Below are 57,671 nucleotides of genomic sequence, written 5' to 3' on the forward strand. Positions count from 1 at the left end.
TAGTGGACAATAGCGAAAATGCATTAGTCGGTAATTTTAACCTGGGGATGATTGATATTGGGGATATAGAACAGCTACCTCTTGTACAAGGTAATAATATTGTAACACAAGGCAGTACATTAATACATGAAACTGTAGAACAATATCAAACACAGGTTAAAGGTTTACATAAATATAATGATGCACATAGGGCAGCAACAGTTTCAGAATCCAATATTATAGGTGTTACCATAGATCCTAACAGAACAATAGAGAATATATCGCGTCCTGGACCTGCTACTGGATTCATGAAAACTCAAGCATCAGATGGACGACAACAGACTATGATGTTTAGATATAATAATAATATTAGTATAGGAAATATATTTAGATAATACGATGAAAAGATATTTTATTTTTTTACTAATTGTTTTAAACTGTAATTTGGGTGCTGTTGCATCTAATATAAACATTGACACATTGTTTGTTAATAATGTAGTATCGATAGAAAATTATCTGAATTTAGTAATTGATGGTTACATATTACCATCAGGAAATATAGATAATCCTATTGCCGCGAGCATAGATGGTAGACCTGTAAAAACAAATTACACAGATTCAACTAAGTTTTATATCTATGGTGAATATGCAGATTTTTTGAATATGTTCGAAGATATTAGTAACTATAAATGGGAACGAAATTCTTATGTTCCCAATATTATGATAAATCGACAGGAGATTTTGATGGTTAAGGATTGGTATGAGACTAATAGAAAAAGGCTAAATTGTGAGAAAGTCAAAAGATTGTTTCAATGGTATAATAGTTTAACACCAAATATACATTTGCTAAATAAAGAATCTTTAGATAAATATCATCAAGAAAAAGAATTAATAAAAAGACTTGATACCTTTATTGATTATGAATCATCGACTTGCGTAGACCAATAGTTTTTGTATTGCATAGTAATAATAGCAATCCTGTCAATAATGGAGCAGGATAATTTATCTATTCCATATTCCGTCACAAGGGATTAGCAATCACTTGTTTGATATTGAAAGGATTTACAATCCGCTACAAGAATCCTATCGGTTTATCATCAGTAGGATTATTTATCTATACTATATACCTTTTGTTCAGCGAAGCAAAAAACAACAACACGAAAAAAGTGTAATATCTGTTACCTTTGTTACCTTTTCCAATACTCAATATAATTCACTAAATTTACCACAGTCTATAGAGATAGATAACCCCAATGTCAAGGGCCGGACAAAATATATGTATACAGCCACAGGAGTGAAGCTACAGGTTATCCATGAGACGGATATGAACCTTCAGGCGGCTACCGTTATGGCTACAGCCCCTTTCAGTACGCAGGCAACCGATACCAAGACTACCGACTATGTGGGTAATAAGGTCTATGAGAACGGCACACTCAAGCGCACCTTGATAGATGGAGGATATATTGAAGGTACAACTTACCATTTCTTCCTGACCGACCACTTAGGTAATAACCGTGTAGTAGCAAATGCCAATGGTACAGTAATACAGAAGAACCATTATTATCCCTTCGGGATGGCTTTTGCAGAGAATACAACGGCAGAACAGGGGGTACAGCCTTACAAGTATAACGGTAAGGAGTTGGATCAGATGCATGGGTTGAATATGTATGATTATAGTGCTAGGTTTTATGAGCCGGGTATAGGGAGGTTTAGTACGGTGGATCCGCATGCGGAGAACTATTACAATATATCACCTTATGCATATGTCGCTAATAATCCAATGGCATTTATTGATCCGAATGGTATGGATAGCATCTATTATCAAAGCAACTACGAACCAACTCCGGGGAGAAAAAATATAATGACATCACTTAATACCAGTTATAGTTTGGTGGCAAGAGTCGGTAAAGGAGGACAGGACGTTTATAGTGTAACCTTTTCTGATGTCGTAGTTACACCTCAAGGAGGAATCTACACAAATGGAGGTGTTCTTACTAATTATCATGGAATCGTAATTGGTGAGAAAGGACTAGAAATCGTTAGCCCTGAGTTTGATGCTTTGATGATAGGCAGGGGGATTGCGAATGCAGTTGGGAAAAAAGTGGCCTCAGAAATTGTAGGAACGACTACGAATAAAACATTAAAAACTACAGAACTCAATCCCACCCATTATATAACAAAATCAAAAAATGAGATGCAAAAATTAGTTAACAGTGTTAATGAGAAAGGAGTATTACATCCAATACAATATGTAGAAAGTAATGGAGTAAATTATATAGTAGATGGGCATCATCGATACTTTGCCGCCATAAGGACTGGAAAAATAGATATTCCTGTAAATAAAGTTTCCTTGCCGTATGGTTCTTACAAAAACACAAGAGATCTCGTTCCTGAAGGAAAAATGCTTGGTTTTTGGAAATATATGAAACCTAAATAAAATATTATTATGGCTCTCTGGCAATATACATTTAATCTTGTACCTGAAAATACAATTAAGGATAAGGTACTTATTGATGAGGACGGTTATTTTGATACTTCTCCATTGTGGCTGAAAAGTTGTAAAAAAATAAATATATTTGAGGATATAGGCATTTTATTACCCTTATCTGAATCATGGGATACAGATATAGTTCAATATGGTGATTTAAATTCAAATTGTATTGAGATTTATAAGAATCAAAATTTTATAGAATCAGCTTCTTTTCGAATTAATTTTTTAAGCAATTACAAGGAAATACTTAAAGAAATTATACGAATTTGTTTTTCCGAAAAACTATTAATTCTGGACGAATTCTTTAATGTTGTTCCATATGATTTTGATAAAATCTATAGTGTGATAGAGAATTCGCAGCAAAAAAAATACTATATGAAATTGATTCAATAAAGAATTTAAATTATCTATACCCGTTCGGTATAGGTTTCATTTGCGTCGATTAAAAATCAAAACTTAGCTTTGAAAATAAACAATGAGAATTCTCTCCTTTGCGCAGGCTTGCAGCCTATGTATTACATAGCAATAATTACAATCCTGCCGATTTATCATCGGCAGGATTGTTTATCCATACTATATACCTTTTGTTCAGCGAAGCAAAAAACAACAACACGAAAAAAGTGTAATATCTGTTACCTTTGTTACCTTTTCCCATACTCAATATAATTCACTAAATTTACCACAGTCTATAGAGATAGATAACCCCAATGTCAAGGGCAGGACAAAATATACCTATACAGCCACAGGAGTGAAACTACAGGTTATCCATGAAACGGATATGAACCTTCAGGCGGCTACCGTTATGGCAACAGCCCCTTTCAGTACGCAGGCAACCGATACCAAGACTACCGACTATGTGGGTAACAAGGTTTATGAAAACGGCACATTAAAGCGCATACTGATAGACGGCGGCTATATCGAAGGCACTACTTATCATTTCTACCTGACGGACCATCTGGGCAATAATCGGGTAGTAGCCAAGGCGGACGGCACAGTAATACAGAAGAACCATTATTATCCCTTCGGGATGGCTTTTGCAGAGAATACAACGGCAGAACAGGGGGTACAGCCTTACAAGTATAATGGTAAAGAGCTGGATCAGATGCATGGGCTGAATATGTATGATTATAGTGCGAGGTTTTATGAGCCGGGTATAGGGAGGTTTAGTGCAGTGGATCCTCTGGCGGAGAAGTATCCGTGGATATCTCCATACGTTTACTGTAACAATAACCCTATAAAATATATTGACCCGGATGGTTTAGATTGGGTAATGAGAGGTGTTGGAGGAAATGCTTATTATTACTATGATAAGGATGTTAAATCCTGGGATGATATAAAAAATAAATACGGTGATGGTAAAATAGCGGGAAATGTAATGCTTATAAAAGAGGGACAACAAGTAAAAATCTCAGGTAAAGACGGTAATTCTATGGTTTACACGTTTAGTAATGAGAATAAGAGTTTCACCGATGCAAGCGGCAATGCTTTAGGAGAGATGGATATAATGTCAGGCAAGGGGTTTGCTGTAATAGGAACAGGGGATAAAAATGTAGATGGCGCCACATTACATAATAATTTATTTGGAACTTCTACTACAGGAGGGAATAATCCACGAACCAATGATAAAACTGAAGAATATTTTGGGTATTTACCTTTTCAAACCAATCAAGATAATTATTCTCTCAAACATGACATTGGATATAATGCGAAAGGAGCTAATGGTGCAGCAAGTGCCTTTACAAATATAGAGGTATTACCTGATGACTATAAATTAGCAGGGAGAAATGCACTCAATGCGCTCAATCCTTCTATAAGTGAAAGAGAGAGATGGAGGTCTATTGGAACTGCTGCTGCTTTTGGTGCAATCTCGGTAGTTAAAACTATAGCAAGCCCTGTTTTAAGTCCATTCGTTTATAAAAAGAAAGGAACAAAATGAATAAAAAGAAAATAATAACTATCGTTGTATTTATCATAATTATTGCTGGTTTAGGAGCGTATTTTTTCCAACCTGGAACATATGTAAATGCTCGAAATTATCAATTAAAAGATGTAGCGTCATATGAAGAGCTTAGGGATAAGGTGGAACTTTTAAAAACAAATGATTCTCAATATAAAGCTTACTCGGAAGATTCAGTGGAATTTAAACCAGAAATAGATAATTTAGGTTATCTGACAATGTTTGTTCATTTACCAAGAGGGAAAGCGAATGTTTTTTTTAAGACAGACACAAAAAGAGGATTATCAGGTCAGGTTGAACTTAAATTGATTGGAGTTTCCCGAGATAGCATAGACCGTAGTTGGAAATGGTTTAATACTAACGAATTATCAAAAGAAGATAATAAAAAATATATAAAATGTTTTGAATCTGAAATCTTAGATAAACTTGGTAAATGGAAAAGCAAATAAACTAATTTAATTATCTCATGATAACCGAACCCCGCCTATATCCTTTATAAGCGGGGTTTATTTTATCTATATTTCAAGGAATACATACGTCTGATAATAAATGTTTTATGAAGTTCACTATTTAGAAAAGTGAACCTACTTTTTGTATGCCTGCCTAGTTTTAGCATGCTGAATTAGTCCATCAATCGAATACATGATACACTTTTTATCCTCCTCCGGCAGTTTCTGTATAGATACCACCTTATCCAGCAATACATCCGTATTCCCTACCAGGTAATCCAGCGATACCCCCAACACCTGCGCCAGCTTCGCCGCCACTTCCACCGAAGGAGTCGCTTCCCCCCGCTCGCGCAGACGTCCCGTCTGAGTGTTGCGTAGCAATAATTATAATCCTGTCGGTATCATCATCGGCAGGATTATTTATCTATAATATACCTACCCAATTCTTCTTATCCCAAACTCAATATACTCACTTCCTTTCTTTACAATTTCTGTTTCAACGATAGCCTTACGAATAAGCTTGTCGTTGAAACCATATTTCTTGCTTAAGATATCTTGAGTTGGTTTTACCGGGTTATCCCAATCAGACAGAGAGTTACTGAAGCCGAATTTGAAATGGATCTCATAAGGTGGTTCGGGTATCTTTATTTTAGGCAATAGCCAAAGCAGGGTATTCTCATATTGCTTGTATTTCTCTGTTTTGAATCGTTTACCTTTCCATACTTCGTTAACAGACAGAGGTTTTATATTTTTAGAAAAAGTTAAATAATGGCAGATAAACATCCAAATAACAAGAAAAACGTATATTGCAAGTATTAAACTTAAATCTTTTGCCAAATATACACATTCAATAGGAATTGATCTGGTGATTTTCGGTTCATCCTATCAAAGATATTACTGTAATGTATAATCAATCTGAAAAAGATATTTTATTTGAGCTGCAAAAAGGTTCGCACAAAGCTTTTGAGGAAATGTTTCATAGATATGGTGGTAAACTATACAATTTTGTCTTGAAGCTAGCCTCCGGAGATACCTATATAGCGGAAGAAATCGTTCAAAGTACCTTTGTTAAAGTGTGGGAAACTCACACATCTGTGAATCCGGAAAAATCATTTGTCTCTTATCTGTGCACCATTGCAAAAAACAGATTGATGAACCAATATGAACACCAAACAATAGAATATATTTACAGAAATTATATTTTGAAGAACTATCCGGAAGCTAATAATCATAATCAGACTGAGCGGGATATAAATAAAAATTTATTAGAGGAATATATTGACAAGCTGATAGAGAAAATGCCTCCCGTAAGAAAACAAGTTTTTATATTAAGCTGGAAGAAGATGCTCTCAAACAAAGAGATTGCTGAAAAACTCGAGATATCGGAAAGCACAGTACAGACTCACATGTCGAAAGCTCTTTCATTTATGAGAGAACATCTGGCAAAACATTACGATCACATATTATTGATTTTATTAACCTCCTCTTTTGTTAATTAAACTAAATGCGATAGAGGATTTTCAATAGTTCACTGTATATATAATTTAAAATGCATTATAACAAATTTACGCTAAATGGATAAAAAAGATTGTCTGGACATATTTGAACGCTATATATCTGGAACAGCATCAACAGAAGAGATCATGCGATTAAAGTCATTTTTAGAAAATGACATAAATCTTAATCGTTGGTTGGAGAATCATATAACAAACGCATCTGATGTTATTGATCCAAATATAAAAATGAAGATGTTAAAGAATATACAGGCACAGACCAATTATAATACTATTGCGGATATTCCGGTAAATAAAGAAAATAAAGGACTTAGATTCTACATGAAGCGGATTTCCAATGTCGCAGCCATATTACTGCCTTTCGTTATTCTCGTAAGTGCATATTTATATTTTAAACCTCAACAAACCGAATCTTTTGAAGTCGTAGCAAATAAAGGAGAAAAAGCAAGCCTTACATTACCCGAGGGCAGTGCAGTGACTATAAATTCCGATTCCAAGATCACATATTATAGCGATTACAACCAAAAAGAAAGGATTCTTGAACTCGATGGTGAGGCTTACTTCGAAGTAAACCATAATCCGGAGAAACCTTTTGTGGTTAATTGTAAGGATATAGCAATAACGGTACTGGGAACAAGTTTCGGAATAAAAGCGTATAAAGATGAAGATAATATACAGATTGTCTTAAGTTCAGGAAGAATACAACTGACAACACCTAAAGAAGAAATAGAGATGACACCTAACGACCGCATAATATATAACAGGAAAACACAAACAACATCTTTCAAAAAAGTCAATGCCGAAGATTATACCGATTGGAGGCAAAACCGTCTCCGATTCGAAAATGAGTCATTGGAAACGATAATGAAAACAATCTCACGAATGCACAATATAGATATAGTATTCGAAGAGCCGCAGTTGAAAGACCAGCGATTTACAGGAACTATCGACAACACGAGTATAGAAAGTGTACTGGATGCAATAAAACTAACATCTTCAGTAGGTTATAAACTGAAAGACGGAATTGTTTATTTATACAAAAAATAGCTAAGTATACAGGAATTATAGAACAATCGAGACGGCAGTACATATGTTCTGCCGTTTTTCAGTCTTTGATCAAATTGGTTAACAAAAGTTAAATAAAGAAAGATGAGTAGTGGAAAAATAACGGACACCTGTATACATTATAAATAGATGAAAATCTATATGCCTTACATTTGAATTTATTGTTACTAATTAAATCTAATTCTCTATGGAAATGACGATTCTACTGTGCCCAAAGCGAATCTTGCACATTCTGCTTATGCTACTTATATCGGGTAGTGTATTTTCGCAAATTACGGTTGACATCAAAAAGAAGCCTATTAAAGAGGCCTTAAAAGAAATCGAGAGTAAAAGCTCCTTCAAATTCTTTTATAATAACGATTTGAAGGGGTTGGACAAAGTCGTTTCACTAAAAGTATCGGACGATAACATTGATTCTACACTCAATCAGTTATTCACCGACAGTGAAATAAGTTATCAGAAACAAGATAATAATATCATATTACTTGTTCAAAAAAAAGACGAGACTACAAAAAAAAACCAAAAAGAAATTACAGGAGTCATTAAAGATGCTATCGGCGACCCACTTATTGGAGTTAGCATTACCGAAAAAGGAACAACAAACGGAATGATGACGGATGTAGATGGGAAATTTTCTCTCACAGTATCATCCGGTGCAGTATTGCAGATATCCTATATTGGATTTAAAGCACAGGATATTCCTGTTGGCAACCAGACAGCTTTGATTATCACCCTGCTCGAAGACGAAAAGATGCTGGATGAAGTTATAGTAGTTGGTTATGGAACGTCCTCGAAACGAATGCTAACCACTGCTATCAGCAAACTTGACGGAAAAACGCTGGAGAGCAAACCTATCAATACTGTTGGTGACGGATTGAAAGGAAAAGTATCGGGTGTACGCGTCTTCACTACCGACAATCAGCCCGGAGCAGGCCCTACATTTCGTATTCGCGGAGGTTCTTCCATCAACAAAAGTAATTCTCCTCTTGTATTGGTCGATGGAGTAGAACGAGATATAGTGGGATTGAACCCCAACGATATCGAATCCATCTCTGCACTTAAAGATGCCGCTTCAACAGCTATTTACGGGGCCAAAGCATCGAACGGTGTTATTATGATAACCACAAAGAAAGGGACAAGCAGCGCACCTACTATTACCTTCGAAGCCAGTGTAGCTCATCAGGAGAAAGTACAGAGTTTCAAGACTATGAATTCTGCCGATTTTATATCTACTATGCGTAAAGCTGTGGCCGAAGGCAAATATCCGGAACGTAATTTTGCAAATAATTATGCGGCAAGCTCCGGCAATACCGAAAGCAGTATCTATACAACTCGCTATCTTGGCGAGGGTGAATCTATTCCTTCCGGATATAAATCGATGGTAGATCCGCTCGATCCGACCAAGACTCTGATATTTCAGGATAATAATTTTATGGATCGCTATTTTAAGTCGGCAGTATGGCAAAATTATCATTTGAATGCTATCGGCGGAAACGACCGGGTGAAATATAACTTTAGTCTGGGTTATACTGACGATGCGGGTATTGCTATTGCTACCGGATATAAGCGTTTTACGGTACATGGCAATACGGAGTTCAAGATAACCGACAACCTCTCGGTGGAAGGTGCGTACGATTATTCCGAAAATGTTACGGAAGATTTACCGGATAATAAAACTACTTTCCTACAACGTACTTTTTCCATACCGAATGTTCAGCGGGTATTCTGGCCCGATAGCGATATCCCCGTGCATAGTATCAACAAAACAACTATTGCACCCGATTGGTATGCACATTATTACAGCCGTCAGCGTACCCAGAAGTATACAACTGTAAATGCGACCCTCACATGGCGGCCGTTCAACGATTTGAAGATTGTAGCCAAAGGTACCAATTCTGATCGCTATTCCCGTTACGATGGTTTTATAAAAGAAACGAATTATAAAGACCCGCGTTCTGCGACTGCCACATTTACATCCACTACAAGGAGGAATGTGCAATTGTATGCCAACTACCTGAAAACATTTGCAGAAAAGCACAATATCAATCTGATGGCAGGTACGGAATATCAGAAAACTTTTTCCGATGCTCTGTCTGCTGCTGCCGAGGGTGGCGCATCCGATCTGATACCGACTCTGGCTGCCCAGCCGACAATAACTTCCGCTTCCAGTGGTAAGACCAGGCAGGCATTGTTAAGCTATTTTGGCCGTGCAAACTATTCTTTCAAAGATCGTTATCTGGTTTCAGCTACATTACGTGCCGATGGCTCTTCTGTCTTTGCAAAGAAAAACCGTTGGGGATATTTCCCTTCCGCATCGGCAGCATGGATAGTATCCGAAGAAGATTTCATGAAGGATTTTCCAGTTGTCAATAGTCTGAAACTACGCAGTAGTCTGGGGCAGACAGGAAACAACAGTATCGACCTGTTCGATGCCACAGGATCATACAATGTAAATAATAAGTATGACGGTATGGCGGCATTGTATGCAGATGTAATGGGTAATGAAAATCTGAAATGGGAAACTACTACACAGTTCGACGTGGGTATAGATGTAGAATTGGTGAAGAACAGGATTTCGTTCAGTGCCGACTATTATAACAAAGTTACCGACGACCTGATATTATCAATGACATTGCCTAATACAACCGGATTCAATTCTGTAAATGTCAACACCGGGAAAGTAAGGTTCTATGGCTTCGACTTCGAATTGCATACCCGCAATATTGAAACGAAAGATTTCTCATGGACTACCGATTTCACCTATTCCTACAATAAAAACAAAATACTCAGATTGCCGGACAATGGTTTACCAAAAAACCGGATGAATGGCCGGGTAATAGGTGGCGGATATGATTATATCGGCGGGTATTACGAAGGTGGTAGCTTAGGCGAATTGTGGGGCTACAAAGTAAAAGGAATACTTGAAACAGAAGAACAGGCCGACAATGCATATTACGATACCCGTTCCCTTGGCTTCCGCTCGTCGGACGGGAAAAATATTACCGGACGAAAAGCTGTCGGCGATTACGAATGGGTAAACAGGGAAGGCAGTACACTGCGTGCCGATGGAAGTGTCCAGATCGACGATGAAGACCAGTTCCTTTTGGGAAATACAATCCCGCACAGTACCGGAGGTATCGGAAATACATTCACCTATAAAAAATTCTCATTGTATATATACCTCGATTATCAGATAGGTAGTTCTGTATTCAACTATCAGTACGGAAACTTCTTCAAAGGGACATTTGCTTACAATTACAACCTTCACGAAGACGTGAAAAAATCATGGACCAAGCCGGGTGATAATACAAAGTTCGCCAAATTCTTTGCCAATGATGCAGATGATGGTAACCGCAACTACGGAAGGACAAGTGATGTGATGGTACAGAAAGCTGATTATCTCTGTATCCGTGATATAACTCTCTCGTATGATCTGTCTGCGAAGTTCTTGCAGGCATTGAGAATCAAAAAACTGAACGTGTATCTGTCAGGTAGCAACCTCCACTATTTTACCAAGCTGGTAGGTATTCCACCCGAAAATGCCGTAAGTACGACGAATAGTTCCAGTTATTCTCCATATCCTACTTCCCGTAAGATTTCTATAGGAGCAAAAGTTACCTTTTAGTATATAACCGAAAAATATAAAATAATGAAACGCATTACAATAATTTCAATCATCTGTTTGGCTCTTGCTTCCTGCGATCTGCTCGACATAGATCAGAATACGAAAGTCACAACGGGAACTGCATGGTCGACTGAAAATTCGGCTAAGGCGAATGTTACAGGCATGTATTATCGCATGCGGAGCGCTTTCAGCCAGGGATTTATCTATTGGGGCGAGTATCGCAATGGTCTCTGGGGCCCCGGACGGGTTATCGGTAGCCACGAGCCGTTTACCACCTGCTATACGAGTACGCTGAACGCCAGTAATGATATGGCTAACTGGGCGGATATTTATACTACTATCAATCAAGCTAATCTGGTAATAACCCATCTGCCTGATGTGACATTCGCATCACAATCCGAAAAGAACGAAGCATTGGCCGGAGCTTATTATGTACGGGCATTCTGCTACTACTGGATCGCACGCATATGGGGAGATGCCCCGCTTGAACTGATCCCTTACGAGTCGATAGAAAGCAACCAGTATTCGTCACGGTCATCGGTAGCCGATGTATTTGCACAAGTAGAAGCGGATATATCGAGTGCAAGAGGGCTGATGCCGATAACGGCTACTTCGAAAACAACAGCGTCCTATGCCTCAGTAGAAATGCTCACTGCCGATTATTACCTTTGGAAGTACAAATTACGTGATGGTTCGGCAAACGACCTTGAGGTAGCAGCGACAGCAGTAGCTAATGTTCTCGGGGCAAGTGGTTACGATCTGGAATCTAACTTTGCAAGTGTCTTCACCAGCGACAGTAATAGTGAGGTTATTTTCAAATGGCCATACATCAAGGATGAGTATGAAGGTGGTTACCCTTACGATTACCTTTACAATTCTACAAATATACCTGTCGAATATCATGAAAATCCGGTACCTATTTATACATCGCGTCAGCAATGGGTAAATATCACTGTAGAATATGCCGAATACCTTTATTCTGTTCCTACCGATACCAGAGCTGCTACAAGTTACGGCTATCTGGAAACCATAAATAAAGGTTGGGTGAATAAGTTCCCGGGACATATGATAGAATCTGCCCGCGTTCTCGACTCGGATATTAATGCATATCGCTTTGCCGATGCCATCTTCTTCGATGCCGAAATAAAGCTTGCACAAAACGATATCAGTGGAGCAAGAAATACTCTGAACAGGATTGCAAAAAGAGCCTACGGTGTTGATAACTATTATGCAAGGCTATCATCGGCAGATGATGTGAAGAATGCTATTGTGGCCGAACGAAAAAAAGAATTCGTTGGCGAAGGCCGCCTGTGGTGGGACTTTATACGTCTGGGTGTAATTTTCGACGAATGCTCTTGGCTGCAAGGACGCGAAAATGCCAAAAATATCCTGCTATGGCCTGTACATAATTCATCACTTAATTCAAATCCGAATATCAAACAGACAGACGGTTACTAACGATAAAATATAAATAACATGAAACAATCTCATATTATAAAGGCAATAATACTGCCTTTACTGGCCGGGCTATGCTTGTTATCCTGCGAGGATGACCAGAGCGCTTCGGGATTCCAGTCCTTAAATTACGTCAAGGTAAAAGCTTCAATCTATAATGTGGACTTCAACCGTCAGGGAAATTCACTCACTTCGGGATCGGATGCCATATTGCTGACCGTATCGCCATCGAGTGAAGAAATAGAGCTTTCTACTTCAGATGATTGGTGTCATGCCCAGATTTCCAAATCGGGAAGTGATATACTACTGAAGATAACCGCCGATCCCAATACAGGGGGGCAACGTGCTGCCAAAGTATACGCTATGGCCGGAAGGGGCGCCGATAAATCGGGTGCTATTATAAATATTAGTCAGGAAACATCTTTTGTAGTTCCTAAAGTAGAGGTTGATAAAGATGTTGTAATATTTGACAAATATGGTGGAGAAGAAGCAATAACTATTACAACAAATCTTGCTTCATGGAACTATCAGGTATCAAATCTGCCAGGTGAATCAGGCAGTACAGACTGGTGTCAAACGGTTAAAGACGGAAACATACTTAGGTTGACTATACCGGAAACCGGAAGCATAGACTTACGGGAGGCTCAAATAACAATTACTGCTACCGAAGGAGAATATAATGCCTCTGCTACCATTAAAGTGACACAGGACAAAACCCGCAAGATGGTTGCAGGAATAGAACTCATATTTGTAGATGGTGGCACGTTCTCTATGGGTTGTGACGTAGGTGATGTCGGTTATGTAGCAGCGGTGCTTACTACCAATTCGCCAAAACATAGTGTAACACTTTCCGATTTTTATATGGGTAAGTTCGAAGTTACCCAGAAGCAATATTATGATATGATGGGAACTAATCCGTCACGCTATCCTTGGGCTACATATACAGGTGCCGATAATGACCAGTACGATCCTACCCGCCCTGAAACTGCTAAATATGGCAGCTATCCTGTGGAACAGATTACATGGGATATGGCAATTGCCTTCTGTGACAAACTGAATGAATTGTACAGCGATCAGGGTACTTTCAATCTGCCGACAGAAGCCCAATGGGAATATGCCGCCAGAGGAGGTAAATACATCAACGAAGCCAACCGCCTGATGTATGCCGGAGGGAATGATGTCGCACTGGTGAGCAACTCAGGTGCCGGTAGTGGAACAGAGAAATTGCACCGTCCTGTGTCCGGCGGACAGTATCTGCCTAACGAACTGGGAATATATGATATGACAGGCAATGTTATGGAACATGTATATGACTTTTTCGGAGCATATCCGGATGGTTCTGTAACTGACCCTGACGGCCCTGCTCAGAAAAATACAACATCGGGAACGACCGGATATAATCTGAATCACATTTTCAAAGGAGGTTCTTACTGGCATACACCATACAGTGTATATCAAAGGGCCGGAAATGCGAATGCGAATTATACAGGCAACGGGTTGATGGGATTCCGTGTAGTATTCAAACGAGCCATACCTACTCCGTAATACTACTTTTTTATGGAGAGCGGACTTTTGTCCGCCTCCATATTTTACCCAACTATTTAAATATAACAGATATGACAATCAAAACAAAAACAGGAAAAATCTTTCTCTGGATCATATCCATTTTCTTATTCTCAGCATCATGTTCCGGTTCCGACGATCCATATGATCCCGAACCGGAAACACCTCCTGTTGAATATCAGAAACCACTTCCCGTAGATAACAATGTGGTTGCACACCGTGGGGCATATAAAAAAAACAATACGCCTCATAACTCTCTGGCTTCGCTTTGGGACGCTATCAATTTGAGACTTTATGCATCCGAGTGCGATATACATATTACTTCCGATGGGAAAGTTATTGTTTTCCACGACGATACTTTTAATGGTCTGGATGTAGATAAATCAACCTACTCCGAATTGAAAGCATCAGGAAAATTAGCTAACGGAGAGGAGTTGCCGTTACTCGAAGATTTCATAAAAGCGGCTATGCAGGGAAAGTATACCAAACTTTGGGTAGACGTAAAATCGCTGGATGACAAATATGGAGGCGATGCCAATTCTATAAAAGCTGGGGAAGCTGCCGCCGAAATAGTTAAGTCAATGAAAGCCGATTACTTTGTGGAGTTTATTGTCGGACGCGAAGAAGTTTTAAAAAAATGTATCGTAGCCTCTCAAGGTAGTTTTCCTGTCGCATATATGGGAAACCAGACTCCGGCGAATTATCAGTCGAAAGGCTATACATGGACAAATCAGACAACAACGAATTTCTATCCTGATAATGCATCGAAAATAACCGATTTTAAGAACAGAAAGATCAGGGTGAGTACCTATAATGCCGATGACGTAACTACTATTAAGTGGTTTGTTACCCAAAAGGTAGACCAGATCTGCTCCAATGATCCCGAATTAGTATTAAAAGTTTTAAACGGAGAATTATAATCTTCAAAATAACCATTCTAATGCCTAACCGTAGAGAATTCTTTAAAAAAGTTGCTATTTGTGGGGGTATCGCTTCAATTGCCCCTGTGCAATCCATTTTGGGCATGGACAGAGCGGAGACCAATGAGTATGTCAGTTCTCCCGCTCTCCATCCCGATGCATATACCATACATTTGCCCCATATAAAAGCGACCCCCGTTTTGCCGCGACAGATAACAATTCCTGATGTAAATGGATTTAAAGTATTGAAAGGGGATTTTCATATCCACACTTTATTTTCTGATGGTGCTGTCATGCCAAGGGACCGTGTTATTGAGGCTATCCAGAACGGATTGGATGTAATAGCCATTACCGACCATATAGAACATCGTCCGTTTTTTAGCGAAACGGGGCGTTGGAAACTAGCTGACGGACTAGGCAACAATTTCAATCTGTGGTATGAAATAGCTAAGCCGGAAGCCGATAAAAATAATTTGCTGCTTATCCGGGGAGCGGAAATTACAAAAAAGACAATGCCTCCGGGACATTTCAATGCCCTTTTTGCCAATGATAACAATCCTATTGCGGCAGCCATAGACGATTGGCAAACGATGCTTCAAATAGCAGCCGATCAAGGAGCTTTCCTGCTTTGGAACCACCCCGGATGGGAAAAACCCAATGGTGGAGGGATCACAAAAGGAAATCCGGTTCGTTTTACGGACATCCATGAAAAGATATATAAAAAAGGACTGATGCATGGTGTCGAAATCTTTAATAAGATTGAATATTATCCGGCAGTAAGTGATTGGTGCAACGAGCACAAATTAGCCATTTTTGCCAACAGCGATATACATGCCAGCGAAGTGAACCAATATGGTATCCACAACCGTCAGCGTCCTATCACACTGGTACTCGCCAAAGAACGTTCGGTGGAAAGCATCAGGGAAGCCCTATTTGCCCAACGGACTGTCGCATGGGCGGCAGATATGGTATGGGGTAGCCGGGAATGGCTTACAGCATTGTTTTCGGCATCGGTAACGATGAAAATTGTCACTCCGGGAGTAGTAGAAATGACTAATATAAGCTCGTTACCTATCTCGGTATCTGCGGGTAATATCGCAATCAGTTTGCCACAAGATAGAAAGGTAGAGGTATTCCGTATGGCAGGCATAGACAACATCACTGTCAACAATTGGATAACAGGCATGAATAAATCATTGGAGATACCACTAACTATTCAGACCAAATAATGATTAAATCAAAAACATTATAAAAATGAAACAAGCCATACAATTCGGAGCAGGCAACATAGGACGGGGCTTTATCGGAGCTTTACTGAGCCGGTCGGGTTACCATGTAGTGTTTGCCGATGTCAATACGCAAATGGTAGATGCCATTAATGATGCCGGATGTTATACAGTTCATATAACCGACCTAGAACCGGAAACCTTTGTAGTAGACAATGTAAGCGCATTATACACCTCCGATCCGGAGCTTATTACGAAAATATGCGAAAGTGAGGTAATAACTACAGCCGTCGGCCTGAATATTCTGCCCAAAATAGCCCCTGTTATAGCAAAAGGTATTGAGGAACGGGCAAAACATAAGATAAATTACCCATTAAATATCATTGCTTGCGAAAATGGAGTCTGCGCAAGCAGGGAACTCAAAAAAGAGATATTTTCGTTGCTTTCTCCCGATGCCAAACAATATTGTAAAGAGTGGACGGGCTTTGTCGATTGCTCAGTTGACAGGATTGTACCACCAATAAAAACGAACAATATAACTGATGTCTGTGTAGAGCGTTTCTATGAATGGAATGTAGACAGAACGCAGATAAGAGGAGAGTTACAGATAAAGGGTATGAATCTTGTCGACAATCTCCCTGCCTATATCGAACGTAAGCTTTTCACCCTCAACACAGGGCATGCCATCATTGCCTATCTCGGTTATCTGAAAGGCTATGATACCATTGAGCAATGTATTGCCGACCCTGAAATCCTGACAATCGTACGCGCTGCTATGAACGAAAGCGGGGCGGCATTGTCCCAAAAATTCGGATTGGATATTGTTGCTCATTCGGCATATTGTGAAAAGATTATCAAACGTTTCCGCAATTATCACCTGAATGATATGGTCACACGTATCGGACGCGATCCTCTGCGAAAGTTGTCTGCCAACGATAGGCTTATTTCTCCCCTAACTACTGCTTATGGTTACGGGCTGCCTGTCGATAATCTTTTGTTGGGCGTGGGAGCCGCGCTACGTTATCAATATCCTGCCGATGCAGAAAGCAGCCGGTTGCAGGAAATGATAAGGGAGATGGGGATTGCCGCCGCTATTGAGGAGATAACAGGAATCATCGCAGACTCATCCTTGAATACGCAGATAGTAAAAGCATATGAAAAGGTTGCATCCTTATCCCCTCTTGTAGTAAAGAAAATCGAAATCATTTCCGTCTCGGGGATAGAGACCAAACTGGTTGCTGATCTCCTGAAAAAGGCTAAAGAATATAATTACAATATTTTGTTGAAATACATTCCATAATCCGAACATATGAAACTATCGGTACGTAAACATATACAATCTTTCGGCAGCAGCCTGTCGGCAATGATAATGCCTAATATCGGCGCATTTATCGCATGGGGGCTTGTTACGGCTATATTTATACCTACAGGTTGGTACCCGAATGAAAATTTGGCACGGCTGGTGACCCCGATGCTATACTATCTGTTGCCGCTGCTGATAGGATATACCGCCGGAAGTAATATTGCAGGAATACGTGGCGGTGTGATGGGGGCAATTGCCACAACAGGAGTAATAGCGGGAAGCGATGTACCTATGTTTCTCGGAGCAATGGTAATGGGACCATCGGGTGGCTATCTGATAAGATGGTTCGATAATATTACCAAAAACAGGATCAGGACGGGTTTCGAAATGCTTACCAACAATTTCTCTGTAGGCATTCTGGGAATGGTTTGCGCTATAGCCGGATTCCTGCTCATCGGGCCGATAATGCTAGCCCTTACAGACCTGTTAAATGCAGGGGTTGGATTTGTCTTAGATAAAGGTGTACTTCCTTTGGTTGCACTATTTCTGGAACCGGGAAAAGTGTTATTCCTCAACAATGCAATCAATCATGGAATATTAACACCCCTCGGAATAGAACAGGCACGGGAAACCGGAAGCTCTATCCTGTTCCTTCTGGAAACCAATCCGGGCCCCGGACTGGGAGTATTACTCGCTTACACTTTCCTTGGAAGAGGAGAAGCAAAAAAGACCGCTCCGGCATCTTCTGTGATCTTATTTTTTGGAGGGATACACGAAATATATTTCCCATATATACTGATGCGTCCTATCCTGATCGTTGCGCCTATTCTAGGCTCGGCAAGTGCTATGATGTATTATCAGATTACCGGTAGCGGACTAGTGTCAGCAGCTTCGCCGGGTAGTATTATATCCCTTATTGCTATGTCGCCCCGTGGAAGTACGATCCATATAATCATCGGGGTGGTTATAGCCACACTGATATCTTTCTTCACAGCCTGTTTCTTTGTAAGGAGCAATACTAAAAAGACATTAGCGGAGGCTAAACAGGAAAAAGACTCACTCAAAAATTACAAAGAGAATCCACAGAAGATAGTTTTTGCCTGCGAAGCCGGCATGGGTTCGAGCGCAATGGGCGCTGCCGCTTTCAGAAAAAGAATAGACCGAAAAGAATTGTCTATAACCAATTCATCAGTAGATGCCATCCCGTTGGATACCGATATAGTTGTTTGTCAGGCCGCTTTTGTAGAAAGAGTCCATGACCGGGTACCATCGGCAGAAGTAGTAATAATCAGGACTTTCCTCTCCGATCCGTCATTAGACGCTCTGGCTGCCCGTTTTACTCAAAGTGAACAGAAGCAGGTATTAAGACCGGAGATGATAGTTGTGGGAGCAAAAAATGAAAGTAAGGAAGATGTTATTAAGCGCGCAGGGCAATTACTGGTCGATGGCGGCTATGTGACGGATGAATATATAAACGGAATGCTGGAAAGGGAAAAAATCGCTTCTACCTGTATCGGAATGGGAATTGCTATCCCGCATGGAACGTCAGAATCGCGTCAATATATCAGGAATAGTGGAATATCTGTTGTACAATATCCCGAAGGTGTAGATTTCGATGGAGAGAAAGTATATCTGGTAGTAGGAATAGCCGGAACAGACAATACTCATCTGGAGATACTGGCTTCACTAAGCACAATACTAAATGATGAAGAAATATTGAAAGGAATAAAGGAAACAAAAGATAAAATATTTATATATAACACATTATCCAATATAAAATAAAACAGATATTAAAATGGCTACAATACAAACAACAATAGAAATAAAAGAGGGCGATGGCTTGCATGCACGCCCCGCAAGCGAACTAGCTGCTTTAGCGAAAACATTCAAGAGTGATATTACTTTAGGTTTTGCATCGAAAGAAGCGAATGCCAGAAGTATAATAAGCATGCTTGCACTCGGACTTAAAAAAGGCAGCGTAATAAACCTGAAAGCAGATGGCGAAGACAGCGAAGAGGCCATACAGGAAGTCATTAAATTCTTTGAAAACATCCATTAATGAAAGAGATAAAAGGCATATCGGTATTACCATCAGGAAAGGCTGTAGGAAAGGTTTTTCGGGCTAAAATACAACCTGCTTTCAATATGGGGAGTTATATAACAGACATTTTGCCGGAGCATGAAACCGACCGTGTCCGTAATGCTTGCCTTTCGGTAAAGAATAAGCTAGCTCCACATGCAGAGGTGAATGAAATATTTGCCGCTCATATGGAAATACTGGAAGATATATTGGAGAGGGTAGTTTCGATGATAAAAGAAGAAAAAACAGATGCTGTAAGCGCAGTAGGAAAATGCTGTACGGAAATATGCGCCATGTTTGCAGATATCGACGATGAATATTTGCGTTCCCGTTCAGATGATATTGTCGATGTATGCAGGCAAATAACTCTTGCTCTGACCGAAAATAACGAAAATCCTTTCTCGGAAATGCCTGCAAACAGCATTATCATTGCTGAGAATCTTCTGGCTTCAGATACTATTTCAATTGATCTGTCAAAGTTGTCAGGCATTGCACTGAAAAAAGGCAGTAATACAAGTCATCTGGCAATTCTGGCGAGGAACAATGCTATACCTCTCATTTTGGGGATAGGTGACGAACTGGATGCGATACAGGATGGTGATACAATCGTTATAGATAGTGAAAAGGATATGGTAATAACAGAGCCGGACGAAAAACTGCTATCGGAAGCTGCGCGACAAAGTACTTGCAAGGATGAAACAGATTTAAATCCTGCCATTACAAAAGATAATATTGAAATTACTGTATACGCAAATGCCGGAAGCCTTGCCGATGTGAAACGGGCAATCTCGGCAGGAGCAGACGGTATCGGGCTTCTACGGACAGAGTTTATATTTATGCAGGGCAAGGATTTTCCTAGCGAAGAAGAACAATATAACTTTTATACGGAATGTGCAAAAATCTGTCAGGATAAAGTACTTACTATACGTACACTCGATATAGGAGCGGATAAGCAACTCCCTTATTATACGATGCCGGCTGAAGAAAATCCTGTTATGGGACTGCGGGGAATTCGTTTCTCACTTTCATCGCCTGATATTTTAAAGACGCAATTACGGGCTATCCTGCGTGCCGCCACATCAGGCAATATCCGTTTAATGTTCCCCATGATAATATCCGTGACGGAATACAGGCAGGCTTGCACTCTTTTGGAGAGTTGCAAAACGGAGTTGCAAAACGAAAACATAAACTGCGATCAGACTCTTTGTGCCGGAATAATGATTGAAACACCTGCGTCGGTGCTTCTGGCAGATGAATTTGCTGCTGAGGTCGCATTTTTTAGTATTGGCACTAACGACCTGACTCAATATATGCTTGCCGTAGACAGGAATAATCCTTATTCGGCCGGTGTTTGTGATAGTCTCCATCCTGCGGTGATGAAAAGTATATCGGATATAGTTGCATCAGCCGATAAATATGGAATAGAGGTGTCCGTATGCGGCGAAGTTGCATCGGACAGTAATGCGACAGAACTATTATTAAAACTCGGAGTAAGAAAGTTAAGCATAACAAGTTCCGGAATCCCGGCAATAAAACAACAAATACGTAAACAATCAATCAACTAAAATCTATATTATCATGAAATTATTATACCCATTGTTACTAAGTTTGGCATTCTGTTCCTGTAATGCGCAGCAATTGAATACAGTTAATATAAAGAGTATGGCTGAATTGCAGGAGTATTTCCGGTATTCGCCCGAAAAAGATATAATGATCAGCGGACACAGAGGGGGAATGCTGGAAGGGTATCCCGAAAACTCTATTGCCTCCTGTGAAAAGACTTTGAGCCTGATGCCTTCATTCTTTGAAATAGATCCCCGCCTTACAAAAGATAGCGTACTTGTATTGATGCATGACGCCACTATCGACCGCACTACAACGGGTAAAGGCAAGGTTTCGGATTATACTTATGCCGAATTACAACAATTTTATCTGAAAGACCGCCAAAGGAATGTGACGGAATATAAAATCCCGACACTGGACGAGATGCTCGAATGGGGAAAAGATAAGACTGTATTCAATTTCGATAACAAAGGCGTGCCATGGCAATTATATGCCGATAACCTGAAAGGTAAATGGAGCAAATATCACAACATTATGCTGTCGGTACGCTCACTGGAAGAATGCCTGTTCTATTACAAACAGATAGATAATGTGGTGTTTTGCTGCGAAATCAGCAATATGGAGATGTATGAGGCCTATAAAAATTCAGGAATCCCATGGAACCGTATTATGGCATACGTCAAATATACTATGGATCCGGCACAGCAAGAAGTTTATGATCTGCTTCGCAGTCATGGCGTAATGTGTATGACCTCCATTCATCCTACCGCCGACAGAGTAAAGCCGCTGGAAGCAAGGATAGAGGCATACAAAAAAGAGATTGCAGTAAATCCCGATATTATAGAAACGGATTATCCGGCAGATTTTACCGGACTTAATGTGAAAAGGTCAAAATAAGATTCGCAGGCATGGAAAACAAAAATAATACTGTCGCTTACCTACCGGAGATGACGGCACAGGAACAAAAGAAATTTAAATACTGGGAAAGACGCACGATGCTGGCTTGTATCGTCGGCTATGCCATGTTTTATTTTGTGCGTAAGAATATTAGTATTGCAATGCCATATATGAATGAGGAACTGGGCATTTCGAAAACCGATCTCGGACTGTTCCTGACTTTGCATGGACTGATATACGGCCTCTCCAAATTTATAAATGGGATGTGGGGCGACAGGAGCAACGCCCGTTATTTCCTGGTATCGGGGCTTCTGATGTGTGCCGTGGCCAATCTGTTTTTCGGATTATCGTCATCCATATTGGTGCTAGGCATATTCTGGGTTATCAACGGATGGTTTCAGGGAATGGGAGTACCTCCATGCACACGCCTGATGACACACTGGATAACTCCTGAGAAGCTGGCCACGAAAATGTCGCTATGGAATACATCCCATTCTATCGGAGCTGGTTTAGCTATCATATCCTGCGGCTATATTGTCAGTATAAACTGGGGCAATTATTTTGCAGAAACATCCATCTTGTCACAGCACTGGCGCTGGTGCTTCCTCATACCTGCCCTTCTTGTGGTGATAGTCGGAATATTCGTTTTCTTTTTGGTCAGGGATACACCTTCATCGGTTGGGTTACCTGAGTTGAAAGGCGAAAAATCCAAGTCGCAATCGAAAAAAGAGGAATCGGCAGAGTTCAAAGCCTTTGTTAAGAAACATGTTTTCATGAACCCGACTATATGGATAATAGCTGTCGGCAATTTCTTTCTGTATATAACCCGGTTTGCTATACTTGACTGGGGACCGACTATGCTGAAAGAACATCTACATCTGGATATCAGTCAGGCCGGATGGTCAGTTGCCGCTTTCGAGATAGCGGGTATAGCCGGAATGCTTGCCGCAGGCTGGTCGACCGATAAATTCTTCGGAGGAAGAGCACCCCGCACTTGCGTAATCTGTATGTCGATGTCTACCCTGTGCCTTATTTCGCTCAGCATGCTCAATGAGCACAGCTCGCTTATACTAGCCAATCTGATCCTCATCTCGGCAGGGTTCTTTATCTATGGTCCACAGGCACTGGTAGGAATAGCGGCTGCGAATATAGCAACCAAACGAGCAGCAGCAACGGCAGGCGGATTCTGCGGATTGTTCGGCTACGGGAGTACAATCGTCTCCGGTTGGGGTATTGGATTATTAGTAGAAAAAACCGATTGGTCGATAGCAATATATGCACTTATAGGTGTGGCAATTATGTCTGCCTTGATTTTTGCTCTGGCATGGAAATCTAAGGCAAATGGTTATGAAGATTAAATGAGTGCATTATTTCATTTTTCATATATAGCTTTATCTATATTGGTAGATGTTAGTTCTTTGAAGATTAGCCCCTCCCACCTCCCCAAAGGGCAGGGTTGTTAAGTTCTGAATTCTTATACCCTCTGTGTCATGTTGAACGAAGTGAAACATCTCGTTTCTCAGGGTCGGGATTCTTCACTTCGTTCAGAATGACAGCAGAAAATAACAGAATAAAGAAGAGAACTTAACAGCCCTGCCCCAAAGGGGAGGCTTACAATGAGGGTAAAAAGCTTATGAAACTGTAACCTTTGTTACCTTTTATATTTAAACTACGGAGAACCAACGGTCGGCGGAGCCAAAAGGGAGTAACACGGAGTTCATTGAAAAAGTGACAATAGAAAAAGTGGAAAAAGTGTCAAGTTTTGAGAAAAAAGTAACACAGATAAAACAGCAAAAAAGCTGTTACTTTTGTTACCTTATTTAGTTTAAAACACTGATTAATAGACGTAAATAGTATTTCGTAGTTAACTGCTAACTGTTGACTGTTAACTGACATATGTGTTACTTTTTTAATCATACATAATTAGTAAATATAAAATTATAAAGTAATTAATAATAAAAAATTATGAGAGTAATTATTCAATCAGATCCTTCTACTGTGGGCATCTGGACAGCCCGCCATATCGCAGAAGCCATTCGGATGGCGGCTTCGCAAAACAAACCTTTCATTCTTGGACTGGCTACGGGTTCTACACCAATTCCGACATATGCCGAACTCGTGCGTATGCATAAGGAAGAAGGGCTGTCATTCGCTCATGTAACCACCTTTAATATGGATGAGTATGTAGGTTTGCCGCAAGAGCATCCCGAAAGCTACCATTCGTTTATGTGGAAGAATCTGTTTTCTCATATAGATATTCCGCATGGTAATGTCAATATACTGAATGGTAATGCAAATGATCTTTTGCAAGAATGTGCCAATTATGAACGTCTTATTGCAGCGGCAGGAGGTATCGACCTATTTCTGGGAGGGATAGGTGTTGATGGACATTTAGCTTTCAATGAGCCATTTTCATCACTTTCGTCACGCACACGTGTGATGAACCTGACAATTGACACGCGTATTGTCAATTCCCGTTTTTTCGACGGGGATATAAATGCTGTGCCCAAACAAGCACTGACTGTTGGTGTTGCTACGGTTTGCGATGCCAGGCAGGTTGTACTCCTCGCCACCGGTTACGCAAAAGCAACAGCCTTGAAACATACTGTCGAAGGTGAAGTTTCGCATGTGTGGACAGCCAGTGCATTACAGATGCATCCAGATGCAATTATCGTATGCGACGAACCGGCATCTGATAACCTTAAAGTAAGTACATATAAGTATTTTAAAGAAATTGAAACAGAAAGATGAATTTATGAAACGATTCTTATTAAGTGCCATTATAGGAATTTTAGTGTTGCCAGTAGGAGCTAAAATCAAACTTCCGGCTATACTCTCCGATAATATGGTTCTTCAACAGCAAACCTCTGTAAATTTATGGGGCGACAGTGATGTAAAAGATCCTGACAATGAAATAACAATTACTACTTCATGGGATAATAAGGAATATATAGCGACCCCTGTTCATGGGAGTTGGTCCGTAAAAATCCAGACACCCAAATCAGGAGGGCCTTATACTATAACCATATCTGACGGCGAAACATTAATACTGAATAATGTGATGATAGGAGAGGTGTGGTTGTGTTCGGGGCAATCAAATATGGAAATGCCCATCAAGGGATTCCAGGGGCAACCTGTTAATGGGTCCTTAGATATAATCGCGCAGGCTACACCTGAAAATAACATTCGCATGATAACGGTACAGAGAAATAGTAGCTGCGTACCTCTACAAGATTGCGATGCAAGATGGGTAGAATCTACTCCGCAATCCGTTGCAAATGTAAGCGCAACTGCATATTTCTTCGCGTGTTATTTACAAAATATATTAAATGTCCCTGTTGGCATTATCTGTTCGAGCTGGGGCGGTTCCAAAATTGAGGCATGGATTAATAAAAAAACTTTCGAAGAACAGTTTCCGGAAATATCTTTGGATGTATTGGACAGAAATCCAAAAGATATATCCAAACCTCACATAGAACCTGTATTGTTGTATAACGCCATGATTAATCCTATTCATAATTATACCATAAAAGGGGCTATATGGTATCAGGGGGAGGCCAACAGAGACAAACCGGAATTGTATAAGCATCTCTTTCCTGCTATGGTACAACTGTGGCGAAATGTGTGGAAACAAGGTGATTTTCCTTTCTATTATGTTCAGATCGCGCCTTATGACTATGGGAGAGAAAATGCAGATAAGATAGAGGCGGCCCAATTGAGGCAGGTGCAATTGGAGTGTATGTATCTAATACCTAATAGCGGCATAGTAGTTACAGCAGATATAGGGGAACGCACCCGTATTCATCCGGCAGCAAAAAGTGAGGTGGGAAAGCGGCTCGCACTGTGGGCTTTATCGCAGACATACGGACAAGATGGAATTCCTTTTTCAGGACCATTGTATAAATCTGCAGTTATAAAAGAAAAAGAAAAAGTAATAGAACTAGAATTTGAACATTCTGAAATGGGAATGACCTCTCATGGACAGGATATAACCGGATTTGAAGTGGCAGGATCGGACAGTGTTTTTTATCCCGTAACCGCTAAACTTACCAGTGGTGCCAAGAAGATTTCTTTAGAATACAAAAACAGGTCAAATCCCATCTGGATACGATATTGTTTCAGAAATTATCAACCAGTCAATTTATTCTCAAATTTCGGGTTACCGGTATCACCTTTCGAGACTATATTGAAATAATTCTTCTTTTTATACAGACTATTACAAACTTATCTGGCCTAAACAGAATTGGCCCTACGAAAAACATAGTTTTGGACTATGGAACTTATTAGTAATATTCCATAGTCCAGAAAACTTCTACATTCTATCTATACCCATATTATACTAAATGCTTACCTGCAATGAAATGTATTAACTCCTGAACTTAGCTTGAGTTCCTGCTATACATTTATCTGAATAAAATGATAAAATTAAATATTACGAATCTAAAAGTATTACAGGAAACTATAAATAAAGTATTGCCTAATAAATTTCTTTTATTATCTTTGCCCCGAATTTTAATAACAAACTGTTTTGCATTTGTTTTATAGTTCAAATAGCTAAAAGGTATATTCCTTTGAAATGCAACAGGTTACTCTAAGGGGGAAAACTCCGTTAGGAACATCCAAAAGAGCAAACTTTTAGGCTTTATTTTATGATAATAATCACTTTAGGTTATTATCTTCTAAAAAAGAATAAAATCCATAATAATTATTAATAGTATTTGAACTACCAAAAGGTTACTCCTTAATTATTTTTGAAAATACATACAAAAATCAGTATAATTTAATATAGATATACATGCGTATATATAACATTCTTGAGCTTAACGAAAAGCTCACAATAGAACTAAGAACTATCGCTAAAGAACTTGGAATCAGACGGCCCGACGCTTATAAAAAAGATGAACTTATCTATAAGATATTAGATGAACAGGCCATTATGGAAGCTAAGAATAAAAATTCGGAAAGCTACCAAAGTGAAGATAGGATAGAACAACAGCAGAAAAAATCGCAAGCTGCTGCTAAAGGAAAACAAAAAGCCCAGAATCAAACAAAAAAACAGGATCAAACTCCTAAACCTCAAACCACACCTCCTGCTCCTGCAAAAGAAACAAAAGTAGCAGCCGTACAACCAAAAAAAGAGGATACTCCAAAGCCTGCCCCTCAGGAAGAAGTGAAAAAAGAAGCTAAACCGGAACCGGCTAAAACCCCTGTTGCAGAGAAGAAAGAAGCTCCTGCACCTACTGTAGCTGCTGAAAAAGCTCCGCAGAAAGAAATTATTGTTAAAAAAAATAACGGGGAGCCGAAGGAAAATAAACCTGAAGCTGAAACCAAGCTACAACAACCGGCAGCAAAACCAACACAATTGGTTTTCCGTTCAAATAAGGTGAGAGAAGAAGAGCCACAGGAACCCATTCCGGGATTGCCCTTGCTTAGCCCACTGGAGGTAGATTCAGAAGTTACGCCTGTAGAAATTGTAGTGCCTGAAACTCCTGCTAAACCGGCGGCTAAGCAGCCTCAACAAAATCAACAGCATAACAATAACAATCAGAAGCAGAATAATCAACAACAAGATAATAAGCAATTCGATTTCGAAGGTATATTGAATGCTACCGGCGTACTCGAAATCATGCAGGAAGGTTATGGATTTTTGCGTTCGTCCGACTATAATTACATGTCATCCCCTGACGATGTTTATATTTCTCAATCGCAGATCCGTCTATTCGGTCTTAAAACGGGAGATATTGTAGAAGGCCCTATACGCCCGCCAAAAGAATCGGAAAAATTCTTTCCTTTAGTGAAAGTAGATAGAATCAACGGACGCACACCGGACGAAGTTCGCGACCGTGTTCCGTTCGATCACCTGAAACCACTTTTCCCTGATGAGAAATTTAAGCTCACAAAGGGTCGCAATGATAACTTATCGTGCCGTGTAGTTGATCTATTCTCTCCGATAGGAAAAGGACAGCGCGGACTTATTGTTGCACAGCCTAAAACAGGTAAAACCACATTACTGAAGGATATTGCAAACGCTATTGCTGACAATCATCCCGAAGTATACATGATCGTACTTCTTATCGATGAACGTCCTGAAGAGGTTACAGACATGGAGCGCAGTGTAAATGCAGAAGTGATTGCTTCTACATTTGATGAGCCGGCTGACCGTCACGTGAAAATAGCGGAAATAGTACTCAATAAAGCTAAACGGATGGTAGAATGCGGGCATGACGTGGTTATCCTCCTCGATTCCATTACCCGTCTGGCACGCGCTTACAATACAGTGCAACCGGCATCAGGTAAAGTCCTGACCGGGGGGGTAGACGCTAACGCCCTGCACAAACCGAAACGTTTCTTTGGGGCTGCCCGTAATATAGAAAACGGAGGTTCACTTACCATTATAGCTACTGCACTTACAGAAACAGGTTCTAAGATGGATGATGTTATCTTCGAAGAATTTAAAGGTACAGGTAATATGGAACTTCAACTCGACCGCAAACTGTCCAACAAACGTATCTTCCCTGCTGTGGACATTATTGCATCAAGTACCCGACGCGACGATCTGCTGCTTAGCAATGATACACTCAGCCGTATGTGGGTTCTGCGCAACTTCTTATCGGATATGAATTCGGTAGAAGCAATGCAGTTCTTGGAAAACCGATTAAGAAAGACAATAAATAATGAAGAGTTTCTCATTTCGATGAACGACTGATAATAGATATTTATAATATTAAATACTTGAAGCAAGGGAAAAAGGTTTAACTTTACCCTTGCTTTTTTATTTAGAAAAAAACGGATAGTGCTTTTGTTCTCATATTATATATTAATAGTATTAAACAAGTTATTATTGCCGGACGTTTACATAAATAGCATATCGAAAGTAGCTTTAAACAGATTGCAGGTTCGTTGCTTCTACTGCTTTCTTATATTCATTACATTAACTAAATAGTTTTATGGGACATAATCATAACCACGATGATCACAATCATGGGCATTCACACGGAGGCCACAGCCATAGCCACAACGCAAATAAAAAAGCACTGACTATCAGCTTTATACTGATATCCGGGTTTATGTTTATCGAATTTATCGGGGGATATCTGACAAATAGCCTGGCCTTAATTTCCGATGCAGGACATATGTTAAGCGATGCCGTAGCATTAGGTTTGAGTCTTAGTGCACTGATCTTCGGGGCTAGAGCTGCCACTCCATCTAAAACATATGGCTATAAACGATTTGAAATTCTGGCTGCATTATTGAATGGAATTGTACTGGTGCTGTTAGCTGTTTTCATCTGTAAAGAAGCTATCGAACGCTTGTCTTCTCCACCTCAGGTAATAGGTAAGGGAATGATGATAATATCCACTATAGGATTGATCATCAATATTATTGTTGCCTGGATATTGCATTCACAGGGCTCTACAAAAGAAAATCTGAATGTCCGCAGTGCATTTCTTCATGTTATCGGTGATTTGCTAGGCTCGGTAGGTGCTATTATTGCAGCTGTACTAATTATACTGTTCGGTTGGTATATAGCCGACCCGATAGCCAGTATGATTGTTTCCTTATTAGTGCTTTACAGTGGTTGGAACGTACTCAAAGAATCAGTAAACATACTGATGGAAGCCAAACCTTCGGGTATTGATTCGGAGGAGGTGCTAAATGTACTCAGATCCGTGAATGGGGTAGAGGGTGTCCATGACTTACATATATGGATGATAACTTCTGACTTTTCCGTGATGACTGTACATCTCAAAGTGAATCCCGAAGCGGATCGCGATCTTATTTTGGAAAAAGCAAAACGATTGATAGGTAATCAGTTTGGTATCAAACATGTAACTATACAGACAGAAGGCCGTGAATTGTGTTTGTGTGAAGAATCATGCAATTGAGTATCCATTTCCAGATAAGAATACAAATCACATTTATTGTCCTTTTTTCCGAACAGATATATTCCTGAAAAATTATATCAAAAACGGCCTGTAATAACAATAGTTTTTATAACTTTGTTCCCCTAAAAAAGTCGGATAATTAACACATCATGTCTTCAGAGAAAAAAATTAAAACAGCGTTAGTTTCAGTTTATCATAAAGATGGATTGGATGAGATCTTAAAGAAATTAGATAGTTTAGGTGTTCGTTTCATTTCTACAGGCGGAACGAAGAGTTTCATTGAATCGTTAGGCTTACCATGCGATGCGGTGGAAGATGTAACGGGTTATACTTCTATTTTGGGTGGACGGGTAAAAACATTACATCCGAAGATATTTGGTGGTATCCTCTGTCGCAGGGAACTACCTGAAGATATGAAACAAGTGAAAGCATACGATATACAAGAAATTGATCTGGTTATCGTAGATCTGTATCCTTTCGAAGATACAGTCGCTTCAGGTGCCAGTGAACAAGATATTATAGAAAAAATAGATATAGGTGGGATCTCCCTCATTCGTGCTGCGGCAAAAAATTTCAAAGATGTAATTATCGTTGCTTCAAAACAACAATATCAACCGTTGATGAGCCTGCTTGAAGAGAAGGCTGGGAAATCGGATATTACAGATCGAAAATTCTTTGCTAAAGAAGCCTTTTCGGTATCTTCTTCTTATGATACTGCCATATTCAATTATATGGACAATAATGAAGGAACTACGTTCCGTTATGCAGAAGATAACGCCATGCATCTTCGTTATGGAGAAAATCCACATCAGAAGGGTACATTCTATGGAGACTTCAATGCTATGTTCGATCAATTACATGGCCGGGAAATATCATACAACAATTTGTTGGATATAGAATCTGCTATAAGCCTTATCAGCGAATTCGACGAAACAACGGTCGCAATATTGAAGCATAACAATGCCTGTGGTATAGCGTCACGTCCTACCGTAGTAGAAGCATGGAAAGATGCTTTGGCCGGAGATCCGGTTTCAGCTTTCGGTGGTATCATCGTCAGTAACCGGAAAATAGATAAAACAGCAGCAGAGGAAATCAATAATATCTTCTTTGAAATAGTAATTGCACCCGAATATGATAAGGATGCACTTGAAATTTTGGAACAAAAGAAAAATCGCATTATCTTAGTGCAGAAACAAGGATTGACCGGAAATAAACAATTCCGTTCGCTCTTGAATGGTGTTTTAGTACAAGATAAAGATTTAAGTATACAAACAGCAGACGATTTAAAGTTAGTAACAAACAGACCTCTGCAAGGTACAGAACTTGAAGACTTGCTGTTTGCCAACAAATTAGTGAAGCATACTAAATCGAATGCCATCATTTTGGTTAAAAATAAACAACTGTGTGCCGGAGGTACCGGACAGACTTCGCGTGTGGATGCATTGAAACAAGCGATAGAGAAGGCCAATTCTTTTGGCTTTAATCTCGATGGTTCTGTTATGGCATCCGATGCATTCTTTCCGTTTCCCGACTGTGTGGAAATAGCAGGCAATGTAGGCATCACAGCTGTAGTACAACCGGGAGGATCGGTGAAAGATAATTTATCGGTTGAATATTGTAACGAACACAATATTTCGATGGTAATGACTGGTATACGTCACTTTAAACATTAATAATTAACTGGTTAGTAAGCAAATATAAACAAGCTCAAATATGGGATTATTCTCTTTCACGCAAGAAATAGCGATGGATCTTGGCACGGCCAATACTATCATAATACATAATGGCAGAATTGTTGTAGACCAGCCCTCAGTAATAGCACTGGAACGCAAAACAGGGAAAGTTATTGCTGTAGGGGAACAGGCCAGACAGATGCACGGTAAAACCCATGAAGACATCCGTACTGTAAGACCATTGAAAGATGGTGTAATTGCAGATTTTACGGCTGCCGAACAGATGATTCGCGGATTGATAAAGATGTTCAACAATAAGAGTCGTCTTTTCTCTCCGTCGTTACGCATTGTTATTTGTATCCCTTCGGGAAGTACCGAAGTGGAGACCCGCGCTATCCGCGACTCTGCAGAACATGCAGGAGGACGCGATGTGTATATGATATACGAACCAATGGCTGCGGCTCTGGGTATCGGTATCGATGTAGAAGCGCCGGAAGGAAACATGATCGTAGATATAGGCGGTGGTACAACAGAAATCGCTGTCATTTCCTTAGGTGGTATCGTATCTAATAAATCGATAAAAATTGCAGGCGACGACCTTACTGAAGATATTCAGGAATATATGGGACGCCAACACAATATCAAAGTAGGGGAGCGTACAGCAGAAAATATAAAGATAGCTGTTGGTGCAGCTTTAACAGAGCTACCGGATGAGGAAGTTCCGGAAGATTTCATCGTACACGGACCAAACAGAATGACATCATTGCCGATGGATATTCCTGTATCATATCAAGAAATGGCTCATTGTCTCGATAAATCTTTATCCAAAATGGATTCAGCTATTCTGAGTGCTTTGGAACAAACACCTCCCGAATTATATGCTGATATTGTTCGCAATGGTATTTATCTGACAGGAGGAGGCGCTTTACTAAGAGGTCTCAGCAAGCGTTTTTCAGACAGAATAGGCATACAGTTCTACGTTGCCGAAGATCCGCTTCACGCAGTGGCTAAAGGAACAGGAATTGCCCTGAAAAATATTGAGAAATTCAATTTCTTGATGCGGTAAGGTATTCAGGATTATTTCTTATACCTAACTGATTTATAATAGATAAGAACAGATTATGCGCAACCTGATAAACTTTTTATTAAAGAATAGTTCCTGGTTTGTTTTCATTTTACTTGAAATAATCTGTTTCTATTTCGTTTTTAGCGGAAATTCGTACCAGAAAAGTGTATACTTAAACTCTTCCAATGAAATAACGGGAAGAGTTTATGCTATATCAGGAAGTATCTCTTCCTATTTTGGATTAAGAACAGAAAACCAGCAGCTTCTACAAAAAAGTGCTGAACTACAAGCTGAAATAAACGAACTGAAAGATTATATATTCACAATAGAAGCCGATTCGTTGAAAACAGAAGCTTTCCTTCGCGATTCGTTAGGACGAAGAGTTGAGCCGCATTTCGTTATTGCCCGGGTAGAAAAAAACAGTATCTCTCTTGTGGATAACTATATGATTATCAACAAAGGTAAGAATAATGGTGTACGCGCCGATATGGGTGTTGTTTCTCAACAGGGAATAGTCGGTGTTGTTATTGATGCCAGTGCCAATTATGGTATAGTGCAGCCGGTATTGAATCCACATAGTCGATTCAGTTGTAAGATATTGAATTCGAATGCTGCAGGCATACTTATCTGGGAAGGAGGAGACCCTCGTTATGCAATGCTTACCGAATATCCCAAATATGAGGATGTACAGATAGGTGATACGATTGTAACAACCGGCTTTTCAGACTTCTTTCCCGAAGGAATAATGGTAGGCACAATAGAAGAATACAAGAGTGAGACAGATGATAATTTCAACAGTTTGAAAGTGAAGTTATCTACAGATTTTGGCTCCCTCAAAAATGTTCTTCTCATTAATAATACCAATGAGGAAATAAAAGAACTGGAGAATAAGATTAAAACCAAGAATGTTAAAAAGTAGTGTCCTAAAATATGCTTTGATGTTTGTACTGCTTGTATTATTACAGGTATTGGTACTTAACAGGATTTCTTTTCTAAGTTATGCTGTACCTTTTGCATATATCTACTTTATACTAAAGTTGCCGGTCGGATTCAATAGAAATTTATCCACGTTATTGGGATTTATGCTTGGCTTCATTATTGATATCTTTTGTAATACGCCGGGTATAAATGCTGCAGCTACTACGCTTATTGGTTTCCTCTGTCGCCCTGTACAAGGATTATTCTTTATGATAGACGATTATGATGAACAAACACCCGGACTGAGACTATTAGGGGCCGCATATATGAAATTTGCATTCTTTTTGACCCTTATACACCATGTAGTATTGATCTCAATAGAGTCATTCTCATATTTCAATATAAAACTTGTCTTAATAAGGATACTACTATCTACAGTACTCACAACTATCCTTATTTTTGCATTTGAAGGATTTTCGTTAAAGCAAAAGAGTTCATGGCAAAAATCAACTTAGACCTCACTAAACGAAAATATGTTTTAGGCGGAATAGCCTGCAGCATAGTACTTATATATATAGTTCAATTATTCAATCTGCAGATAGTCAAGAGTGAATACAAAAGTTCTGCCGATGGAAATGCATTCTTTAATAGAACACTATACCCCTCGCGCGGAAAAATATCGGACAGGAACGATAAACTTCTTGTTTTTAACCAGCCTACATACGATCTTGTATACATTCCCCGCGAAGTACAGCCTTTTGATACACTCGATTTATGTAAAGCTCTTGATATCACCCGCGAACAGTTCGATAAGCGTTTGGCCGATGTAAAAGACCGCAGGCAGAATCCGGGTTATTCAACCTATACCCAGCAGACTTTTATGACCCAGCTTACCACACAGGAAAGCGGAATCCTTCAGGAAAAATTGTATAAGTTCCCTGGATTTTTCATACAAAAGAGAACTCTAAGGCAATATAACTACCATAACGCAGGCTTGTTGTTAGGCTATGTAGCAGAAGTCAGCAAGACTCAAATGGAAAACGATAATTACTATGTCAGGGGTGATTATGGCGGAAAATCCGGACTAGAATCATCTTACGAAAAGTATCTGAGGGGCGAGAAGGGTGTGGAAATACTACTTCGGGATGCACATGGGCGCATACAAGGTAAATATGAAAACGGTAAGAATGATATAGCGCCAATTTCAGGGAAAGATTTAACCCTATCCATTGATATTGACTTGCAGGCATATGGCGAATATCTGATGCAGAATAAGGTTGGAAGTATTGTCATGATAGAACCTGAAACCGGTGAAGTTCTATGTTTGGTAACATCCCCTACCTATGATCCGTCCATGCTGCTTGGTGGACGCGATTTCAAAAAGAATTATCTTGAACTGGAGAATAATCCGCTGAAACCTCTTCTGAACAGACCGATACAAGGTATGTATCCTCCCGGATCCACATTCAAGACTACACAGGGATTAGTATTCCTGCAAGAAGATATTATCACAGAGAATACCATGTACTCCTGTGCCGGAGGATATCCACCATTGGGAGGCAGGCCTAAATGCCATCCGCATGGCTCTCCTTTAGCTTTGATTCCGGCCATTGCAACATCCTGCAATTCATACTTCTGTTATGGATTATCTGCAATGCTCGGCAACAGAAAGAAATATAAGAGCACACCGGAAGCATTTGAAGTATGGAAAGACCATATGGTAGATATGGGATTTGGCTATCCGCTAGGAGTAGACCTACCTTCCGAAAAGAGAGGCTTTATTCCTAACAGCAATTTCTACAACAGAGCATATAAGAATAGCTGGAATGCTTCCACTATCATATCTATAGCAATCGGGCAAGGAGAAGTCACCGCAACTCCGTTGCAGGTAGCTAATTTAGCCGCAACTATTGCAAACAGAGGCCATTACATAGTACCACATGTAGTAAAGAACATACAGGACACTCCGCTCGATAGTCTTTATACACACAAACGGGAAACCGGAATAAAGAAAGAGCATTACCAATCTATAGTAGAAGGTATGGCTCGCGCAGTGACCGGAGGTACATGCCGTGGAGCAAACCTGCTACCGGAAATTGAAGTGTGCGGTAAGACAGGTACAGCTGAAAACCCTCATGGTAAAGACCACTCCATATTCATGGGGTTTGCACCTAAAGATAATCCAAAAGTGGCCATATTTGTGATTGTTGAAAATGCAGGATTTGGAGCCACATTCGGAGTTCCTGTAGGTAGACTGATGATGCAAAAGTATCTGAAAGGAGAAGTACCCGCCAGTGATAAGTATATCGAAGACCGGATTGTGAATACAACAATACTTCCTCAAACATTCTTCAACTGGAACCGTACCAACAAACGGACAATGGAGTTTTCTCAGCCTACACCAGCTAGCAATGATGTAGAGAAAGAAGAAGTGAAACCATTTACTCTGGAAAGCGATAATTGATAACTATAGACCGACCATACACTTGAGATGTATCAGAGAGAAGATGAAAATATAAAGAAGAGCCTCGATTGGTTTACCATAGCCTTGTATATCATATTAATACTAGGTGGATGGTTCAGTATATATGGTGCCAGCTATCAGTATGAAAATGCGACCAGTATGTTCGACTTATCCGGAAGAGCAGGCATGCAGCTGATCTGGATGGGGACATCCATTATTCTGGGTTTCATCATCTTAAAGCTGGATAGTAACCTCTATGATATACTTGCTTATTATATATATGCTGCTTTCATACTCCTTTTACTGGCAACGGTCTTTCTGGCAACGGATATCAGAGGGTCGCGATCGTGGCTTAAGATAACTAATTCGATACAGATCCAACCCGCCGAGTTCGCTAAGTTCGCTGTAGCACTGGCTTTGGCTCGGTTTCTCAATTCCTATAATTTCAAGTTGCTTACACCTAAGAATCTGGCTATAATAGCCGTGATGATTTTGGTACCTATGGCTCTGATTATGTTGCAGAAGGAGACCGGTTCTGCTCTTGTATATACCGCATTTATACTGATGCTCTACAGAGAGGGACTACCGGGGATTATCCTTTTCGTGGGAGTTTCCGCTGTAGTGCTTTTTGTTGTAGGACTTAAATATTCCGAAACTGATATGGGAATTATCTCTACAGGAGAGTTTATAGCTATCATATTAGTCATTCTCATCAGTGCCGTATTGGTTATGAGCTATCGCAAAGACGGTATAACCGCCCGTAATATATTCCTTGGAGCAGCAGCCGTATTCGGCATCCCATACTTACTTTCATTAATCGGGGTTCCTATCGACTTTGGTATAGTTGCTCTGACTGCTCTAGCCATTCTGGTTGGCTATCTGCTGTATCTGGCAAAGAAGCATTGGTCGAAAGTCTATCTGCTTACAGCCGTATTTGCCTTTGGCAGCTTGTTATTCGTAAGTTCGGTCGACTATCTTTTCACCGATATAATGCAACCTCACCAACAGATGCGTATCAAGGTTACCCTCGGTATGGAAGACGACCTGATGGGTGCGGGGTATAATGTCAATCAGTCAAAGATCGCAATAGGTTCGGGTGGAGTGTTGGGTAAGGGATACCTTAATGGAACCCAAACCAAACTGAAATACGTCCCGGAACAAGATACCGACTTCATATTCTGTACTGTAGGCGAAGAACAAGGTTTTGTGGGCTCTGTGCTAGTCTTGCTCTTATTCTTAGCTCTGATTACCAGGTTAATATATCTAGCTGAAAGACAAAAGAATACATTCGGACGAGTCTACGGTTATTGTGTAGCCTGCATCTTTCTTTTCCATCTGGCAATCAATATCGGGATGGTTATCGGACTAACTCCCGTAATTGGTATTCCTTTACCATTCTTCAGCTATGGGGGCTCTTCCCTTTGGGGATTTACCATTCTTCTGTTTATCTTCCTGCGCATCGATATGGCAAGAAAACGAAGATAAGCTAATTACAACTGTAATACGGATAGATAATTCGAAAGCTCCTCATAATTATGCAGCTTTTGACCGGTTTCATCTTTCCTTACTACCCGGATGGAGACAGCCGAATCAACTATTATTGAAAATAAGGTGCTACTTTCTTCATTACCTACACCAAAACCATGTCTTTCCAGCATATTTTGGGTCCAGTGATATAAATAGCCTTCTGCCTGCAAGTGCACCTTTTTGCGACTTTCTCTGTTCGGTAGAAAATTTCCCGAATTCTTATCAAAAAGAATGTTATCACCCTTAAAGAAGTTATCCATTGTACCGGATAACACGACATCTTCTGTTACCCCGCCTGTCAAGCCCTTCTCCCGGGACAATAACCACAAACGGTCGGCGAGGAGCAAGGCCAGATCTATGTCGTGTGTAGAAAGTAATATTGTTTTATCCTGATTCATAGTCAGGTTGTGAAGGAGATTCATTACTTCTATCCGGCTCTCGATATCCAGAAACGCAGTAGGTTCATCTAATAACACAACTGGACATTGTTGCGCCAACGCTTTGGCTATCATAGCCTTTTGCCGTTCGCCATCCGATAATTCGGCGACATATACATCTGCTTTATGTACGATGCAGACATCCTCCATAGCCTTTTGAACTATCTCTTTATCTTCTTTCGTCAATTGACCGAAAAATCCGGTGTAAGGATATCGTCCCAATTCGACTAATTCTCTGACCAACAAGCCTCCAGCTGAAGTCTTATCCGTTAATACCAAGCCTAATAACTGAGATAATTTCTTTTCAGAATAAGCATTTATATCCTTATTTTCCAAAAATATATTACCCCGCAAGCTAGGTTGCGAAGCGCTGATTGTACGCAACAGGGTGGATTTTCCTGCCCCATTAGCACCAATCAAGCATACAAGTTCCCCCTGATACAGGTCGAAAGACAAATCCTCATATAGGGCAGCCTTACCCCTATGCTTTGTTTTTGCATAACCTATACTTATATTGTGTGCAGATATTATCGCTTTTCTATTCATAGATAAATCAATTGAAATATTGGATTTTCTTCTGATTCAGAATTACATAGATGATAACCGGCGCACCAAATATCGGAGTTATCGCATTCAGTGGCAATGAACCTGAAGCGCCTGGCAGCACACTTATCAGGTTACATATAAGTGCCATAACCGAACCTATCAGGATGGTAAAAGGCAACAATGATTTATGGTTGGATGTCCCCAACAACAAACGGGCAATATGAGGAACTGCCAAACCGATAAATGCAATAGGCCCGCAAAAAGCACAGGTTATCGCTGTCAAAAGACCTGCGCATAATAATAAAAGGAAACGAATCAATTTTATATTGACCCCCAGATTAGAGGCATACCTTTCTCCCAAAAGCATAGCATTCAATGGTTTAATCAATAAAACTGACAATAATAAGCCTATACTCACCACTATGCAATAAAAAGGTAATTGCTCGGTGGATACACCCGAAAAATCCCCCATACCCCAAATCATAAATGAGTAAGCATCTTCGCTTGTGCTCCAGAATTTGAGGATAGAAATTATGGAAGATGTGAGATAGCCGACCATAATACCGATTATCAGCAACATAACATTGTTGCGAATAACAGATGCAAAGCCCATAATAATGGCAAGAATGAGAGCTGCCCCCACAAATGCGCCAAATACGATGCTCATCGAATAAGAAAAATCGAATCCTCCGACTGAACCTATTGTATTACCTATCAGTAAAATAACAAGTGCCACACCCAAGTTTGCCCCTGAACTTATACCCAGAATCCCGGCATCGGCCAGCGGATTACGGAAAGCTGTCTGTAACAGCAATCCCGATACAGCTATGCCTCCTCCCGTAAATAGTGCCGTGATGGCCTGTGGCAATCGCGACTGTAACACGATATATTCCCAAGCCTGCTTCTCAACTTCATTTCCTGCCAATATATCGAAGATAGCGTGGGCCGGAATGGATACAGAGCCTAGAAATAGGTTTGCGGTAAACAAAATGGGGATACTTATCGTAAACAGAAAGCTATATATGAGGCTTTTAGACATTAATTTTCGTTTAGTTCCTTTGTCATTCTGAACGGAGTGAAGAATCCCGTAAATTTACACTAGATTCTTCACTCCGTTCAGAAACAACGTTCGACAGAGCGAAGCGGAGTCAATGACAAATTTTTCTATTTATTATGTTTAATACAATACTTTATATTTATCTCCGGTTTCTTTCACCACCTGCCGGTAAAATTCTTTCGGATAGCCCACACGCTGTGGTGAAGACGGTTTTCCGTGTTCATTACGGATAAACTCTCCGTCTTTTTCCTTGCGTACTACGCCGTCCATATATTTAATAACAAGGAATTCGCCCAGCTTCTTCCATTTGTCAAATGCATACTGTGCTTGTTCTCCACTATATTCAGTAAGGAACAGAACAGCTTGTTCCGGTGATTTTTCATACAATGCAAGAGCTTCTTTATCGGTTTTGTCCTGTTCGGCAAAGAATTTACTTTCCAATTCCTTTTGTACCTTTTCCAGATCCGGGTGCATATAGCTATATTTATTATATACCATGTTCGATACCCAGTTCTGAATCCAGAAACTGGATGTCCACGAGAAAGTATATAAATCGCCATTTCCTTCACGATAGCATTCAGGCACTTCGGTAATAGAACAATACATAGGGGTGAAAACAGTCTGGTCGGCATCGTCCGTTCCAAACCAAAGGATACCGCCTATTGGATTAGGTAACCATGAGCGCATTTGTGATGTAAACACAAATCCGGTTTGCTGAGTCGCCACAGGACGCTCGTTACAATACTGAACCGAATCCGATTCCCAAGTCAGAGGAGCCCAACGATATGGAGACTTGAACGGGCCTGCACCTACATCATTAGTCCAGTCCAGTTCGGTACCTTCATAGTGGTCGCGCATCATTTCCTGTATATCAGCAACTGATAGCTTTCTGTCAGGTTTGATATATAATGGCATTGGCTCTTGAGTCTTGCCTTGTGCATAAGTCACAAATTTTGCCATATCTTTATTATAGCGGTTGAAGAAAGTCCATACACGGGCTTCACAGAAACGTTGTCCGCCAAAATCAAGTGGATTATAAGCTTTTGCAAAACTAAAATCAGCATCCTTACCAGTGTAATAACCTTTTTCTTTAGCAAAAGAAATCACATCTTTCGAATATATACAATTTTCCGGGTCGTTTAACGGAAACTGTTGTATACGTGCCTGATTAGCATGGGCTGATATACAATCGTCAGGAATACGTACAGCGACCCAAACGGCACCTTTATTTCCTTTTCCTTTGCCTATCATCTCCAGTACCCAGATTTCATTGGGGTCTCCGATAGAAAAAGACTCGCCACCGCTATAATAACCGTATTCAGCTACCAGATCAGTCATTACCTTTATTGCTTCCCGTGCATTCTTCGCTCTTTGCAGGGTTATATATATAAGGCTACCGTAATCCATTATACCATCCGGATCTGCCAGTTCTTCACGTCCTCCGAAAGTTGTTTCACCGATAGTAACCTGATGTTCATTCATATTTCCCACCACATTATAGGTTTGTCCGGGCTGGGCTATCTCACCCATATATCTTCCGGTATCCCATTCATACACTTTCAGCATATCACCTTTAGCCCATTTTTTTGCAGGCCAATGGTAGAGTTCACCGAATAAAGCGTAAGAATCGGCAGAATAACTGATAATAGTAGAGCCATCGAGAGACGCTTTTTTGCCAACTAAAAAATTTGTGCAGGCAAATACGTGAATCTGGGCGATTAAACAAGAGAGAGTAAATAAAAATATCTTCTTCATAGTTCTAATTTTTTTTTATGGTGTAAAGATAAACTTTATTCTTTATATATAAGGAAGGCGTATGGATAAATATACAAAAGTACTGCAATGCAAATTTACAAAAGTAGACAACATACAATATCCAAGAGTATATTACTTAATATTCAAATGTAAATCAATAAGAATGTATCATGAGCTATAGCATAATATACATTTGTATCATTTGTGAAAATATACATATATAAATAGTTTGAATAATATACATAAAAATATTAATATACTATATTCCAATAAATTAAAGTTAATTAGTAAATCTATAGTTTAATAGAATAAAGAATAGAGTAGGGGGATCGCTGTATTTTGGGATTATATAGGCATATTTATGATAATATATATTTTATTATTAATATTTTAATGAAAATATATGAAGTAACACTTATCTATATATTAATAAGAATACATTTGTATAGTAATATATTGTAAACAATTGGAAACAATTGTAAATAACAAAAGTATACAAATAAAATTTCCTTTTGTAAAATATATTATTTACATTTGTTATCTCATTATATACATAACTATATATGAAAGACCGTATCAGATTAATAATGGAGCGTGAACACCTTACTCCATCTGCGTTTGCCGACAGGTTACAGCTTGGACGTGCAGTTATATCACATATACTGAATGGACGTAACAATCCCAGCCTGGATGTAGTTACACGTATTTTATCCAAGGTTAATTATATTAATCCCGATTGGTTACTTACAGGAAATGGCGACATGGTCAAAACTGAGGGAGGAAAAACTTCAACTATGCAACAAATATCAGCACCTTCATCCAATAATTTTTCTCCAGGCCAAAATCAGCCGGATTTATTCTCTCAGAATTCTGTATCTCCGACCATTTCCCCAGTAGAAACAGAATATCGTAAGGAAAATATAGTTGAGCAAGCTCAAAACATACATGAAAAAACTATAAATCAGACTGTTATATATCAAAAAGCATCTGAACGAAAAATCAGTAAAATAATCATTTATTACTCGGATAATACATTTGAGACATTCAATGCCGATAATTCACCTTTATAATAAAAAATAAGGACGAAAAATTTTTCGTCCTTATTGAGTTTGATAAAATATAACCTTTACCCGATTCTTTTCAGTTGCACAGTAAAATGCCTGAGTAGTTCGGCTTCCCATGTCATAGCCAAACCTTTCGTAATACTCTCTCTTCTGTCGAATATATTTTTCAATGCCACAGCTACCACATTCATATGATTATCGGTATATACACGTCTCGGAATAGCGAGCCGCAATAAATCCAACCCATCGAAACGGTTTTCGCGTGTTACAGGATCACGGTCAGCCAGTATATATCCTATTTCGCATCCGCGTATACCTGCTTCCAGGTATAGTTCTACTGTGAGGGTTTGTGCAGGAAATTGTTCCTTAGGCACATGAATCAGCACCTTGGTGGCATCTACGAATATTGCATGCCCTCCTGCGGGGCGCTGATATGGTATGCCGTACTCGTCGAGTTTATTTCCCAGATATTCCACTTGCTTGATACGGCTCTCCAGATTGTCAAATTCGGTGTTTTCGTCAAGCCCTATGGCTAGAGCATTCATGTCACGGCCATTCATACCACCGTAAGTAGTAAAACCCTCATAAGCGATTCCTTTTACCTTGGCCATATCGTACCACGATTTCAATCGGGTAGCAATAAATCCGCCCATGTTTACAATTCCATCCTTCTTAGCGCTCATTGTCATCGCATCGGCATGTGTAAATATTTCTATACATATCTCTTTGATTGTCTTACTCTTATATCCATCTTCACGCATCTTTATAAAATAGGCATTCTCGGCAAAACGAGCCGAGTCGAACAACACTTTTTTGCTATACTTATCAGCTAAAATACGTACTTCCTTGAGATTCTGCATAGATACAGGCTGCCCACCTGCCGTATTATTCGTTATGGTAACGATAATAAACGGGATACGATCGCCATATTTAATCAGAGCATCTTCCAGCTTCTTTATATCCACATTCCCTTTAAACGGGATTTCGAGCTGCGTATCCTTTGCTTCATCGATTGTACAATCGAGCGCAACGGCCTTGCGGGACTCTATATGCCCTTTTGTGGTATCGAAATGTGAATTACCCGGACACACATCACCTTCTTTCACCAGACACGAGAATAATACGTTTTCGGCAGCACGTCCCTGATGAGCCGGCAATACATATTCAAAGCCTGTGATACGGGTCACCATATCTTTCATATTATAATAGGATGTTGCTCCGGCATAACTTTCATCCCCGATCATCATACCTGCCCACTGACGGTCACTCATTGCACCTGTACCCGAATCGGTGATAAGATCTATATATACCTGTTCGGCTTTCAGTTGAAACATATTGTATCCGGCTTCTTTAAGCCATTCTTCACGTTCGTCTCTTGTACTTTTTCGGATCGGCTCAATCATCTTGATTTTCCATGATTCTGCAAACGGTAGTTCCATATATTAGTTATAAATTTTAAGTTATAAATTATGAATTGAAGAATGTATACACTTTACTCATTGACTAAAAACTGATTGATTTAGAAAATGATAAATAAAATAGAAAATTTATAACGTAAAATGATCTCTATCCTTAATGTTAAGGAATATGAGACAGAATGATGTGTTTTTGAAACTTAAAACCATAGTATTCTATTGTTTCAGGCTATTAAATATATCATAAAGATACTAAATCTTTCCGGAAGAATTATTCTTCCCCGGCAATTTTCTAGTACGCCTAAACTTTACTAACTTTGTACCTGAATAAATCAGATATTTATCTCTAAAAAAACTAAGGTAAATGAAAAAAATGCTGGATTTAGTTGTTACCGAAAACAACCAACTAAACCAAAGTTATTGCCTCATAAAACTTACCACCACAGACCATTCCCCTTTACCGGAAATGTTTCCCGGACAATTTGTTGAAGTAAAAGTAGATGGTTCTTCGTCCACCTATTTACGTCGGCCTATTTCCGTAAACTTTGTGGACAAAGCAAAAAATGAGTTGTGGCTGCTTGTACAGGCAATTGGTGACGGAACACGTAAGATGTGTGAATATAAGAAAGGTGATATAGTAAATCTTCTTCTTCCGCTAGGTAATTCATTTTCTATCCCTACCACGAAAGAAGGGCAGGAACTACTACTTATCGGTGGAGGTGTGGGTACAGCCCCTATGCTCTATCTTGGTGCATGCCTGAAAGAAAAAGGATTCAACCCGAAGTTCCTGTTAGGAGCCAGATCGAAAAACGATTTACTCCAATTGGATGATTTTGCCCACTATGGAGAAGTGTTTTGCACAACTGAAGATGGCAGCTATGGAGAAAAGGGATATGTTACCAACCATTCTGTGTTAAAAAACACCCGTTTTTCATCCATTTACACCTGTGGACCAAAGCCTATGATGGTAGCTGTAGCAAGGTATGCAAACGAGCATAAAATTAACTGCGAAGTATCTCTCGAAAACATGATGGCATGCGGATTTGGCGTATGTTTATGTTGCGTAGAAAAGACTAGCGAAGGGAATATATGTGTATGTACAGATGGCCCCGTATTTAATATAGAAAAGTTGACATGGATAAACTAGTTGTAAACATAGGTAAACTACATTTGAAGAACCCGGTTATGACCGCATCGGGTACTTTTGGCTATGGAAAAGAGTATTCGGACTTCATAGACCTATCGCGAATAGGTGGTATCTTTGTAAAAGGAACTACCATTCGGAATCGCCAGGGAAATGATTACCCCCGCATGGCTGAGACTCCATCGGGTATGTTAAACGCTGTGGGACTGCAAAATAAGGGCGTTGACTATTTCGTTTCGAACATCTATCCTGAGATAAAAGACTTCGATACAAATGTAATAGTCAATGTATCGGGTTCCACTATCGAAGATTATGTAGAATGTACCGAAAAACTAGCCGAGTTGGACAAAATTCCGGCTATTGAACTAAATATTTCCTGCCCGAATGTAAAGGAAGGCGGCATGGCTTTCGGGGTATGTGCCGATTCGGCAGCTGATGTCACAAGGGCTGTCCGTAAAGTATGGGACAAGACACTAATCGTAAAATTATCCCCCAATGTAACTGATGTCACCGAAATAGCCCGTGCCGTGGAGGCCGAAGGAGCAGATTCGGTTTCCCTGATAAATACATTGTTGGGCATGGCTATCGACATAAATAAGAAACGTCCTATATTATCTACCGTAACGGGAGGCCTTTCCGGCCCATGTGTAAAGCCTGTTGCCCTGCGGATGGTATGGCAAACATACAATGCTGTGAAAATACCCGTTATCGGCATGGGTGGGATTTCCTGCTGGCAGGATGCTATCGAATTTATTCTGGCCGGTTCATCGGCAATACAGATTGGTACGCACAATTTTATTGACCCTACAATTTCTGTGAAAGTTGTGGATGGTATAAAAGAATATCTGGATAAAAACAATATCAGTTCAATCCGGGATTTAGTCGGTGCGTTGGAGATATAGAACTAACAAATAATCAAGATAAAAGGATAATCCAAAGTTTGGATTATCCTTTTTTTGTTTATATATACAAATCTACTTTTACTTAAAATAGTTTAATTTATGTAAAACAAAAAGCGATTTTACAGAGAAGATATGGTTTTCTAAAATAAAAGAACTTAACTTCGATTGTTATGCATAAAGTATTAATTATCTTATTAGTAGTCTGTAACTATGGGATCCTGAATGCTCAAAAACCGACGACAGAAAACGATACAACTAAGATCGAGAAAAAGAATTTTATCAAAAGTGTAATTGAATACTTCGAAAAATCGAATGAAGTAAACAATGACAAGCGTTTCGATTTCTCTATTATCGGAGGTCCTCACTATTCCAGTGATACAAAATTCGGAATCGGGATGGTAGCTTCCGGCCTATATCGCATGGACAGAACGGATTTAAGCATATCACCTTCGAATGTCTCATTATATGGGGATATAACGACAACAGGAGCTTTTGTTGTAGGTATAAGCGGAAATACGCTTTTCCCTAAATTGAACTACCGTATCGACGCTGATATGTATTTTTCTTACCGCCCCACCAGATTCTGGGGTGTGGGGTATGAAGCCGGACGGCAAGACCACTATTCTGAATACGATAATCTGGTAATGGAGCTTAAATTCGATTTTCTCAAGAAAATGGCAACCAATACCTATCTGGGTTTTACGACTAATGTAAAGAATGTCAGAGGAAAAGGTTTTGACGATATAAGTTTGCTTGGTAGTGAAAAGGCCAAAACTACAGCTGTGGGAGCCGGACTTATCTTATCCTATGATTCCCGCGATTTTATTCCTAATCCATACAAAGGCATATACGCTAAGGCTGAGCAAATATTTTATCCTAAATTCATAGGGAGCTCTTACAATTATTATACTACTGAACTAGTATTCAGGCACTATAGGCAGGTATGGGAAGGTGGTATTCTGGCTTTCGATTTGCAGGGAGTCCTCAATTGGGGTAATGTAGCATGGAATATGATGGCCGATACCGGAAGTTCGCGCCAGATGCGTGGGTATTACAGAGGAAGATACCGGGATAAGAACCTGATACAATCGCAGATAGAACTCAGGCAGCATGTCTACAGACGCAGTGGAGCTGTGATATGGGCTGGTGCCGGAAATGTTTTTCCTAAATTTTCAGAATTTGAATGGAGTCATACACTACCTACTTTTGGTATCGGGTATCGGTGGGAATTTAAAAAGAGGGTGAATGTACGCCTCGACTATGGAATAGGAAAAAGTGAATCAGCTTTCTATTTTAACATAAACGAGGCATTTTAAGAAATCAGAAAAGAATGAACCTAAAAGAACGTTTGGATGGCTTCATAGCCAATCCCATATGTGTATTTACGCTATTTGTTATAGTAAATCTTTTACCCTGTATAGGACTGCTCTTTACCGAGCCTTTTAACGTGTGGGGAAAGATTATTTTGCTCATATTTCCGATAGGACTCTATTTCATTATATTCACTATCTCTAAAAATATAGGACTGATGCAGCTATTGCTGATTCCACTATTGATTCTGCACGCATTTCAGATAGTTGTTTTCTATCTTTTTGGCGAAGATGTAATAGCCGTAGATATGTTTCTGAATGTAGTAACAACTAATGCGACGGAGGCCGGAGAAGTGCTGAATGGTATTCTGGTATCAGTCATATTTGTTATTATCGTTTACATACCGACCATTATTATCGCAGCAATAGCATGCAAAAGAAAAGCACATACCTCTGATACCTTCAGACGAAGGCTCTTCTTTTCAGGAGTTATCATTATAGTATCTACTTATGCCTTATCTTTTCTTGCAAAAAATGAAAACACAGAGACATTCACATACCATCAGGATGTATATCCGGTAAATATCCTTTACAATCTGGATTTTGCAGTACATAAATGGAAGCGTAGCCGCCAGTACCCTCAAACTTCGAAAGATTTTTCATTTAAAGCCTATAAAAAAGATAAAACCACTGAAAAACGGGAAATATATGTATTGGTGATCGGCGAAACCAGTAGAGCTGAAAACTGGGGACTGTACGGCTATGAACGAAACACGACCCCTTATCTGGCTCAGGACACAAACATTGTTTTCTTTAAAGATGCCATTACTCAATCAAATACAACACACAAAAGTGTACCGATCATAATGTCTGCCGCATCGGCGGAGAATTTCGATATTATTTATTATCAAAAAAGCGTGATAGAAACTTTTAAGGAGGTCGGTTTCACCACAATATTTATTTCCAATCAGTCTGCAAACCACACATTTACTGATTATTTTGCACAGGAGGCCGATTATGTACATTATTACCGTCATTTTAATGACCGTACAAATAATCTGGACGAGGCTTTGCTGCCAAAATTCAAATATTACATTGATTCTCTGCCGGGCAACCTGTTCATTGTGCTTCATAGCTATGGCTCTCACTTCAATTATAAAGAACGCTACCCGGACAATTTTGCGATATTCAAACCTGATAATGTAGAAGAAATAAGCAGGGTAAACAGAGATAGACTCATTAATGCATACGACAACACGATTCTCTATACAGACTATTTCCTACATAATGTAACCGAAATTCTGAAAAAGACAGAGGCTTGTTCCTCCCTATTTTATGCATCCGACCATGGTGAAGATATCCTGGACGATAAACGGCAACGCTTTTTGCATGCCTCGCCAAATCCGACATTTTACCAACTAAAAATACCTATGTTTCTCTGGTTTTCACCCGTATATAGAGAAATTTACCCGCAAAATGTGAAGAACGCTTTCAGTAATACGAGGAAACCTGTATCTACAAACGCTGCGTTCCATACAATACTGGATATGGCACATATAGAAACAGATTATTTAGATACAGACTTATCGTTGGTAGATATGAAATTCAAAACAGCCAAAAGAATGTACCTGAGCGATCATGACAATCCTATCCCTTATTATAATGCAGGCTTGAGAAAAGAAGATAAAGCCATGATAGAAGAAAGGAAAATGTTTCATTGAAAATAATCAAAACAGATATGACACAGCGAATTCAGAAAATCTGGTTAAGTAGCCTTCTAGGATTATTTCCCCTACTTAATATATTGGGACAGGCAGAAGTAATAGAGATGCTCCCATATGGCGATATGGATAAATGGATGGTTCGGGAAATCAAAGAATCAAAGATAATAGGTGGAAATAGAAAATATCTGTACGAAATAGTACCCGGAGACACACTGAAAGATAAACCTTATAAAAATACGACCTCTCCGTGGGCGCTATCATCCGTACTGGCCAGAGTGAAAGGGATAACCAAAACCAGCGTAACGGTTTTTCCCGAACGAAGAGCCGGTAACGGACATTGTGCACGACTGGAAACCCGAATAGAAACCTGTACGGTACTTGGCTTATTCGATATAAATGTTCTGGCCAGCGGAACTATATTTTTAGGAGAAATGAATGAACCGATAAAAGATACAAGTAACCCGCAATCGAAACTCGTTACAGGGATAGAATTTACCAAACGTCCGAAAGCCTTACAATACGATTATAAAGTGACTACCGGAGGAAATTGTATTCAGGCCACAGGTTTCAGTAAGCAGAAAAAGATTGACAGGAAGGATATGGCCGAAGTGCAGATACTTTTACAACACAGATGGGAAGATGCTGAAGGTAACATTTATGCAAAACGGGTCGGAACCGGATGGGAGCGCTTCGAAAAATCGGTAGACAACTGGCAAAACAACCACAGGCTCATTGTGCATTACGGAGACATATCATCGAAACACTTTTATGCTTCCTATATGAGCCTGAAAGATGGACAACAGGCCTATTATGCCCGTAACAGCAAAGGAAAAATGGTCCCTATACACGAAACGTCATGGGCCGACCCATCGGAAAAGGTAACTCATCTGATCGTACAATTCTCATCCAGTAATGGAGGTGCATATACAGGAAGTATTGATAGTAAGCTTTGGATAGATAATGTGAAGTTGGTATATTGATTAAAAAAGAAAAAGATGTTGTAAACAATTACAACATCTTTCTTCTTATATTTTTCGTCTTCGGCTTACTTAATAAAACCTACAGCCTGTACAAGAGCCACCTCCTGCTTATCTGTTAGCTTCAGTGCGTTATGTACATCAGGTCTCTTGAATGAACCACGGGCAACAGAACCCAGTCCTGCTGAAGCGCAATAGAGATATACATTCTGAATAGAGAATCCGGCATCCATCAGTCCCGCATCACGGCTGTTTTTATCCAGATTGATAACATAAATCAAAGAAAGTGAGGCACTCTCTGATATATTCGGTTGCCCTAAGGCGGCTCTGAAATCACCTTTCTCTTTCAATAGCAATTTATTTGCTTTAGCATCATAGAAATAGATTCCACTACTAAGCATCACGTATACATCTACCTCCTGTTTGTTTTGGGAAGAAGGCACGGTACGTTTATCTTCTCTGTTGAAGCCATATGCTGCCCATAGCAAATCAGACAAAGTCTGTACCGGCAAATCTTTCTGTTCAAAATTGCGATGCGACTGCCGATCGTTTAATGCTTCCATTAATGGTTTCCCTCCTGTCTTAGTAGGTGGAACCAACTGTATATCCTGAGCAGATATATAGCTAACCAAACACAATAAAGCAATAACAAATAATCCTCTTTTCATAATTAAAGCACTTTTTAAATTTAAAGGTCGGAGACCTGTTTACCATTCCGATAAGTAAAAAAACAAGAATAAGTTATGATTTTGATTATACACACCAAATCTTAATCTGTCAATTAATATCTGCAAAAATAGATAATAATAACAATTAAAACTTCCGATTGGAGATCTTTAGCTCTACTTTTTAAGTAAAATTCACAACATTATATACGAATGAATCTGCTATTCCGATATATTTTTCACCATATATCTTATCTTTGCAATGAAATTTTTTAGTAATGCGGAAACTCATTTTATTACTTATAATAGTTATTGGATATACAACCCAAACAAAGGCCTGGGAAATGCAACGAATTGTATTGAGTGACTCGGCTAAAGTGAGCCTGTTGACCAATGCGCCCTGGGATGAAGCTGTTTATTCCCTTTTTGGACACACGTCGATGCGCGTAAGCGACCCTGCGCAAAATATTGATTATGCTTTTAACTTCGGTTTGTTCAATATGTCCAAATCTAATTTTATATTCCTTTTTATGAAGGGAGAAACTGATTATATGGTTGCCCCGATACCATACAACGCATATTATCAGGAATATAAAGAAAGAGGTGTAGGTATTATAGAGCAAGTATTTAATCTCAGCCCAAAGGAAAAACAGGATATATTTGATGCATTATTGGTCAATTGTTTACCCGAAAACAGGGAGTATCGCTACAACTACTTTTACGACAACTGCTCCACACGTCCCAGAGATATCTTCGAAAAATATATCAACGGAAAAATAGAATATACACCTACGAATAAAGAGCAGACATATCGTGATTTAGTAATAGAATGCACAAATAGTAGGCAATGGTTTCGCTTCGGAATAAATCTGGTGATAGGTGCGGATGCAGACAAAGTGATAACAGACCGGCAAAAGGATTTCCTGCCTCGCTATCTGATGAATGCTTACGAGGGAGCGACGGTTACAGGAGACAGTATACCAAGAAATATTTTATTGTCCACTACTACTATTCTGGAAGCAAAAACTTTCGAAAAAGATTTTCCGGTCACACCGTTATACGCAGGCATTACACTTCTGATTATCAGCGCACTTATTTCATATATAGTATATAAAAAGCAAATCACAGGACTAGGAAAGGCTTTCGATACAATCTTATTCCTGATTGCAGGAATAGCAGGCTGTATCATTTTCTTTCTTATGTTCTTTTCAGTACACCCTTGTACCAATCCGAACTGGAATATCATATGGCTGAATCCGCTGCAACTCATTGTAGCTCTGCTATTCTTTGTAAAATCACTGTCAAAGTGTATTTATTATTATCATTTTATTAACTTTGTGGCACTTTTAGCGTTTCTTTTGGCATGGAATTTGATTCCACAACAATTAGAAACGACATTCATTCCGTTCATTTTGTCCATTGGGCTAAGATCGTTTATGAATGTATTGCAACAAAAAAAGTTTAAGAAAAAAGCTGATTATAGCTTACCTAGAGCAAAATGATAAGAATAATAACCTCATTAGTAGCAGTACTGACTATTACATCCATTCAGGCACAGACCACTGTGCGTGAAACACCTAAATTGGTAATAGGCATTACTATCGACCAGTTAAGGGGGGATTATCTCGAACTTTTCCGAAACAATTTTTCAGAAAGAGGATTCAAGCGCCTGTTAAACGAAGGCTTGGTCTACCAGAATATTAAATTCGATTTCCCGTATCTTGACGATGCTTCCGCTATAGCGACCATATATACGGGTGCTATGCCCTTTTATCATGGCATTGTAGGCAACAAAAAATATCTGGCAGCTAAGAATCAGGAAGTATTCACATTTTCCGATCCAGCCTATTTAGGAAACTATACGGATGACAAAGTTTCTCCTTTAGCCCTCAAATCCTCTACTATTACCGATGAATTGAAGCTGGCAACAAAAGGAACTTCCGATGTATATTCGTTTGCCCCGCAAATATCGCAAGCCCTGATTACGGCCGGCCTTAGAGGAAATGCCGCATACTGGGTCGATGACTATACAGGAAAATGGGCATCCAGCACCTATTACAAAAACTTTTACTGGACTGTAGATCAAGAAAATAGAGGCAATTCTGATTTCTCAGTTCAGGCATGGGACATGCGATGGACCCCGCTTTTGAGCATTAGCGATTATAAGGCTTTTCCTTATGTGGAAAACAAGGCCTCTTTTACACATCATACCGGTACTGACAAAGCGACATACTTACTGGCAAAACAGACGCCTGTTGTAAATCAGAATGTGACAACCACAGCTTTGACAGTACTCTCTAAAGCTGAATTAGGAAAACGAACTAGTCCAGATTTTTTATCGCTCACATACTATGCAGGAAGTTACCCGAACGTAAGATCCGACTATTCATACGAAATCCAAGATGTATACATACGCCTTGACCGTGAGATAGAAAAAATTCTGGATGAAGTAGAGAAAACCGTAGGTCTGAAAAATGCATTGATATTTATCTCCTCCACAGGATATTACAATTCGAATGATGTCAGCTACTCTGATGGGCAAAACATCCCTGAAAATAAATTCTATGTCAATCGTTGCGAGGCATTGCTGAACATGTATCTGATGGCCATTTATGGCAGGGACAACAAATGGGTGGACAAAATATACAATGGCCAGGTCTATCTCAACAGGGAATTAATCAAACAAAAACAGATATCGTTACAGGAAATACAAGATAAAGCAGCCGAGTTCGTTTCCGAGTTCACAGGAGTGCAAGAGGTATATACTTCTTATCAGATACAGCACGGACAATGGAATCCTGTAATGGAATATTACAAGAATGGTTATACGAAAGAAACTTCGGGGGACCTCTTTATCGAGTTACAACCGGGGTATAAAATCGTAAACGAACAAGATGCTTCATTTAAAGAAAAACAAATACGGAACAATGCTATTGTCTGTCCTGTTATATTCTTCGGAAATAATATAAAGGCCGAAAGAATAAAAAGGACTATAAAGGCTACAGAGATAGCCCCTACGGTGTCGTACATCATGCGTATACGTTCACCGAATGCAGCGAGGGAAGAAGCCCTATCGGAATTGCTTTAAAATCTTTAAATCTTGAAACATTAAATTTTGAAATAAATAAACTAAATATATGGGATTCGCTGATATTTTATCATCATTATTCGGGAACAAATCTCAACGCGACTTAAAAGAGATTAATCCATACGTAGACCGCATTAAGGCTGTATACCCGTCGATAGAGAAACTCTCTCATGACGAACTACGTGCCAAAACTGCTGAAATCAGGCAACAGGTACAAGACTATGTGGCCACCGAAAAAAATAAGATTGCCGAACTGAAAGCCGGGGTTGAAGCACTGGAAATAGACCAACGCGAAGACGTTTGGGCAGAAGTGGACAAACTGGAAAAAGAAGTTACCGACAAATATGAAGAAGTACTCGAAAAAGTACTTCCTGAAGTATTTTCAATTGTAAAAGAAACCGCTCGCCGCCTCACAGAAAACGAAGAAGTTATTGTGACTGCCACTGAGTTTGACAAGGAACTTGCAGAAACACATGACTTTGTAAGTATAGATGGTGATAAGGCTGTTTATTACAAACGCTGGACTGCCGGAGGAAACGAAATAGTATGGGATATGATCCACTATGATGTACAGCTCTTTGGTGGAGTTGTGCTACATAAGGGTAAAATTGCTGAAATGGCCACGGGGGAAGGTAAAACGCTGGTAGGTACACTGCCTGTATTCCTCAATGCCCTTACCGGAAACGGTGTGCATGTGGTTACGGTGAATGATTATCTGGCAAAACGTGACTCGGAGTGGATGGGACCGATCTATATGTTCAACGGATTGTCTGTTGATTGTATAGATAAGCATCAGCCGAATTCGGAAGGCCGCCGCAAAGCATATCAGGCAGATATCACATTCGGAACGAATAATGAATTCGGCTTTGACTACCTGCGTGATAATATGGCAATTAACCCATCGGACCTTGTGCAACGCAAGCATAATTATGCGATTGTGGACGAGGTTGACTCCGTATTGATCGACGATGCACGTACTCCACTGATTATATCTGGGCCTATTCCCAGAGGGGAACAACAACTGTTCGAGGAATTCCGTCCGCGTGTAGAAATCATTGTTAAAGCGCAAAGGGATCTTTGTACAAAATTATTGGCAGAAGCCAAAGCAAAAATAGCTTCGGAAGATAAAAAAGAACAGGAAGAAGGAAGTTTGCTTTTGTATCGTTCATTCAAGGGACTTCCTAAAAACAAACCACTCATTAAGTTCTTGAGTGAACCGGGAGTTAAATCTTCCATGTTGAAAACCGAAGAGCATTATATGGCAGAGCAAATGCGCAATATGCATATTGTTACTGACGATTTGTACTTCGTTATTGATGAAAAAAACAACAGTATAGAACTCACTGACAAAGGAATAGACTTACTTACCGGTAATTCTGATGACCCATTATTCTTTGTATTGCCGGATATTGGCGCGCTTCTTTCCGATTTAGAAAATCAGTCGCTGACCGATGCCCAGAAAGCTGAAAAGAAAGACGAGTTGATGCAGAGCTACTCTATCAAATCGGAACGGGTACACACCGTAAACCAATTACTTAAAGCATATGCTTTGTTTGAGAAAGACGACGAATACGTTGTTATGGACAACAAAGTAATGATTGTAGATGAGCAAACAGGCCGTATTATGGATGGCCGCCGTTATTCAGACGGTTTGCATCAGGCTATAGAAGCAAAAGAGCGTGTGAAAGTGGAAGCTGCCACACAAACATTTGCAACTATTACCTTACAAAACTATTTCCGTATGTACCACAAGCTTTCGGGTATGACCGGTACGGCGGAGACAGAAGCAGGAGAGTTGTGGAACATCTATAAGCTTGATGTGGTTGTGATCCCTACCAACAGACCAATCGCACGTAAGGATATGAATGACCGCATCTATAAAACGAAGCGTGAAAAATATACTGCAGTCATCCACGAGATAGAAGAGCTTGTAAATCAAGGCCGAGCTGTACTTGTAGGTACTACTTCGGTAGAAATCTCCGAGTTGTTGAGCAAGATGCTCACCATGCGTAAGATCAAGCATAACGTACTGAATGCCAAGTTACACCAGCGTGAAGCAGAAGTTGTAGCCTTGGCCGGACAACCGGGGGCAGTTACCATTGCTACCAATATGGCTGGTCGTGGTACCGACATCAAACTTGCACCAAGTGTAAAAGAAGCTGGAGGATTGGCTATTATAGGTACAGAGAGACACGAATCGCGCCGTGTAGACCGCCAGTTGCGTGGTCGTGCAGGACGTCAGGGAGACCCGGGCTCTTCTGTATTCTACATCTCACTGGAAGACGATTTGATGCGTCTGTTCGCATCGGAACGTATTGCCGGAATGATGGACCGTATGGGCTTTAAAGAAGGCGAAATGCTTGAACATAACATGCTCAGCAAGTCGGTGGAACGTGCACAAAAGAAAGTGGAAGAAAATAACTTCGGTATCCGTAAACGTTTGCTGGAATACGATGATGTGATGAACTCGCAACGTGAAGTTATTTACAAACGTCGTCGCCATGCACTTATGGGCGAACGTATCGGAATCGATATCGTGAATATGTTCTACGACACTGCCGTGAATATAGTAGAGCAATATGCGGACAACCTTGACTACGAAGGATTGAAGATAGACCTGCTGCGCTTGCTTGCTATTGAAGTTCCGTTCGATGAAGCCAGCTTCCGCACGATGAAATCGGATGCAATGGTAGATCAGATATACGATACGGCAGTTCAGAACTTCAAACATAAGATGGACCGTCTGGCTGAAATCGCAAATCCCGTAATCAAACAGGTTTATGAAGAACAAGGCGATAAATTCGAGAACATACTGATTCCTATTACAGACGGAAAACGCGTTTATAATATATCTTGTAATCTGAAAGAAGCATACGACAGCCAGTCGAAAGATATTATCAAATCGTTTGAAAAGGCAATCGTATTGCATACTATAGATGAAGAATGGAAAGAACATCTTCGTGAGATGGATGAACTTCGCCAGTCTGTACAGAATGCAAGTTATGAGCAAAAAGACCCTCTGTTGATCTATAAACTGGAATCATTCAACTTGTTCAAATCTATGCTTAACAGTGTTAATGGTAAAGCCGTAACAATACTGATGCGCGGACAAATACCTGTACGTGAACCGGAACAGGTACGTCAGGCAGCTCCGGAGCAAAAGACAGATTATAGCCGCTATCGTACCGAACGTAACGAGATGGAAGACGGAAACGCTACTCAGGGAGGAGGACAAAGACCGCCGCAACCACAGGGTGCGCCGAAAATAGCACCCGTACATGTAGATAAAAAGCCGGGAAGAAACGAGCCTTGCTATTGTGGAAGTGGTAAAAAATATAAGAATTGTCACGGTAAAAACGAATGATCTCAGTGCACGAGAGAAATGAATTGGCAGGTTATATTTTGAATGCTTGATTTATCTCTCAAACCTGCTAATAATTAAATATAAAAAGCCCGATGAAATTTAGTATTCATCGGGCTTTTTTGGCATATTATATTTTCTTAATACAAAGAAAATTTGTATCTTAGCATGTTTTTTGAACACTAGAAAATACCTCATTTCGGAGGTACTTCACAAATATTTGAGAATAAAAATTTTATCTTAAAATAATGGCAGAAACAGAGGACAGAATTATTAAGATTAACATCGAGGATGAGATGAAATCTGCCTACATTGACTATTCAATGTCGGTAATAGTATCGAGGGCATTACCTGATGTAAGAGACGGATTCAAGCCCGTTCACCGCCGTATCCTTTTTGGTATGAGCGAACTTGGTAACGCATCTAACAAACCACACAAAAAATCCGCCAGAATTGTCGGAGAAGTATTAGGTAAGTATCACCCGCACGGCGATTCATCAGTTTATTTTGCTATGGTGCGTATGGCTCAGGAATGGAGCATGCGTTACCTGCTGGTAGACGGACAAGGTAATATGGGTAGTGTCGATGGTGATATGCCTGCTGCC

General features: G+C 39.8%; 47 protein-coding genes (2 of these 47 running past the window's edge). 39 read left to right on the forward strand and 8 right to left on the reverse strand.

Annotation, left to right across the window (positions count from 1 at the left end; genetic code table 11):
- The 4 genes from QZL88_RS00490 to QZL88_RS00505 all read left to right on the forward strand — a co-directional run.
- Window positions 1-374, forward strand: partial view of a DUF6443 domain-containing protein gene (locus QZL88_RS00490; protein WP_296937817.1) — the end only. 3,190 nt of this gene lie to the left of the window's left edge; the window shows 374 of its 3,564 coding nt (coding positions 3,191-3,564); the start codon falls outside the window, past its left edge; its stop codon occupies window positions 372-374.
- Window positions 375-378: 4 nt separating this feature from the next.
- Window positions 379-927: a hypothetical protein gene (locus QZL88_RS00495; RefSeq protein ID WP_296937819.1), complete on the forward strand. Its 549-nt coding sequence runs from the start codon at window positions 379-381 to the stop codon at window positions 925-927.
- Between the two features lie 328 nt (window positions 928-1,255).
- On the forward strand, window positions 1,256-2,416 hold the full coding sequence (locus QZL88_RS00500; protein WP_296937821.1) for an RHS repeat-associated core domain-containing protein: 1,161 nt from the start codon (window positions 1,256-1,258) through the stop codon (window positions 2,414-2,416).
- 9 nt (window positions 2,417-2,425) lie between these two features.
- Window positions 2,426-2,863: a hypothetical protein gene (locus tag QZL88_RS00505; protein WP_296937823.1), complete on the forward strand. Its 438-nt coding sequence runs from the start codon at window positions 2,426-2,428 to the stop codon at window positions 2,861-2,863.
- Window positions 2,864-2,999: 136 nt separating this feature from the next.
- On the opposite strand, the gene QZL88_RS00510 is transcribed toward QZL88_RS00505, so the two are convergent.
- Complete coding sequence (locus tag QZL88_RS00510; protein ID WP_296937825.1) at window positions 3,000-3,125, reverse strand: hypothetical protein; 126 nt, start codon at window positions 3,123-3,125, stop codon at window positions 3,000-3,002.
- Between the two features lie 93 nt (window positions 3,126-3,218).
- On the opposite strand from QZL88_RS00510, the gene QZL88_RS00515 reads away from it, so the two are divergent.
- The gene (locus QZL88_RS00515) at window positions 3,219-4,406 is read left to right on the forward strand and encodes an RHS repeat-associated core domain-containing protein (protein ID WP_296937827.1); all 1,188 of its coding nucleotides are present in this window, start codon (window positions 3,219-3,221) and stop codon (window positions 4,404-4,406) included.
- Window positions 4,403-4,876 (forward strand): hypothetical protein, encoded by a 474-nt coding sequence (locus tag QZL88_RS00520; protein WP_296937830.1) that lies wholly within the window; start codon window positions 4,403-4,405, stop codon window positions 4,874-4,876. The genes QZL88_RS00515 and QZL88_RS00520 overlap by 4 nt, the downstream gene beginning before the upstream one ends.
- Before the next feature lie 135 nt (window positions 4,877-5,011).
- On the opposite strand, the gene QZL88_RS00525 is transcribed toward QZL88_RS00520, so the two are convergent.
- Together QZL88_RS00525 and QZL88_RS00530 are read right to left on the reverse strand one after the other, a co-directional pair.
- A complete protein-coding gene (locus QZL88_RS00525) occupies window positions 5,012-5,257 on the reverse strand; it encodes a helix-turn-helix transcriptional regulator (RefSeq protein WP_296937831.1) in 246 nt (81 codons plus the stop codon).
- Window positions 5,258-5,311: 54 nt separating this feature from the next.
- Window positions 5,312-5,713, reverse strand: a complete 402-nt coding sequence (locus QZL88_RS00530) for a hypothetical protein (RefSeq protein WP_296937833.1) — start codon at window positions 5,711-5,713, stop codon at window positions 5,312-5,314.
- Between the two features lie 65 nt (window positions 5,714-5,778).
- Here QZL88_RS00530 and QZL88_RS00535 point away from each other — a divergent pair, with 65 nt between their 5' ends.
- From QZL88_RS00535 to rodA, 23 genes are all read left to right on the forward strand, one after another.
- Window positions 5,779-6,375 (forward strand): RNA polymerase sigma-70 factor, encoded by a 597-nt coding sequence (locus QZL88_RS00535; protein WP_296937835.1) that lies wholly within the window; start codon window positions 5,779-5,781, stop codon window positions 6,373-6,375.
- A gap of 75 nt (window positions 6,376-6,450) precedes the next feature.
- Window positions 6,451-7,437 carry a FecR domain-containing protein gene (locus QZL88_RS00540; RefSeq protein WP_296937837.1) on the forward strand — a complete coding sequence of 329 codons (987 nt, stop codon included), beginning with the start codon at window positions 6,451-6,453 and terminating at the stop codon, window positions 7,435-7,437.
- Window positions 7,438-7,642: 205 nt separating this feature from the next.
- Window positions 7,643-11,080 (forward strand): TonB-dependent receptor, encoded by a 3,438-nt coding sequence (locus QZL88_RS00545; RefSeq protein WP_296937839.1) that lies wholly within the window; start codon window positions 7,643-7,645, stop codon window positions 11,078-11,080.
- A 24-nt stretch (window positions 11,081-11,104) separates the two neighbouring features.
- Complete coding sequence (locus QZL88_RS00550) at window positions 11,105-12,538, forward strand: RagB/SusD family nutrient uptake outer membrane protein (protein WP_296937841.1); 1,434 nt, start codon at window positions 11,105-11,107, stop codon at window positions 12,536-12,538.
- Between the two features lie 18 nt (window positions 12,539-12,556).
- Window positions 12,557-14,080 carry an SUMF1/EgtB/PvdO family nonheme iron enzyme gene (locus tag QZL88_RS00555; protein WP_296937843.1) on the forward strand — a complete coding sequence of 508 codons (1,524 nt, stop codon included), beginning with the start codon at window positions 12,557-12,559 and terminating at the stop codon, window positions 14,078-14,080.
- A 71-nt stretch (window positions 14,081-14,151) separates the two neighbouring features.
- Complete coding sequence (locus QZL88_RS00560; protein ID WP_296937846.1) at window positions 14,152-15,018, forward strand: glycerophosphodiester phosphodiesterase; 867 nt, start codon at window positions 14,152-14,154, stop codon at window positions 15,016-15,018.
- 20 nt (window positions 15,019-15,038) lie between these two features.
- On the forward strand, window positions 15,039-16,247 hold the full coding sequence (locus tag QZL88_RS00565) for a PHP domain-containing protein (RefSeq protein ID WP_296937848.1): 1,209 nt from the start codon (window positions 15,039-15,041) through the stop codon (window positions 16,245-16,247).
- 25 nt (window positions 16,248-16,272) lie between these two features.
- Window positions 16,273-17,544: a mannitol-1-phosphate 5-dehydrogenase gene (locus QZL88_RS00570; protein WP_296937850.1), complete on the forward strand. Its 1,272-nt coding sequence runs from the start codon at window positions 16,273-16,275 to the stop codon at window positions 17,542-17,544.
- Between the two features lie 9 nt (window positions 17,545-17,553).
- On the forward strand, window positions 17,554-19,329 hold the full coding sequence (gene mtlA, locus QZL88_RS00575; RefSeq protein WP_296937853.1) for a mannitol-specific PTS transporter subunit IIC: 1,776 nt from the start codon (window positions 17,554-17,556) through the stop codon (window positions 19,327-19,329).
- Between the two features lie 13 nt (window positions 19,330-19,342).
- The gene (locus QZL88_RS00580; protein ID WP_296937855.1) at window positions 19,343-19,606 is read left to right on the forward strand and encodes an HPr family phosphocarrier protein; all 264 of its coding nucleotides are present in this window, start codon (window positions 19,343-19,345) and stop codon (window positions 19,604-19,606) included.
- Window positions 19,606-21,192, forward strand: coding sequence for a phosphoenolpyruvate--protein phosphotransferase (gene ptsP, locus QZL88_RS00585; RefSeq protein ID WP_296937858.1), 1,587 nt, complete (start codon window positions 19,606-19,608; stop codon window positions 21,190-21,192). Before QZL88_RS00580 ends, ptsP begins: the two co-directional genes overlap by 1 nt.
- Window positions 21,193-21,205: 13 nt before the next feature.
- On the forward strand, window positions 21,206-22,087 hold the full coding sequence (locus QZL88_RS00590; RefSeq protein ID WP_296937860.1) for a glycerophosphodiester phosphodiesterase family protein: 882 nt from the start codon (window positions 21,206-21,208) through the stop codon (window positions 22,085-22,087).
- 11 nt (window positions 22,088-22,098) lie between these two features.
- Window positions 22,099-23,445, forward strand: coding sequence for an MFS transporter (locus tag QZL88_RS00595; protein ID WP_296937862.1), 1,347 nt, complete (start codon window positions 22,099-22,101; stop codon window positions 23,443-23,445).
- Window positions 23,446-24,052: 607 nt separating this feature from the next.
- Window positions 24,053-24,838, forward strand: coding sequence for a glucosamine-6-phosphate deaminase (gene nagB, locus QZL88_RS00600; protein WP_296937865.1), 786 nt, complete (start codon window positions 24,053-24,055; stop codon window positions 24,836-24,838).
- Window positions 24,839-24,842: 4 nt separating this feature from the next.
- The gene (locus tag QZL88_RS00605; RefSeq protein WP_296937868.1) at window positions 24,843-26,282 is read left to right on the forward strand and encodes a sialate O-acetylesterase; all 1,440 of its coding nucleotides are present in this window, start codon (window positions 24,843-24,845) and stop codon (window positions 26,280-26,282) included.
- A gap of 600 nt (window positions 26,283-26,882) precedes the next feature.
- Entirely contained in the window at window positions 26,883-28,793 is a 1,911-nt protein-coding gene (gene rho / locus QZL88_RS00610) for a transcription termination factor Rho (protein WP_296937870.1), read from the forward strand.
- A 241-nt stretch (window positions 28,794-29,034) separates the two neighbouring features.
- Window positions 29,035-29,973: a cation diffusion facilitator family transporter gene (locus QZL88_RS00615; RefSeq protein WP_296937874.1), complete on the forward strand. Its 939-nt coding sequence runs from the start codon at window positions 29,035-29,037 to the stop codon at window positions 29,971-29,973.
- Window positions 29,974-30,122: 149 nt separating this feature from the next.
- A complete protein-coding gene (gene purH / locus QZL88_RS00620) occupies window positions 30,123-31,646 on the forward strand; it encodes a bifunctional phosphoribosylaminoimidazolecarboxamide formyltransferase/IMP cyclohydrolase (protein WP_296937876.1) in 1,524 nt (507 codons plus the stop codon).
- 40 nt (window positions 31,647-31,686) lie between these two features.
- Window positions 31,687-32,712, forward strand: a complete 1,026-nt coding sequence (locus tag QZL88_RS00625; RefSeq protein WP_006798177.1) for a rod shape-determining protein — start codon at window positions 31,687-31,689, stop codon at window positions 32,710-32,712.
- A 55-nt stretch (window positions 32,713-32,767) separates the two neighbouring features.
- Window positions 32,768-33,631: a rod shape-determining protein MreC gene (gene mreC, locus QZL88_RS00630; RefSeq protein ID WP_296937884.1), complete on the forward strand. Its 864-nt coding sequence runs from the start codon at window positions 32,768-32,770 to the stop codon at window positions 33,629-33,631.
- 19 nt (window positions 33,632-33,650) lie between these two features.
- Window positions 33,651-34,145 (forward strand): rod shape-determining protein MreD, encoded by a 495-nt coding sequence (gene mreD / locus QZL88_RS00635; protein WP_296937887.1) that lies wholly within the window; start codon window positions 33,651-33,653, stop codon window positions 34,143-34,145.
- Window positions 34,127-36,094: a penicillin-binding protein 2 gene (gene mrdA, locus QZL88_RS00640; RefSeq protein WP_296937889.1), complete on the forward strand. Its 1,968-nt coding sequence runs from the start codon at window positions 34,127-34,129 to the stop codon at window positions 36,092-36,094. Before mreD ends, mrdA begins: the two co-directional genes overlap by 19 nt.
- 27 nt (window positions 36,095-36,121) lie before the next feature.
- Entirely contained in the window at window positions 36,122-37,579 is a 1,458-nt protein-coding gene (rodA, locus tag QZL88_RS00645; protein WP_296937891.1) for a rod shape-determining protein RodA, read from the forward strand.
- Window positions 37,580-37,584: 5 nt separating this feature from the next.
- On the opposite strand, the gene QZL88_RS00650 is transcribed toward rodA, so the two are convergent.
- The 3 genes from QZL88_RS00650 to QZL88_RS00660 form a co-directional block, all read right to left on the reverse strand.
- Window positions 37,585-38,604 carry an ABC transporter ATP-binding protein gene (locus QZL88_RS00650; protein WP_296937893.1) on the reverse strand — a complete coding sequence of 340 codons (1,020 nt, stop codon included), beginning with the start codon at window positions 38,602-38,604 and terminating at the stop codon, window positions 37,585-37,587.
- Between the two features lie 7 nt (window positions 38,605-38,611).
- Complete coding sequence (locus tag QZL88_RS00655) at window positions 38,612-39,643, reverse strand: iron ABC transporter permease (protein ID WP_296937895.1); 1,032 nt, start codon at window positions 39,641-39,643, stop codon at window positions 38,612-38,614.
- 138 nt (window positions 39,644-39,781) lie between these two features.
- Window positions 39,782-41,416 (reverse strand): C69 family dipeptidase, encoded by a 1,635-nt coding sequence (locus QZL88_RS00660; RefSeq protein ID WP_296937897.1) that lies wholly within the window; start codon window positions 41,414-41,416, stop codon window positions 39,782-39,784.
- Window positions 41,417-41,979: 563 nt separating this feature from the next.
- Between QZL88_RS00660 and QZL88_RS00665 the strand changes: the two genes are divergently transcribed.
- On the forward strand, window positions 41,980-42,486 hold the full coding sequence (locus tag QZL88_RS00665) for a helix-turn-helix transcriptional regulator (RefSeq protein WP_296937900.1): 507 nt from the start codon (window positions 41,980-41,982) through the stop codon (window positions 42,484-42,486).
- A 56-nt stretch (window positions 42,487-42,542) separates the two neighbouring features.
- Here QZL88_RS00665 and QZL88_RS00670 read toward each other — a convergent pair whose 3' ends face one another.
- Window positions 42,543-43,919, reverse strand: a complete 1,377-nt coding sequence (locus QZL88_RS00670) for a tryptophanase (RefSeq protein WP_296937903.1) — start codon at window positions 43,917-43,919, stop codon at window positions 42,543-42,545.
- Window positions 43,920-44,259: 340 nt separating this feature from the next.
- Between QZL88_RS00670 and QZL88_RS00675 the strand changes: the two genes are divergently transcribed.
- The 5 genes from QZL88_RS00675 to QZL88_RS00695 all read left to right on the forward strand — a co-directional run bounded on the left by QZL88_RS00675 (window position 44,260) and on the right by QZL88_RS00695 (window position 49,955).
- On the forward strand, window positions 44,260-45,042 hold the full coding sequence (locus QZL88_RS00675; RefSeq protein WP_296937905.1) for a dihydroorotate dehydrogenase electron transfer subunit: 783 nt from the start codon (window positions 44,260-44,262) through the stop codon (window positions 45,040-45,042).
- The gene (locus QZL88_RS00680; protein WP_296937907.1) at window positions 45,030-45,941 is read left to right on the forward strand and encodes a dihydroorotate dehydrogenase; all 912 of its coding nucleotides are present in this window, start codon (window positions 45,030-45,032) and stop codon (window positions 45,939-45,941) included. Before QZL88_RS00675 ends, QZL88_RS00680 begins: the two co-directional genes overlap by 13 nt.
- 170 nt (window positions 45,942-46,111) lie before the next feature.
- Window positions 46,112-47,257, forward strand: coding sequence for a BamA/TamA family outer membrane protein (locus tag QZL88_RS00685; protein WP_296937909.1), 1,146 nt, complete (start codon window positions 46,112-46,114; stop codon window positions 47,255-47,257).
- Between the two features lie 14 nt (window positions 47,258-47,271).
- Window positions 47,272-48,972, forward strand: a complete 1,701-nt coding sequence (locus QZL88_RS00690; RefSeq protein WP_296937911.1) for a phosphoethanolamine transferase — start codon at window positions 47,272-47,274, stop codon at window positions 48,970-48,972.
- A gap of 17 nt (window positions 48,973-48,989) precedes the next feature.
- Complete coding sequence (locus tag QZL88_RS00695; protein ID WP_296937914.1) at window positions 48,990-49,955, forward strand: PCMD domain-containing protein; 966 nt, start codon at window positions 48,990-48,992, stop codon at window positions 49,953-49,955.
- Window positions 49,956-50,020: 65 nt separating this feature from the next.
- Here QZL88_RS00695 and QZL88_RS00700 read toward each other — a convergent pair whose 3' ends face one another.
- Window positions 50,021-50,620, reverse strand: a complete 600-nt coding sequence (locus QZL88_RS00700) for a SagB/ThcOx family dehydrogenase (protein ID WP_296937916.1) — start codon at window positions 50,618-50,620, stop codon at window positions 50,021-50,023.
- Between the two features lie 341 nt (window positions 50,621-50,961).
- Here QZL88_RS00700 and QZL88_RS00705 point away from each other — a divergent pair, with 341 nt between their 5' ends.
- From QZL88_RS00705 to gyrA, 4 genes are all read left to right on the forward strand, one after another.
- Complete coding sequence (locus QZL88_RS00705; protein ID WP_296937917.1) at window positions 50,962-52,119, forward strand: DUF4105 domain-containing protein; 1,158 nt, start codon at window positions 50,962-50,964, stop codon at window positions 52,117-52,119.
- Window positions 52,116-53,705, forward strand: coding sequence for an alkaline phosphatase family protein (locus QZL88_RS00710; protein WP_296937919.1), 1,590 nt, complete (start codon window positions 52,116-52,118; stop codon window positions 53,703-53,705). Before QZL88_RS00705 ends, QZL88_RS00710 begins: the two co-directional genes overlap by 4 nt.
- Window positions 53,706-53,754: 49 nt before the next feature.
- Window positions 53,755-57,069: a preprotein translocase subunit SecA gene (gene secA, locus QZL88_RS00715; protein WP_296937921.1), complete on the forward strand. Its 3,315-nt coding sequence runs from the start codon at window positions 53,755-53,757 to the stop codon at window positions 57,067-57,069.
- Window positions 57,070-57,314: 245 nt separating this feature from the next.
- Window positions 57,315-57,671, forward strand: the beginning of a protein-coding gene (gene gyrA, locus QZL88_RS00720) for a DNA gyrase subunit A (RefSeq protein WP_296937923.1). 2,235 nt of this gene lie beyond the right edge of the window; 357 of the gene's 2,592 nt are visible here — the first part of the coding sequence; the start codon lies at window positions 57,315-57,317; the stop codon falls past the right edge of the window.

The organism is uncultured Dysgonomonas sp., from assembly GCF_900079725.1.
Lineage (GTDB): Bacteria > Bacteroidota > Bacteroidia > Bacteroidales > Dysgonomonadaceae > Dysgonomonas.

What these genes read in the sequence shown, in the direction of transcription:
- QZL88_RS00495 (WP_296937819.1), top strand. Translation starts at nt 379, where the DNA reads ATGAAAAGATATTTTATTTTTTTACTAATTGTTTTAAACTGTAATTTG.
- QZL88_RS00500 (WP_296937821.1), top strand. Translation starts at nt 1,256, where the DNA reads ATGTATACAGCCACAGGAGTGAAGCTACAGGTTATCCATGAGACGGAT.
- QZL88_RS00505 (WP_296937823.1), top strand. Translation starts at nt 2,426, where the DNA reads ATGGCTCTCTGGCAATATACATTTAATCTTGTACCTGAAAATACAATT.
- QZL88_RS00510 (WP_296937825.1), bottom strand. Translation starts at nt 3,125, where the DNA reads ATGGGAAAAGGTAACAAAGGTAACAGATATTACACTTTTTTCGTGTTG.
- QZL88_RS00520 (WP_296937830.1), top strand. Translation starts at nt 4,403, where the DNA reads ATGAATAAAAAGAAAATAATAACTATCGTTGTATTTATCATAATTATT.
- QZL88_RS00535 (WP_296937835.1), top strand. Translation starts at nt 5,779, where the DNA reads ATGTATAATCAATCTGAAAAAGATATTTTATTTGAGCTGCAAAAAGGT.
- QZL88_RS00540 (WP_296937837.1), top strand. Translation starts at nt 6,451, where the DNA reads ATGGATAAAAAAGATTGTCTGGACATATTTGAACGCTATATATCTGGA.
- QZL88_RS00545 (WP_296937839.1), top strand. Translation starts at nt 7,643, where the DNA reads ATGGAAATGACGATTCTACTGTGCCCAAAGCGAATCTTGCACATTCTG.
- QZL88_RS00550 (WP_296937841.1), top strand. Translation starts at nt 11,105, where the DNA reads ATGAAACGCATTACAATAATTTCAATCATCTGTTTGGCTCTTGCTTCC.
- QZL88_RS00555 (WP_296937843.1), top strand. Translation starts at nt 12,557, where the DNA reads ATGAAACAATCTCATATTATAAAGGCAATAATACTGCCTTTACTGGCC.
- QZL88_RS00560 (WP_296937846.1), top strand. Translation starts at nt 14,152, where the DNA reads ATGACAATCAAAACAAAAACAGGAAAAATCTTTCTCTGGATCATATCC.
- QZL88_RS00565 (WP_296937848.1), top strand. Translation starts at nt 15,039, where the DNA reads ATGCCTAACCGTAGAGAATTCTTTAAAAAAGTTGCTATTTGTGGGGGT.
- QZL88_RS00570 (WP_296937850.1), top strand. Translation starts at nt 16,273, where the DNA reads ATGAAACAAGCCATACAATTCGGAGCAGGCAACATAGGACGGGGCTTT.
- mtlA (WP_296937853.1), top strand. Translation starts at nt 17,554, where the DNA reads ATGAAACTATCGGTACGTAAACATATACAATCTTTCGGCAGCAGCCTG.
- QZL88_RS00580 (WP_296937855.1), top strand. Translation starts at nt 19,343, where the DNA reads ATGGCTACAATACAAACAACAATAGAAATAAAAGAGGGCGATGGCTTG.
- ptsP (WP_296937858.1), top strand. Translation starts at nt 19,606, where the DNA reads ATGAAAGAGATAAAAGGCATATCGGTATTACCATCAGGAAAGGCTGTA.
- QZL88_RS00590 (WP_296937860.1), top strand. Translation starts at nt 21,206, where the DNA reads ATGAAATTATTATACCCATTGTTACTAAGTTTGGCATTCTGTTCCTGT.
- QZL88_RS00595 (WP_296937862.1), top strand. Translation starts at nt 22,099, where the DNA reads ATGGAAAACAAAAATAATACTGTCGCTTACCTACCGGAGATGACGGCA.
- nagB (WP_296937865.1), top strand. Translation starts at nt 24,053, where the DNA reads ATGAGAGTAATTATTCAATCAGATCCTTCTACTGTGGGCATCTGGACA.
- QZL88_RS00605 (WP_296937868.1), top strand. Translation starts at nt 24,843, where the DNA reads ATGAAACGATTCTTATTAAGTGCCATTATAGGAATTTTAGTGTTGCCA.
- rho (WP_296937870.1), top strand. Translation starts at nt 26,883, where the DNA reads ATGCGTATATATAACATTCTTGAGCTTAACGAAAAGCTCACAATAGAA.
- QZL88_RS00615 (WP_296937874.1), top strand. Translation starts at nt 29,035, where the DNA reads ATGGGACATAATCATAACCACGATGATCACAATCATGGGCATTCACAC.
- purH (WP_296937876.1), top strand. Translation starts at nt 30,123, where the DNA reads ATGTCTTCAGAGAAAAAAATTAAAACAGCGTTAGTTTCAGTTTATCAT.
- QZL88_RS00625 (WP_006798177.1), top strand. Translation starts at nt 31,687, where the DNA reads ATGGGATTATTCTCTTTCACGCAAGAAATAGCGATGGATCTTGGCACG.
- mreC (WP_296937884.1), top strand. Translation starts at nt 32,768, where the DNA reads ATGCGCAACCTGATAAACTTTTTATTAAAGAATAGTTCCTGGTTTGTT.
- mreD (WP_296937887.1), top strand. Translation starts at nt 33,651, where the DNA reads ATGTTTGTACTGCTTGTATTATTACAGGTATTGGTACTTAACAGGATT.
- mrdA (WP_296937889.1), top strand. Translation starts at nt 34,127, where the DNA reads ATGGCAAAAATCAACTTAGACCTCACTAAACGAAAATATGTTTTAGGC.
- rodA (WP_296937891.1), top strand. Translation starts at nt 36,122, where the DNA reads ATGTATCAGAGAGAAGATGAAAATATAAAGAAGAGCCTCGATTGGTTT.
- QZL88_RS00650 (WP_296937893.1), bottom strand. Translation starts at nt 38,604, where the DNA reads ATGAATAGAAAAGCGATAATATCTGCACACAATATAAGTATAGGTTAT.
- QZL88_RS00655 (WP_296937895.1), bottom strand. Translation starts at nt 39,643, where the DNA reads ATGTCTAAAAGCCTCATATATAGCTTTCTGTTTACGATAAGTATCCCC.
- QZL88_RS00660 (WP_296937897.1), bottom strand. Translation starts at nt 41,416, where the DNA reads ATGAAGAAGATATTTTTATTTACTCTCTCTTGTTTAATCGCCCAGATT.
- QZL88_RS00665 (WP_296937900.1), top strand. Translation starts at nt 41,980, where the DNA reads ATGAAAGACCGTATCAGATTAATAATGGAGCGTGAACACCTTACTCCA.
- QZL88_RS00670 (WP_296937903.1), bottom strand. Translation starts at nt 43,919, where the DNA reads ATGGAACTACCGTTTGCAGAATCATGGAAAATCAAGATGATTGAGCCG.
- QZL88_RS00675 (WP_296937905.1), top strand. Translation starts at nt 44,260, where the DNA reads ATGAAAAAAATGCTGGATTTAGTTGTTACCGAAAACAACCAACTAAAC.
- QZL88_RS00680 (WP_296937907.1), top strand. Translation starts at nt 45,030, where the DNA reads ATGGATAAACTAGTTGTAAACATAGGTAAACTACATTTGAAGAACCCG.
- QZL88_RS00685 (WP_296937909.1), top strand. Translation starts at nt 46,112, where the DNA reads ATGCATAAAGTATTAATTATCTTATTAGTAGTCTGTAACTATGGGATC.
- QZL88_RS00690 (WP_296937911.1), top strand. Translation starts at nt 47,272, where the DNA reads ATGAACCTAAAAGAACGTTTGGATGGCTTCATAGCCAATCCCATATGT.
- QZL88_RS00695 (WP_296937914.1), top strand. Translation starts at nt 48,990, where the DNA reads ATGACACAGCGAATTCAGAAAATCTGGTTAAGTAGCCTTCTAGGATTA.
- QZL88_RS00700 (WP_296937916.1), bottom strand. Translation starts at nt 50,620, where the DNA reads ATGAAAAGAGGATTATTTGTTATTGCTTTATTGTGTTTGGTTAGCTAT.
- QZL88_RS00705 (WP_296937917.1), top strand. Translation starts at nt 50,962, where the DNA reads ATGCAACGAATTGTATTGAGTGACTCGGCTAAAGTGAGCCTGTTGACC.
- QZL88_RS00710 (WP_296937919.1), top strand. Translation starts at nt 52,116, where the DNA reads ATGATAAGAATAATAACCTCATTAGTAGCAGTACTGACTATTACATCC.
- secA (WP_296937921.1), top strand. Translation starts at nt 53,755, where the DNA reads ATGGGATTCGCTGATATTTTATCATCATTATTCGGGAACAAATCTCAA.